Annotated in this window: 43 protein-coding genes and 12 pseudogenes (1 of these 55 running past the window's edge); 19 read left to right on the top strand and 36 right to left on the bottom strand. The window is 72.8% G+C overall.

The features are described from left to right. Nucleotides 1-739 (bottom strand): annotated as a pseudogene (locus JNW87_RS03770) (sulfite exporter TauE/SafE family protein); it reaches 12 nt to the left of the window's first position. A gap of 238 nt (nucleotides 740-977) precedes the next feature. Here JNW87_RS03770 and JNW87_RS03765 point away from each other — a divergent pair. Beyond that, nucleotides 978-1,757: an endonuclease/exonuclease/phosphatase family protein gene (locus tag JNW87_RS03765; RefSeq protein ID WP_238453018.1), complete on the top strand. Its 780-nt coding sequence runs from the start codon at nucleotides 978-980 to the stop codon at nucleotides 1,755-1,757. Nucleotides 1,758-1,808: 51 nt separating this feature from the next. Here JNW87_RS03765 and JNW87_RS03760 read toward each other — a convergent pair. The 3 genes and pseudogenes from JNW87_RS03760 to JNW87_RS41305 all read right to left on the bottom strand — a co-directional run. Continuing rightward, a pseudogene (locus JNW87_RS03760) lies at nucleotides 1,809-2,688 on the bottom strand (bifunctional 5,10-methylenetetrahydrofolate dehydrogenase/5,10-methenyltetrahydrofolate cyclohydrolase). Nucleotides 2,689-2,783: 95 nt separating this feature from the next. Continuing rightward, nucleotides 2,784-2,993 carry a hypothetical protein gene (locus tag JNW87_RS03755; RefSeq protein WP_238453017.1) on the bottom strand — a complete coding sequence of 70 codons (210 nt, stop codon included), beginning with the start codon at nucleotides 2,991-2,993 and terminating at the stop codon, nucleotides 2,784-2,786. 223 nt (nucleotides 2,994-3,216) lie between these two features. Beyond that, nucleotides 3,217-3,519: pseudogene (locus tag JNW87_RS41305) on the bottom strand (MerR family DNA-binding transcriptional regulator); the annotation flags it as partial. 145 nt (nucleotides 3,520-3,664) lie between these two features. Here JNW87_RS41305 and JNW87_RS03750 point away from each other — a divergent pair. Beyond that, nucleotides 3,665-5,377, top strand: a complete 1,713-nt coding sequence (locus JNW87_RS03750; RefSeq protein ID WP_109805608.1) for a DUF6194 family protein — start codon at nucleotides 3,665-3,667, stop codon at nucleotides 5,375-5,377. 252 nt (nucleotides 5,378-5,629) lie between these two features. Here the strand turns inward: JNW87_RS03750 and JNW87_RS03745 are convergent, their stop codons facing one another. The 4 genes from JNW87_RS03745 to JNW87_RS03730 all read right to left on the bottom strand — a co-directional run bounded on the left by JNW87_RS03745 (nucleotide 5,630) and on the right by JNW87_RS03730 (nucleotide 9,755). Then, entirely contained in the window at nucleotides 5,630-6,634 is a 1,005-nt protein-coding gene (locus JNW87_RS03745) for a tyrosine-type recombinase/integrase (protein ID WP_238453016.1), read from the bottom strand. Between the two features lie 589 nt (nucleotides 6,635-7,223). Next, on the bottom strand, nucleotides 7,224-8,165 hold the full coding sequence (locus JNW87_RS03740; RefSeq protein ID WP_161558019.1) for a helix-turn-helix transcriptional regulator: 942 nt from the start codon (nucleotides 8,163-8,165) through the stop codon (nucleotides 7,224-7,226). Nucleotides 8,166-8,329: 164 nt separating this feature from the next. Beyond that, nucleotides 8,330-9,358 carry a tyrosine-type recombinase/integrase gene (locus JNW87_RS03735; RefSeq protein ID WP_109805859.1) on the bottom strand — a complete coding sequence of 343 codons (1,029 nt, stop codon included), beginning with the start codon at nucleotides 9,356-9,358 and terminating at the stop codon, nucleotides 8,330-8,332. Between the two features lie 178 nt (nucleotides 9,359-9,536). Then, nucleotides 9,537-9,755 carry a hypothetical protein gene (locus JNW87_RS03730; RefSeq protein ID WP_238453015.1) on the bottom strand — a complete coding sequence of 73 codons (219 nt, stop codon included), beginning with the start codon at nucleotides 9,753-9,755 and terminating at the stop codon, nucleotides 9,537-9,539. A gap of 31 nt (nucleotides 9,756-9,786) precedes the next feature. Between JNW87_RS03730 and JNW87_RS03725 the strand changes: the two genes are divergently transcribed. The 5 genes and pseudogenes from JNW87_RS03725 to JNW87_RS03705 form a co-directional block, all read left to right on the top strand. Next, nucleotides 9,787-10,050: a transposase gene (locus tag JNW87_RS03725; RefSeq protein WP_238453014.1), complete on the top strand. Its 264-nt coding sequence runs from the start codon at nucleotides 9,787-9,789 to the stop codon at nucleotides 10,048-10,050. A 137-nt stretch (nucleotides 10,051-10,187) separates the two neighbouring features. After that, a complete protein-coding gene (locus tag JNW87_RS03720; RefSeq protein ID WP_238453013.1) occupies nucleotides 10,188-10,922 on the top strand; it encodes a class I SAM-dependent methyltransferase in 735 nt (244 codons plus the stop codon). 412 nt (nucleotides 10,923-11,334) lie between these two features. Further along, complete coding sequence (gene efeU, locus JNW87_RS03715) at nucleotides 11,335-12,285, top strand: iron uptake transporter permease EfeU (RefSeq protein ID WP_238453012.1); 951 nt, start codon at nucleotides 11,335-11,337, stop codon at nucleotides 12,283-12,285. Continuing rightward, a complete protein-coding gene (locus JNW87_RS03710; protein ID WP_238453011.1) occupies nucleotides 12,233-13,057 on the top strand; it encodes a hypothetical protein in 825 nt (274 codons plus the stop codon). Before efeU ends, JNW87_RS03710 begins: the two co-directional genes overlap by 53 nt. 29 nt (nucleotides 13,058-13,086) lie before the next feature. After that, nucleotides 13,087-13,362: pseudogene (locus JNW87_RS03705) on the top strand (ISAzo13 family transposase); the annotation flags it as partial. A 419-nt stretch (nucleotides 13,363-13,781) separates the two neighbouring features. Here the strand turns inward: JNW87_RS03705 and JNW87_RS03700 are convergent. The 5 genes and pseudogenes from JNW87_RS03700 to JNW87_RS03680 form a co-directional block, all read right to left on the bottom strand. Beyond that, nucleotides 13,782-14,340: pseudogene (locus JNW87_RS03700) on the bottom strand (SDR family NAD(P)-dependent oxidoreductase); the annotation flags it as partial. Continuing rightward, the gene (locus tag JNW87_RS03695; RefSeq protein ID WP_238453010.1) at nucleotides 14,337-16,187 is read right to left on the bottom strand and encodes a glycoside hydrolase family 15 protein; all 1,851 of its coding nucleotides are present in this window, start codon (nucleotides 16,185-16,187) and stop codon (nucleotides 14,337-14,339) included. The pseudogene JNW87_RS03700 and the gene JNW87_RS03695, both read right to left, overlap by 4 nt. Before the next feature lie 458 nt (nucleotides 16,188-16,645). Then, nucleotides 16,646-18,259: an FAD-binding oxidoreductase gene (locus JNW87_RS03690; RefSeq protein WP_238453009.1), complete on the bottom strand. Its 1,614-nt coding sequence runs from the start codon at nucleotides 18,257-18,259 to the stop codon at nucleotides 16,646-16,648. 353 nt (nucleotides 18,260-18,612) lie between these two features. Then, nucleotides 18,613-19,110, bottom strand: coding sequence for a hypothetical protein (locus tag JNW87_RS03685; protein WP_238453008.1), 498 nt, complete (start codon nucleotides 19,108-19,110; stop codon nucleotides 18,613-18,615). After that, nucleotides 19,107-19,310, bottom strand: a complete 204-nt coding sequence (locus JNW87_RS03680; RefSeq protein ID WP_375373458.1) for a response regulator transcription factor — start codon at nucleotides 19,308-19,310, stop codon at nucleotides 19,107-19,109. Before JNW87_RS03680 ends, JNW87_RS03685 begins: the two co-directional genes overlap by 4 nt. 349 nt (nucleotides 19,311-19,659) lie before the next feature. On the opposite strand from JNW87_RS03680, the gene JNW87_RS03675 reads away from it, so the two are divergent. The 3 genes and pseudogenes from JNW87_RS03675 to JNW87_RS39230 all read left to right on the top strand — a co-directional run bounded on the left by JNW87_RS03675 (nucleotide 19,660) and on the right by JNW87_RS39230 (nucleotide 22,402). Further along, nucleotides 19,660-20,265 carry a hypothetical protein gene (locus tag JNW87_RS03675; protein WP_238453007.1) on the top strand — a complete coding sequence of 202 codons (606 nt, stop codon included), beginning with the start codon at nucleotides 19,660-19,662 and terminating at the stop codon, nucleotides 20,263-20,265. Between the two features lie 598 nt (nucleotides 20,266-20,863). Beyond that, nucleotides 20,864-22,283, top strand: a pseudogene (locus JNW87_RS03665) (OFA family MFS transporter). Continuing rightward, a complete protein-coding gene (locus tag JNW87_RS39230; protein ID WP_255420269.1) occupies nucleotides 22,280-22,402 on the top strand; it encodes a hypothetical protein in 123 nt (40 codons plus the stop codon). Before JNW87_RS03665 ends, JNW87_RS39230 begins: the two are co-directional and overlap by 4 nt. Before the next feature lie 48 nt (nucleotides 22,403-22,450). Here JNW87_RS39230 and JNW87_RS03660 read toward each other — a convergent pair. Next, nucleotides 22,451-23,178 (bottom strand): annotated as a pseudogene (locus JNW87_RS03660) (SDR family oxidoreductase). Between the two features lie 78 nt (nucleotides 23,179-23,256). Here JNW87_RS03660 and JNW87_RS41300 point away from each other — a divergent pair. The 3 genes from JNW87_RS41300 to JNW87_RS03645 all read left to right on the top strand — a co-directional run bounded on the left by JNW87_RS41300 (nucleotide 23,257) and on the right by JNW87_RS03645 (nucleotide 25,707). Continuing rightward, nucleotides 23,257-23,562 (top strand): patatin-like phospholipase family protein, encoded by a 306-nt coding sequence (locus JNW87_RS41300; RefSeq protein ID WP_375373457.1) that lies wholly within the window; start codon nucleotides 23,257-23,259, stop codon nucleotides 23,560-23,562. Then, complete coding sequence (locus JNW87_RS03650) at nucleotides 23,480-24,880, top strand: transposase (RefSeq protein WP_309233895.1); 1,401 nt, start codon at nucleotides 23,480-23,482, stop codon at nucleotides 24,878-24,880. Before JNW87_RS41300 ends, JNW87_RS03650 begins: the two co-directional genes overlap by 83 nt. An 89-nt stretch (nucleotides 24,881-24,969) precedes the next feature. Further along, a complete protein-coding gene (locus JNW87_RS03645) occupies nucleotides 24,970-25,707 on the top strand; it encodes a nucleotidyltransferase domain-containing protein (RefSeq protein ID WP_236648421.1) in 738 nt (245 codons plus the stop codon). 19 nt (nucleotides 25,708-25,726) lie between these two features. On the opposite strand, the gene JNW87_RS03640 is transcribed toward JNW87_RS03645, so the two are convergent. Then, a complete protein-coding gene (locus tag JNW87_RS03640) occupies nucleotides 25,727-26,443 on the bottom strand; it encodes a VIT1/CCC1 transporter family protein (protein WP_109804644.1) in 717 nt (238 codons plus the stop codon). Continuing rightward, complete coding sequence (map, locus tag JNW87_RS03635) at nucleotides 26,440-27,297, bottom strand: type I methionyl aminopeptidase (RefSeq protein WP_109804645.1); 858 nt, start codon at nucleotides 27,295-27,297, stop codon at nucleotides 26,440-26,442. The genes JNW87_RS03640 and map overlap by 4 nt, the downstream gene beginning before the upstream one ends. A 95-nt stretch (nucleotides 27,298-27,392) precedes the next feature. Here map and JNW87_RS03630 point away from each other — a divergent pair, with 95 nt between their 5' ends. Beyond that, nucleotides 27,393-27,707 (top strand): STAS domain-containing protein, encoded by a 315-nt coding sequence (locus JNW87_RS03630; protein ID WP_201749915.1) that lies wholly within the window; start codon nucleotides 27,393-27,395, stop codon nucleotides 27,705-27,707. A 58-nt stretch (nucleotides 27,708-27,765) separates the two neighbouring features. Here JNW87_RS03630 and JNW87_RS03625 read toward each other — a convergent pair whose 3' ends face one another. From JNW87_RS03625 to pcaF, 13 genes and pseudogenes are all read right to left on the bottom strand, one after another. Beyond that, on the bottom strand, nucleotides 27,766-30,039 hold the full coding sequence (locus tag JNW87_RS03625; RefSeq protein WP_238453004.1) for a SpoIIE family protein phosphatase: 2,274 nt from the start codon (nucleotides 30,037-30,039) through the stop codon (nucleotides 27,766-27,768). Nucleotides 30,040-30,245: 206 nt separating this feature from the next. Then, nucleotides 30,246-30,326 (bottom strand): annotated as a pseudogene (locus JNW87_RS03620) (hypothetical protein); the annotation flags it as partial. A gap of 8 nt (nucleotides 30,327-30,334) precedes the next feature. After that, the gene (locus tag JNW87_RS03615) at nucleotides 30,335-31,432 is read right to left on the bottom strand and encodes a PAS domain-containing protein (protein WP_238453003.1); all 1,098 of its coding nucleotides are present in this window, start codon (nucleotides 31,430-31,432) and stop codon (nucleotides 30,335-30,337) included. 175 nt (nucleotides 31,433-31,607) lie between these two features. Then, nucleotides 31,608-32,296, bottom strand: a pseudogene (locus JNW87_RS03610) (gamma-glutamyl-gamma-aminobutyrate hydrolase family protein). Beyond that, complete coding sequence (locus tag JNW87_RS03605; RefSeq protein WP_238453002.1) at nucleotides 32,293-33,060, bottom strand: 3-oxoacyl-ACP reductase; 768 nt, start codon at nucleotides 33,058-33,060, stop codon at nucleotides 32,293-32,295. Before JNW87_RS03605 ends, JNW87_RS03610 begins: the two are co-directional and overlap by 4 nt. Nucleotides 33,061-33,065: 5 nt before the next feature. Beyond that, the gene (locus JNW87_RS03600; protein WP_238453001.1) at nucleotides 33,066-34,421 is read right to left on the bottom strand and encodes an aldehyde dehydrogenase; all 1,356 of its coding nucleotides are present in this window, start codon (nucleotides 34,419-34,421) and stop codon (nucleotides 33,066-33,068) included. Between the two features lie 114 nt (nucleotides 34,422-34,535). Further along, nucleotides 34,536-35,900, bottom strand: coding sequence for a glutamine synthetase family protein (locus tag JNW87_RS03595; protein ID WP_238453000.1), 1,365 nt, complete (start codon nucleotides 35,898-35,900; stop codon nucleotides 34,536-34,538). Nucleotides 35,901-35,945: 45 nt separating this feature from the next. Beyond that, a complete protein-coding gene (locus JNW87_RS03590; protein ID WP_238452999.1) occupies nucleotides 35,946-37,691 on the bottom strand; it encodes an amino acid permease in 1,746 nt (581 codons plus the stop codon). Between the two features lie 287 nt (nucleotides 37,692-37,978). Beyond that, nucleotides 37,979-38,209: a hypothetical protein gene (locus tag JNW87_RS03585; RefSeq protein ID WP_238452998.1), complete on the bottom strand. Its 231-nt coding sequence runs from the start codon at nucleotides 38,207-38,209 to the stop codon at nucleotides 37,979-37,981. Nucleotides 38,210-38,597: 388 nt separating this feature from the next. Further along, entirely contained in the window at nucleotides 38,598-39,098 is a 501-nt protein-coding gene (locus JNW87_RS03580; protein WP_109803955.1) for a DUF456 domain-containing protein, read from the bottom strand. Between the two features lie 55 nt (nucleotides 39,099-39,153). After that, on the bottom strand, nucleotides 39,154-41,319 hold the full coding sequence (locus JNW87_RS03575; RefSeq protein ID WP_109803954.1) for a bifunctional diguanylate cyclase/phosphodiesterase: 2,166 nt from the start codon (nucleotides 41,317-41,319) through the stop codon (nucleotides 39,154-39,156). Between the two features lie 6 nt (nucleotides 41,320-41,325). Continuing rightward, nucleotides 41,326-42,144: an SAM-dependent methyltransferase gene (locus tag JNW87_RS03570; protein WP_238453021.1), complete on the bottom strand. Its 819-nt coding sequence runs from the start codon at nucleotides 42,142-42,144 to the stop codon at nucleotides 41,326-41,328. Nucleotides 42,145-42,338: 194 nt separating this feature from the next. Next, entirely contained in the window at nucleotides 42,339-43,544 is a 1,206-nt protein-coding gene (gene pcaF / locus JNW87_RS03565) for a 3-oxoadipyl-CoA thiolase (RefSeq protein ID WP_238452997.1), read from the bottom strand. Nucleotides 43,545-43,653: 109 nt separating this feature from the next. On the opposite strand from pcaF, the gene JNW87_RS03560 reads away from it, so the two are divergent. The 4 genes from JNW87_RS03560 (at nucleotide 43,654) to JNW87_RS03545 (ending at nucleotide 47,893) form a co-directional block, all read left to right on the top strand. After that, entirely contained in the window at nucleotides 43,654-44,619 is a 966-nt protein-coding gene (locus JNW87_RS03560) for a glutathione S-transferase family protein (protein WP_238452996.1), read from the top strand. Further along, nucleotides 44,612-45,235: a DUF998 domain-containing protein gene (locus tag JNW87_RS03555; RefSeq protein ID WP_238452995.1), complete on the top strand. Its 624-nt coding sequence runs from the start codon at nucleotides 44,612-44,614 to the stop codon at nucleotides 45,233-45,235. The genes JNW87_RS03560 and JNW87_RS03555 overlap by 8 nt, the downstream gene beginning before the upstream one ends. Nucleotides 45,236-45,474: 239 nt before the next feature. Continuing rightward, a complete protein-coding gene (locus tag JNW87_RS03550) occupies nucleotides 45,475-46,764 on the top strand; it encodes a dicarboxylate/amino acid:cation symporter (protein WP_201749844.1) in 1,290 nt (429 codons plus the stop codon). Between the two features lie 61 nt (nucleotides 46,765-46,825). Beyond that, the gene (locus tag JNW87_RS03545) at nucleotides 46,826-47,893 is read left to right on the top strand and encodes an NADH:flavin oxidoreductase/NADH oxidase (protein WP_238452994.1); all 1,068 of its coding nucleotides are present in this window, start codon (nucleotides 46,826-46,828) and stop codon (nucleotides 47,891-47,893) included. Nucleotides 47,894-47,983: 90 nt separating this feature from the next. Here the strand turns inward: JNW87_RS03545 and JNW87_RS03540 are convergent, their stop codons facing one another. The 7 genes and pseudogenes from JNW87_RS03540 to JNW87_RS03500 all read right to left on the bottom strand — a co-directional run. Beyond that, nucleotides 47,984-51,484: an ABC transporter ATP-binding protein/permease gene (locus JNW87_RS03540; protein WP_238452993.1), complete on the bottom strand. Its 3,501-nt coding sequence runs from the start codon at nucleotides 51,482-51,484 to the stop codon at nucleotides 47,984-47,986. Nucleotides 51,485-51,585: 101 nt separating this feature from the next. Further along, nucleotides 51,586-52,178, bottom strand: a pseudogene (locus JNW87_RS03535) (TetR/AcrR family transcriptional regulator). An 89-nt stretch (nucleotides 52,179-52,267) separates the two neighbouring features. Beyond that, nucleotides 52,268-53,065, bottom strand: coding sequence for a YhgE/Pip family protein (locus JNW87_RS03530; protein WP_255543373.1), 798 nt, complete (start codon nucleotides 53,063-53,065; stop codon nucleotides 52,268-52,270). Further along, the gene (locus tag JNW87_RS39225) at nucleotides 53,020-54,417 is read right to left on the bottom strand and encodes a YhgE/Pip domain-containing protein (RefSeq protein ID WP_255543369.1); all 1,398 of its coding nucleotides are present in this window, start codon (nucleotides 54,415-54,417) and stop codon (nucleotides 53,020-53,022) included. The genes JNW87_RS03530 and JNW87_RS39225 overlap by 46 nt, the downstream gene beginning before the upstream one ends. 4 nt (nucleotides 54,418-54,421) lie before the next feature. Beyond that, a complete protein-coding gene (locus tag JNW87_RS03510) occupies nucleotides 54,422-55,156 on the bottom strand; it encodes an ATP-binding cassette domain-containing protein (RefSeq protein ID WP_238452991.1) in 735 nt (244 codons plus the stop codon). 123 nt (nucleotides 55,157-55,279) lie between these two features. Further along, complete coding sequence (locus tag JNW87_RS03505; protein WP_109805958.1) at nucleotides 55,280-56,119, bottom strand: DUF4081 domain-containing GNAT family N-acetyltransferase; 840 nt, start codon at nucleotides 56,117-56,119, stop codon at nucleotides 55,280-55,282. A 567-nt stretch (nucleotides 56,120-56,686) separates the two neighbouring features. Then, nucleotides 56,687-57,400, bottom strand: a pseudogene (locus JNW87_RS03500) (MFS transporter); the annotation flags it as partial. A gap of 120 nt (nucleotides 57,401-57,520) precedes the next feature. Here JNW87_RS03500 and JNW87_RS03495 point away from each other — a divergent pair. After that, nucleotides 57,521-57,671, top strand: a pseudogene (locus JNW87_RS03495) (PadR family transcriptional regulator); the annotation flags it as partial.

Raw genomic sequence — 57,671 nt, 5'->3', positions numbered from 1 at the left:
CCGGCCGATCAGCTGGCCAGCCACTGGTCGTAGCCCAGCTTCCCGACCAGGGCCAGCACCACCACCAGCAGCACCACCCGCACGAAACCGGCGCCGCGCCGCAACGCCATCCGCGCGCCCAGCGCGCGCGGCGACGTTGCACACCGCCATCGCCGCGCCCAGCAGCCACCACACGTGCCCCGTCCACGCGAACACCACCAGCGCGCCCAGGTTCGTGCCCGCGTTGACCACCTTCGCCATCGCCGAGCCGTGCACGAAGTCCGCCCCCACCAGCGCGGTGAACGCCAGCACCAGGAACGTGCCCGTGCCCGGGCCGATCAACCCGTCGTACAGGGCGATGCCCAGGCCGGCGACCGCCACCGCCGCGACCACCCGCCGCGGGGTACGCCGCGCCGGCTGCGCCACCACCCCCAACCCGCGGCCGCGCCAGCACGAACACCGCCACCGACACCAGCACCAGCAGCACCACCGGCCGGTACGCCCCCGCCGGCACCGCCCCCGCGAGGGCCGCGCCCAGCCCGGCCGTCAGCACCGCCAACCCGGCCGACGGCCCGGCCACCGCCCAGTCCAGCTTCGTACGCCGCGCGTACGTCACCGCAGCCGTCGACGTGCCGAAGATCGCCGCCAGCTTGTTCGTGCCCAACGCGGTCGCCACCGGCACCCCCGGCGCGGCCACCAGCAGCGCCGGCAGCAGCAACAGCCCACCCCCGCCGACCACCGCGTCCACCCAGCCCGCCATGGCGGCCGCGGTCAGCAGGGTGGTCAGCGACAAGGGGTCCACGGGCGGCAATTCTGCCCACCCCCGGCGCACCGGCGAGACCACCTGTGGCCAGCCTCACCGCCCGGGCGGTGGGCTCAGCGGCCCCGCCGCCGCCGCAACCACAGACCGACCGACGCCACCGCCACGAACACCAGCACCGAACACACCAACGCCTTGAGCACCCGGCAACCCTGCCACGGCGACGTAGGGTGTGCTCGTGCGCCTGGCCACCTTCAACCTGCTGCACGGGCGATCCCTCACCGACGGACTCGTCGACCCCGACCGGCTCACCGCCGCCGTCACCGCCCTCGACGCCGACATCCTCGCCCTGCAGGAGGTCGACCGCGACCAGTCCCGCAGCGGCAACCTGGACCTCACCGCCATCGCCGCCCGCGCCCTGGGCGCCCCCGAACACCGCTTCGCCGCCGCCGTCGTCGGCACCCCCGGCGAACAGTTCCGCCCGCTGAACCACGACGACGACGGCCACGGCGAACCCTGCTACGGCATCGGCCTGGTCAGCCGCTATCCCGTGCGCTCCTGGCAGGTGACCCGGCTACGACCGGCCCCCGTACGATCCCCGATCTACGTCCCCGGCCCCGGCGGCGGGCTCGTCCTGCTGCGCGACGAACCCCGCGTCGTCCTCGCCGCCGTCCTGGACGCCCCGCACGGCCCGCTCACCGTCGCCGCCACCCACCTGTCCTTCGTGCCCGGCTGGAACATCCTGCAACTGCGCCGCGTCGTCCGCGCCCTGCGCGCCCTGCCCGCCCCGCGGATCCTGCTGGGCGACCTCAACCTCCCCGCCGGACCCGCCGCGCTGCTGTCCCGGTGGCGGCCCCTCGGCCGCCGCCCCACCTATCCCGCCGGGCAGCCCCGCGTCCAGCTCGACCACGTCCTCGCCGACCGGCAGGGCCTGGACCGGCTCCCGCCGGTCACCGCCGTCGACACCCCGCTGTCGGCCATCTCCGACCACCGGCCCCTCGTCGTCGACCTCGGCTGACCGGCGCGGCGAACGCCCGCCCCGCCGGCCAGCGCGACCCCCCGGGGGGCCTCAGCTCAAGCCGGCCGCCCGCCGCGCCGCCAGCACCGCGTTGCGGAACAACATCCGCCACCGTCGTCGGCCCCACCCCACCGACCCGCGGCGTGATCGCCCCCGCCACCTCGGCACACGACTCGTCCACGTCCGGCAGCAGCCGCCGGCCCTCGTAGCGCACCCCGCCGCCGACCACCACCGCACCCGGACGCACATGCTCCGGCTGGATGATGCCCGGCACCCCCGCCGCCGCGATCAGGATCTCCGCCCGCCGCGTGTAGCGCGGCCAGTCCGCCACCCCGGTGTGCACCACCGTCACCGCCGCGTTCGCCGTCGGCCGCTTCTGCGCCAGCAGCATCGCCAACGGCCGACCCAGCGTGGCGCCCCGACCCAGGATCACCACCTCCCGGCCCGCCACCGGCACCCCATGGAACGCCAGGAGCGCCTCGATGCCCGCCGGCGTGCACGGCAGCGGCCCCGGCAGGCCCAACGCCAGCCGCCCCATGTTCATCGGGTGCAGCCCGTCGACGTCCTTGTCCGGATCCAGCACCTGCAACGCCCGGTCGTAGTCCAGCTGCCCCGGGATCGGATACTGCACCAGCACCCCGTGCACATCCTTGTCCGCGTTGAAGTCCTCCAACACCCGATGCAGATCCGCCTGCGCGCTCGAGGCCGGCAGGTGCACGTGCGGCGAGGCGAACCCCAGCTCCGCCGCCTGCCGCTGCTTGATCCGGATGTACCCGGCACTGGCGTCGTCGTCACCCACCAGCACCGTCGCCAACGCCGGCGTCACCCCCGCCGCGCGCAGCGCCGCCACGTCCTCGGCGACCTCCGCCAGCACCCGCTCCGCAACCGGCCCACCCGGCAACAGCCGAGCCGTCGTACCCGAAGAAGACATGCCACACCTCGCCCGCGGAGGCCCAGGCGGTCGACCCCCGCGACGAGCTCCCCGATGGTTACTGCCATCCCCGATGCCGCCAGTCGCGTCAGCGGTCAGCCTGCCACATCCCACCCGCCGATCGCACCCGCCACCGCCCACCACCCCGACAGCGACGCCACCACCTCGTCCGCCCGCCGCCCCCGCTGCGCCGCCGACGCCACCTGAAGATCCGCCACCGCCGCCTCGAACGCCGGCCGCAACGCCACCTCCCGGCCCGGCGCGTCCGCCGCCAGGACCGCGTGGCACCGGGCGTACGTCGCCACGGCGATCCTGCCACCGGCCGGAACCGGTCAGCCTCCGGCCGCCTCGAGGTAGTCGGCGAGGCGGCCGCAGGCCACCAGCATCGCGCGCCCCCGCGAGGCCAACCGGCGCCGCCACCCGTCCAGCGACTCCGCCAGCGGCCCAGGTCCCGTCGGCGGCCCGCACCTGCCGCATGACGGTCGCCAGATGCGCCAGCCGGTAGCCGCCGCGGCGCAGCAGCTGGGCCAGCTCGGCGTCCCGGACGTCGTCCCGGCCGTACCGGCGTTGCCGCGACGCGCGGGTCACGTGCCGGGTCAGCACATCGGCCCGTTCCCACGTGCGCAGGGTCGACGGGGTCACGCCGAGCCGGTGGGCCAGGGCCCCGACGGCCGGCGGCCGGTCGGGCCGGCTGGAAGCGGGCGCCGCGGTGAGCACGCCGACGGTCGTCTCGACGGCATCGAGCGTCTCCCGGTCGGCCAGCAACTGGGCGTGACTGCGGTCGACCGCGCGCAGGGCCGCGTCGACCTCACCGCGGACCGCCGCCCGCATGATCTCGGCGCCGACCGGGTAGCCGTGCGCCCGGGCGAGATCCACCGGCCGACAGACCTGCCCCGCGGCTTGAGGGTTCACATGCAGCCCCCGGGTCGCATCGCGGAAAAGTCTCAACGGGACGTTCAACGATACGGTAGAGGTCATGGCTTCTTCTCCCGTACCTGCCGCCGGCTGGTCGTACGACCTGACCGGACCCGGCCACGCCGCCGCGGTCGCGTCCCTGCTGCGGGCGTTGCCCGCGCCGCCGCAGCTCCTGGCCCTCGGCGAGCCCACCCACGGCGAGCCGGCCTTCCCACACCTGCGCAACCGCATCCTCGAAGCGCTGGTCGCGCACGGCTTCCGGTCCGTCGCCGTCGAGTCCGACCGCGTCGCCGCGTTCCACGTCGACGCGTACGTCCACGGCGGCGACGCCGACCTCGAGACGGTGCTGACCCGCGGCTTCAGCCACGGCTTCGGACAGCTCGACGCCAATCGCGAGCTCGTGGCCTGGATGCGCGCGTACAACGACGGCCGCCCGCCGGCCGAACGCCTGTCCTTCCACGGGTTCGACGCGCCACTGGAGATGACCGGCGCGCCCAGCCCCCGACGCCACCTGCAGCACGTGCACACCTACCTGGTCCAACACCTCGGGCCGGACACATTCCTGCACGGCCGCGCCGACCTCGACAGCCTCCTCGGCGACGACGAACGGTGGCACGACCAGGCGGCGATCATGGACCCGGAGCGGTCCGTCGGCGCCACGCCCGAAGCCGCCGCGCTGCGCGTCGTCGCCGACGACCTGCTCACCACCCTGCACGCCCACGCCCCGGCGCTGACGGCCGCAACGTCACGCGCCGCCTGGCACCGCACCCGGGTGCACGCCACCACCGCGCTGGGTCTGCTGCGCTACCACGCCCAGGCCGCCCAGAAGACCACCCCGGCCGCACGCACCTCCCGGCTGCTCGCCGTCCGCGACGCCTGGATGGCCCAGCACCTGCTCGACATCCGCACCGGCGAACAGGACCGCGGGCCCACACTGGTCTTCGCCCACAACCGCCACCTGCAGCGGCACCCCAGCACCTGGCGACTGGCCGACATGGACCTGCGGTGGTCCAGCGCCGGGGCCATCGTGTCGGCACTGCTGGGCCGGCGCTACGCGGTCGTCGTCGGCAGCCTCGGCGCCAGCGCCGCCCTGAACCTGGCGGAACCGGCCGCCGACACGTTCGAGGGTGCCCTGGGCCGGCGCGCCGCCCTCGTCGACCCCGCACCCCTGCAGCGGGCGGGCACCCTGCGCACCCGCACCGACATCACCCCCGAACAGGGATACTTCCCGCTCGACGAGGCGACCCTCGAGCACTGCGACGCCCTGCTGCACGTCGACGCGACCCGGCCGGCCCCGAGCGAGGACGACATCGCCGACCGCATCCTCGCCCTGCCCGAGGTCACCGTCGTACGGGCCGACGAGGCGTCCGGCGCCCCGCCGTCGAGCTGGGGCGACCGGTTCTTCTTCGTCGGCCCCGACCACCGACGACCCTTCGCCACGATCGTCGCGCACGACACCACCGGCTTCGACGAGGACTCACAGCTCGACCGGCCGGGCGTCTTCCGGGTCAACCTGGACATCGGCCGCCAGGAGTTCCAGCACCGGTTCGGCTACCCGCCGGCCCAGTGCGCCGACCACCACTCGTCGGTCGACTTCACCACCCTCGACCAGATCCTTCCCCACCCCGCCTACGGCACCCACGGCTGGGCGTGCGTGCTCAACCCCGGCGTCCGCAGCGCAGCGGAGTTCGACCGGCTGCTCGCGTACGCCCACCAGCGGGCACTGCAGCGGCACCGTCGTTCGCTCGACCGGCGGCACCGTCCGCACGGCTGACCGCGTGCCACCAGCAGCGGGCACGACCGACCTGGCGCGCCTCACGCCACGCTGGTCCGTGCCCCCGAAACCTCGCGGCGCTCCTGCCTGGCCGTGTCCATTGCGACGTCCGCTCGCCGCCCTCGTCCGGGTCACCGCAGACCATGCCGGTGCTCGCGCCGATCAACACCGGCTCACCGTCGACAGCGAACGGCTCCCGGAAGGCCTTGTCGATACGCCGGCCCGCCGCGGTGAGACCCCGACCCCCGCTCCTCACCCGACAGCTCGCCCCCACCCCAGACCCGCCAACGCCCGGTTCGTACGGTTCGACCGCACCGCCGCCCGCTGCTGACCCGCCGTCACCTCGATGTAGGTCTGCGACGACGCCAGCGACGCGTGCCCCAGCAGCCGCATGATCTCCGCCGCGCTCGCCCCGTCCTCCGCCAGCCGGGTCGCGAACGTGTGCCGCAGCGCGTGCAGCCGCGCCCCGTGCGGCACCCGGTCGCCGATCCCGGCCCGCCGGTAACAGGACTCCACCAGATACTGCAACCCACCCCGGCGCAGCGGCTCGCCCCGCCGATCCACCAGCAGCGCGGAATCCGGCCGTACGCTGCGCGCACCGAACCGGCGGGCGCGACTGTCCAGATAGTCCGCCAGCACCCGGTCCAGGTCGTCCTCGATCGGCATCACCCGGGGACGACCGCCCTTGCCCGCCACGTTGACCCGGCGTTCCCCGGGCCGCCCGGCCACCGACGCCACCCGCAGCGCCAGCAGTTCGGACAGGCGCAGCCCGGCGCAGAGCGCCAGCGCCAGCACCGCCACGTCCCGCTCCGGCCACGGGTCGCGCTGCCGACCGTCCTCGCGGGCCACCGCGGCGAGCAGCTCCTCCGGGGTGTCCTCGCCGCGCAGCGGCTTGGGCTGGGGGAGCGGGGCGCGGGGCCGTCCCACCGCCGGCATGGGATTTCCCGGTACGACCCCCTCGGCGACCAGGAAGGTGAAGAAGCTGTTCCACGTCGACCAGGCCCGGTGCACCGAGGCGGCGGCGCGGGGGGCGGCGAACCGGGCGAACGCGACCCGCATGATCCGGGGGGAGAGGGCGTCGATCATGAGCCGGTCGAGGGGGAGGGGAGGGGTGCTGTCGTCGCCCACCAGCGCGGCGACGCTACGCAGGTCCCGCCGGTAGGCCGCGAGGGTGTGCGGGGAGGGCTTGCGGGTGGCCCGCGCGGTCAGGAACTCCTCGATCAGACGCCCTACCGATTCGTCCTGTTTGTCATGCATAAGGGATATTATGCAGGATTTTCGGGTTCCCGGCTATCCCGGGAGAGGGGAGCGGCGTCGACGCACAGCCGGCAAGCGGTCGGTCGGCCCGCAGAGGTCGTCACCGAGAACTTCGCAGGTGTGCGGCGCAGGTCTGCGCTGTGTCATGCGCGGTAGATCCGCGGCCTCGGGCCTGGGCGGCGCCGGCGTGCTTTGACGCGCATCAGGGCTGTAGGCGGAGTGTTGCCCACGGAGACCACAGGACGCCCCAGGCGGCCGAACGGGACTCGCCGTGAGCCGCGCTGCGGCTCTCCGGAGGAGGGCCCTGCCCGCCTTACTTGACATAATGTACATTATCGAACCTTGACGGAACGAACCACGGACGCTGGCCGAAATCGTCGACCGGTATGCTGTCATTTCTCATCTGACCTGAGCCATTCTCAATAACTTGGGCCATCTCCTCATCCTTCTCACTTAACTTGGGCCACCGCCGGCAGCCTGCCCTCTGCTACGCCGGGCCGACAGTGTGTGGCCGTAGCGGCGCCGGGCTGGTCGAGTAGCCGCCGCTGCGCGGTTTGCGTCGCGCGGCGCTCCGGGTCCATTACGAGAACTAGCCGCGGATGCGGCCCATCGCTTCTCTGAGGCGTTCAGTCTGTTCTTGCTCGGAAAGCCTGGCGTAGGCGAGGGAAGACTGGCACTGTTCCCGCAGATCGTCTCGGTCGAACCACCGCAAGGGATGGCGGGGGTCGGAGGTGTCGTACACGCCCTGCCCGTGTGCTTCCATGACCAGAAGATCGTGTCGCCGGTAGTCGTGAGCCTCGTCAGGCGGAAGAAGCGCGCCAAGCATCCGATCACGCCAGTCCCAGACAAGCTCTTGCCCGTCCTCTTCATCCCAGTAGCGCGGTGGCAGGTGCTCACGGTCGTTAAGACCCGGGAACGTGTCGAGCACGTCGCCGACGCTGGGCGGATCGGTATTCAAGATGACGATGGACAGGGCGTACTCGTCAGCGAGGCAAACGGGGCGGGGAACCCGGCCTTCGCCCAGCTCACCGCCAACTCGCATGATCCGTTCGCCCATCCGCACCAGCCAGTGGTTGTTCACCTGGGTGAGCGCCAGCTCGGGCAGGTCACGCAGGAGCTCCACCTCCCTGATGGAGGCTTCTCCTTTGAGGAAGGCGGCGAAGCCGCACCCGAGGGTGTGCTCGACGGCGAACCGCCCAGTCTTCATCGGTGCGAAATCGGAGAAGGCGACGGTGCTGTGGAGGGCCATCGCGTCGGCTGCGGTCAGTGGATCACCAGTGAACGAAGAGTTGAAGAACCGTACGAGGTCATCTGCTGCCGCGTCGGCTTTGGCTACCTGCTCAGATCCCATCAGCTGGCGGAACTCGGCCATGGCGAGGCGAAGAGCTCGGGCGAAGCCTTTGACGTTGTCGGGTTTGAACCCGTCCAGCTCGTTTGTGGTCTCGAGACGGCGCCAGGTAGCGATGGAGACTTCGGCTCGCTTCGCGGCTTCCTGTTGGGTGAGCCCGAGTTCGACGCGGCGCTCACGCACGGGGTTGGTAGATCGGTTCGGGGGCACGGGACCTCCTGTGAGCACTCGCCGAGTAGTCATGCGAACTTAGCGCTCAGTGGGCGCTTGCGTCTAGCGCTTGTAGAGCGTCGCGACGCCGTCTCGTCGAGCGAGGTACTCCGGGCTCCGCCGGCTGCGACTGGCGTTCACAGACCTACGTCGGTCAGGGCGTTGTCCTCCCACTGGTCAGCATCCTCGATGTAGCCGGCCAGGGTGGCCGAGCCGTCCTTCCATCCGCCGTGCCGGGCGATCCGCAGCGGGTTCTTGCCCCGCCGGTGGGTTTCGGTGGCGAACCCGCGGCGCAGGGAGTGACCGGAGAAGGCGGAGGCGGCGTCCAGGCCGGCGCGCAGCGCGGTGCGGCGGACGATGATGGCGACGGCCTGGCCGGTGATCCGGCCGTTCGCCTCGCCGCGGCCGTGCGGCGCCCGTCCGAGGTTGCCGTGCCGGTCGATGCGCCGGAACACTGGTCCGGACGTCTCCCCCAAAGTAGCCAGGGTGTCCAGCCACGCCTGCATGTTGCGGACCGGGCAGGTGGCCGGTCGGGAGGTGTAGGGCAGGGCGGTGGCGCGGCCCAGGGAGTCCTTGTCGGTTTTAGAGCGTCGGATGGTGACCTGCAGTCCGTCGTCGGTGAACGTGAGGTCGGCGATGTTGAGTGCGGCGAGTTCGCTGCGGCGGGCGCCGAGGGCGAAGCCGACCACAATGAGTGCTCGGTCGCGCGCCCCGGCCAGGGTGGCGACGTCGAGGGTGTCGACCATCGCGCGTAGTGCGGTGACGGTCAGCGCTTTGGCCTTGCGCACTGCGCGGCCACCGTCGGCGAGTTCGGCGCGGTGGCGGCGCAGCACCGCGCGGGCAGGTCGGGTGTGCGGTGCCGCAAGGTCGGCGCTGCTGTGGGCGACGGCGATGGCCGCCATGGCGCGCTCGATGGTGGAGGCGGCCTTGCCCTGGTCGGCGAGGTGTGAGACGTACTCGGCCAGGGTCGCCGCGGTGGCCGGCAGGTGCGAGCGCTGGTTGTCGGTGCACCAGAGCGTGAACCGCCGCCAGTCGCCGGCGTAGGCGCGCCGCGTCGAGGCGGGCACCGACTCGTGGATGCGTCGCCGCGCCGTCTCGGACAGCTGCTCGTCGGGATCGAGAGACGTGACTGGTTGGGGTCTCCCCCGGACCTCGATCTCATTCATGAGAAGGAACGTTATCGTGAATGAGATCCATCGGAGGTCCGCCACGCCGGCTCAGCTTGGGCGACAGGGGCAGAACTACCCTCGTGGGGGCGTGAGGGGTATCGGGTGCGTCCTACCCCTGTCGCCGGGACGCTGCACCTTGCATCCACACATACATGCGTCCTCGGCCGCTGTGTCGTTACGTTCGAGCACCTATCTGCCGTCCGCGCTGGCGGCCTCGCACCTTTTGCGGCAGCGTCTTCATCTCGTACAACGCCCGCACCCACCACAGCGGCTTGGTTGGGTCGATCCAGCGCCGTGGGCCGTCGTTGTCAATGCGCGTCCACCGCAAGCCCGACGCGTCGGCGAAGATCAGCTCCGCTTGAACCGCCCAGAACGGTGGGTAATCCTCATCCACCGCCCACGGCAGCGGCTCGGGAGCAACGTAGATGACGCAGCAGAGCGAGCAGGCGTGGTGCCTGACGGTGCTGACCAATGCCGTGATCACCTGGACGAGCGAGTACTACGCGATGGCCGTCGGCCGGCTGCGCGCGGCAGGCCGGGACATCCCCGACGAGTTGCTGACGCACATCTCCCCTGCGCACAGCGAGAACGTCAACTTCTTCGGCACGATCATCGTCGACGTGGAGGCGGAACTGGCCAAACTCGACGAGCACGGCCTGCGCCCGCTGCGGGGGTTCGGCTTCGAGTAGCCGTGACGGCGGCTCGGGTGGAATCAGAAGCTGAACTAGCGGGCGGGGTGGGGATCCCGGGGGCCGGCGAGACTGTGATGTGAAGTGATCCACTTCGCTCTTGCGGGGCAGCATCACCGCCGGGTTGGCTCGGGGGCATGGCGCTTATCGCGTACGACAAAGCCGACGTCGCCGCGTTCGAGGCGACCCGTCATCTGGGCAACGACGCGCTCGGCGCGTGGCGGGAAGCGATCACCCGGTACCTGGATCCGCAGCCGGGCATGCGCCTGCTCGACCTCGGCTGCGGCACCGGAAGCTGGTCACAGGCTTTCCGTGCGTGGTGGCCCGCCACTGACGTGCTGGCCGTCGAACCGTCCGCTGCGATGCGTGAGCGCGCCATCGTCTCGCCGGTTTTCGCCGGCGACGCCGTCGATATCCCGGCCGACGACGCGAGTATCGACGCGGTCTGGCTCTCCACCGTCATTCACCACGTCCCCGATCTGCCCGCCGCGGCCCGCGAGATCCGCCGCGTCCTGAAACCAGGCGCCCCGATCCTGATCCGTTCGGCGTTCCCGGGCCGCCACGAGGGCATCACCCTGTGCCGCTTCTGGCCAGAAGCAATCACCGCGCTGAACGACACCTACCCGACCGTGGCCACCATCGAGGCCGTATTTGCCGCCTCCGGCTTCACTACCGCCGGACTCGAGTCGGTGGCGCAGATCTCGGCGCCCTCGTTACGGGAGGCCGCCACCGGGTTGCGCCGCGAGGCACACACTCTGCTGCAGCTAATCAGTGATGACGCGTACGCCAGAGGTGCCGAACGCCTCCACGCCGCCGCGCGGACCACAACCGGCCCGCTGATCGACGTCCTCGATCTGCTGGTACTGCACTGACTCCCGGGCACAAACTGCCGTGACGGCACTCCGTTGCTGTCGTCAAATGGTCCTTTGACGACAGGCACCCGATCCGGTCCATTGGACCCGTCGCTCGACACCGGCGGCGCATCCTCCGCCGCCCGCAAGGCGTACCGGATCTACGCTGATCGGCTAAACGCGTTTGCCCTGGTCAGTCATATCCGTTGATTTTTCCGCCAGGACTACGGGAACCCGGTTCAACGCCCGCACCCTCTCCTTCGCGGCCCTGTTCTGCCTGGCGTTCGCCGCCGCGCTGGTCCCTGCTCTGAGTTGAGTCCAAGGGGTGTCAAACGGCCCCGACATCAGAAATGTTGGGGCGTTTGACGGCCGGCGCACGCTAGCTTAGCCTTGCCTCAGCAAGGTAAGTCTTACCTAACTTTTGAGGTGGGTCATGCTGGGCAACTTCTTCATCGGGTTGCGCGAGGGCCTCGAGGCGACGCTCGTGGTGAGCATCCTCGTGGCATATCTGGTCAAGAGCGGCCACCGGGACCGGCTCCGCCTGGTCTGGGCGGGCGTCGCCCTCGCCGTGCTGGTCAGCCTGACTTTCGGCGCGGTGCTCAGTTTCACCTCGGCGCAGATGACCTTCGAGGCGCAGGAAACCTTCGGCGGCATCCTGTCGATCGTCGCGGTTGGCTTCGTCACCTGGATGATCTTCTGGATGCGACGGGCTGCCCGATCGCTCAAGAGCGAGCTGCACGGCCGCGTCGACGCGGCCCTGGCCATGGGCTCCGTGGCGCTGGTGCTCACCGCCGCGGTCGCCGTCGGTCGGGAAGGGCTGGAAACCTCGCTGTTCATCTGGACCGCCGTGCAGGCCACCGGCCAGACCGCCGCCCCGCTCACCGGCGCCGCCCTGGGCATCGCCTGCGCCATCGTGCTCGGTTGGCTGCTGTACAAGCGGGCCGTCACGCTGAACCTGTCCCGATTCTTCACCTGGACCGGCGCCGCGCTGATCGTGGTGGCCGGCGGGGTGCTGTCCTACGGAATGCACGACCTGCAGGAGGCGGGCATCCTGCCCGGCCTGAACGCGCTGGCCTTCGACGTCTCGGCCCAGGTCCCGCCCGGCAGCTGGTACGGCACCCTGCTCAAGGGCGTGTTCAACTTCAGCCCCGCCTCCACCTGGGTGGAGGTGACCGCCTGGCTCGCGTACGTCGTCCCAGTGATGGTCCTGTTCTTCCGCCCCGCACACCGGAGAGCCCATGAACCGCCGCACCGCCCTCATCGCCGTCGCCGCCTGCGGCCTGGCAGCCCTCACCGCCTGCGGAGACGAAGCCACCGCCCCCAAGGGCGGAGTGGCGATCACCGCGACCGACAGCGCCTGCGACGTCGCCCGGACCAGCTTTGATCCCGGTACGGTCACGTTCACGGTCAACAACAAGGGCAGCCAGACCACCGAGGTCTATGTGTACGGCCAGCAGGGTGACGCCTTCACCAAAGTCGTCGCCGAGGTGGAGAACATCGGCCCCGGGCTGACCCGCGACCTGTCCGTCACGTTCGCCAGCGGCCGCTACGAGATCGCCTGCAAGCCCGGCCAGACCGGCAACGGCATCCGGACCCCGATCACCGTCAGCGGCGCCGGACAATCCCCGTCGACTCCGGCCGCAGCCGAGGGCGTCTACGACCGGGAGATCGAAATCGAGGCGACCGGCTCCGGCGTCGAGGGCGCGACCGGGCTCACCGCCAGGGCCGGCGAGAAGATCGAGTTCAAACTGAAAAACGCCGCGCCCGCGCCCCGAGCGTTGGAGATCATCGACCCGTCGGGCGCGGTCGTCGCCGAGATCGAGGCCCAGCCCAGCGCAACCGCCGAAACCATCATCCCGCTTGCTACCGCCGGCGAGTGGAAACTCAAGGTCGAGGGTGCGGGCGCACCGAGGTGGAGAAGAAGCTCACCGTCTCCTAATACTCCAACGTCACTTGGCTTCGGCGTTGGGCGTGGCGTGGGCATGAAGACGGCCACCGCGTTGATCATCGCGAGTAGCAAGGCGCGCCTAACGACTCGGGGGGTGTCCTGCGGGGCGCCCCCCGAGTCGTTGCTGCATGGTCAGCAACGAGACCGCGTACCGGATCATGACTCTTCAAGGATTCTCACTAAGGGATTGCAGAGAAATAACCCGTAGCTTCCCAAGATGCTGTTCGTTGCTGTGGTATGGGCGTCATGGCGGAAGTCGGCGGAGTGTTGGCGGCGAAGTTCAAAGCGGTGTTCCCGCATCTGGATGAGCGACAGCGTCGGTTGTTGATGGGTGCTGAGGCCCGGGCGTTGGGTCACGGCGGGATCCGTGCGGTGGCTCGGGCGGCCGGGGTCCGGGAGGCCACCGTGTCGTTGGGCGTCGATGAGCTGGACTCGGGTGCGGCGCCGTTGGGTCGGGTCCGCCGGCCCGGCGGCGGCCGGAAACGTCTGTCCGAAGTCGATCCCGAGCAACGCTGCGGCCGTCGCTCACGCCGAGGGCCTGCCACCGATTCGCCCCGCCGACGGGCTGTACCAGGCCCTGCTCACGCACGCGAGGCCGCACCCGGGCAGCCGAAAGTCAGCGAAGCCAAAGCCGCGCACCATACCGAGTGGCTTCCACCGCACCTGCGGCCCGCAGCCCAGGCTCACCTCACCGGAGGTACCCGACTCGCCCAGGAGGATATCGGCCTCGAGTATCTGACCGCGAACGACGCCTGGCGTACCGACCTCGGATAGGCCCCACCGCCGTGCACTTTTCGGCACTGCCGGGCCCGCTTGCGCCGTTGCTGGAAGCTGTGAGGGGCTGCCCGGCGCGTCCTCGGCCATCCCCCTCACAGGATCACTCGCCTCGGGCGACCTTCCACGCGTCGGCGAACACTGGCGCGGGAGCGTCGGTTGTTGACGTTCATGCGCATCGGGGCCACCTCCAGGGCGAGGCTCTTGGCGAACTCCAGCATGGCGCCCTTGCTGGTGTCGTAGTCCGCGCCGCCGGCCCGGGCGACCTCCTGGTGGATGGAGGTGATGTTGATGATCTTTCCGCGCCCGCCCTGGTCGCGACGATGCCGGACGAACCGGCGGGAGCAGAAGAACGTGCCGTAGACGTTGATCCGGATGGCCCGGTCCCAGGTCTCGGTGTCCAGGTCGGCGACCGGGATGCCGGAGGCGTCCACCCCGGCGTCGTTCATCAGGATGTCCAGCGTGCCGAACTCGGCCAGCGCCTCGTCGAACATTCGCCTCGACCTGGTGCTCGACGCTGATGTCGCCCTGCACCACCACGGCCCGCCCGCCGGCCTCCTGCACCTTGGCCTTCGTGTGGTTCGCGCCGGCATGGTCGTGCAGGTAATGCACCACCACGTCGGCGCCCTCCCGGCCGAACTCGATCGCGGTGGCCTGCCCGATCCCCGAGTCCGAACCGGTGATCAGGGCGGTCTTCCCCTCGAGCCGTCCAGTCATGAGCGTGCCCCTTCCGTCCGTTCCGTACCGGCCGGCACGGGATGTCGCGGCTGGCCCGCGGCGGCGCGCCGTTCGGCGGCCTCGGTGAGCCTGCCGGCGGTATTGATCAGCCCGATGTGCGAGAAGGCCTGCGGGAAGTTGCCGAGCTGCTCCCCGGTGGCTTGGTCGATCTGCTCGGCGAAGAGCCCCAGATCATTGGCCCGGGCGGCGAGCCGCCCGAACATGTGGTGGGCCCGGTCCACCTCACCGGCCAGCGCCAGGCAGCTGACCAGCCAGAACGAGCAGATGACGAAGCCGGCCGGGTCGCCGTCCCAGCGGCGCAGCAGCCCGTCGTGGGACAGCTCGCGTTCGATCACGCGCACCGTGGAGCGCATCCGCGGGTCGTCGGCCGGCAGGAAGCCGACCAGCGGCATGAGCAGCACCGAGGCGTCCAGCTTGTCGGAACCGAAGGCCCCGGTGTACGCGCCGAGCCGCTCGTGCCAGCCCTGGGTCAGTACGGCCTCGCGGATCTCGTCCCGGGCGGCGGCCCAGCGGGCCACGTCGGTCTGGTCGCCGAGCCGCGGGCCGAAGCGGACGGCCCGGTCCAGCGCCGTCCAGCACTGCACCTTGGACGAGACGTAGTGCCGTTCGGCGTCGCGGGCCTCCCACATGCCGGCGTCCGGCCGCTGCCAGTTGCGCACCGCCTGGTCGGCGAGGTCCCGCAGTAGTTGGCGCACGTCGGGCATCATCGGGTCGAGGTAGTGGCGCATCAGCCAGGCCGCGTCGAGGATCTCGCCGAGCACGTCGGACTGCCGCTGCCTCCAGGCGTCGTTGCCGACGAAAACCGGCCGGCTGTCGGCGTACCCGGCGAGGTGGTCGAGGGGGTGCTCGGTGAGGTCCCGCTCCCCCTGCACCCCGTACATGATGGGCACCGGTTCGTCACCGATGCGCCCCATCGCCCGGGCCACCCAGGCGAACTGCCGGTTGGCCTCGTCCGGGCAGGCCGCCCGCCAGAGGGCCTGGAGGGTGAGGCTGAAGTCGCGCACCCAGACGTAGCGGTAGTCGTAGTTGCGGTCCTCACCCGGTTCCTCGGGCAGCGAGGTGGTGGCCGCCGCGACGATCGCGCTGCTGGGTCGGTAGGTCATTCCCTGCAGGATGAGGGCGCTGTGCCGCACCTCGTCGCGGAAAAGGCCGCGGTACTGGTCCGCATGCAGGTCGGCCCAGGAGCGCCAGCCGGCGACGGCGTCGGCCACCACCCGGTCGGCGTCGGGCAACGCGGGCGGGTCGGCATCGTAGGTCGGCGCGTGGCCGAGGGTGAAGCGGTAGGTTTGGCCGGCCCGGACGGTGAAGGTCGCGGTGGCGTCACCGTGCCTGCACTCCAGCGGGACGTCGGCGCGCAGGCTCAGCCGGCAGCCGCCGGCGGTCGCGTGGACCACGCCCTCCTGCCCCGTCAGGTAGGCGGTCACCCGCCCGTACTCGAACCGTGGCCGGTAGTCCAGGCGCACCGGCACCTCGCCGGAGAGCCCCTCGACCACGCGGCCCAGCACCCGCGGTGAGCGCAGGCCGATGTCGTGGCCTCGTGCGCCGGGCTCCAGCGCGAGGGCGTCGGTCACCGCCACGCTGCCCTGGCGGGTGGTGAAGACGGTACGCAGCACGAGCGTGTCGTCCAGGTAGGACCGTTCGGAGGTGAAGTGCTCCTCCGGCTGGATCGACCAGTGCCCGGCGTCGTCGTCGAGCAACCGCCCGAAAACGGAGGGCCCGTCGAAGCGTAGTGGGCACCACCAGTTCACCGAGCCGGCCCGGTCCACCAGGACCGCGGTGCGACCGTCCGCGAGGAAACCGTGGTCACCGATCGGTCCGCTGTCCACGCGGGTGTCTACCCGGCCGGACGGGGTGGCATTCCGCAGCCGGCTCCTGGCTCTTGGCCGGGCCGCCGGTAATGCTCGTCCTGTGACTGCCTGGCGGTGACCCAGCGTTGTCTCGCTTGCGATGTCTCCTTCGGTGACGGCACCACGCCCACCACGATCAGAAGACAAACAGCGCGATGGCCCACGATAGTGAGAAGCCACAGCCTTCGGCTCTCCTCGCTATCTTGGGCATCTCAGGTCAAACCGGGTCCAGGTGGCCCGGGATGGATGGGAACGGACAGCTGTCCCTTCCCATCCATCCCGGATCGGCAACGCGGCGTACGACGCGCTCAAGGCGGCGGTGGGCAGATCCTTCTCCCCGACCGGGACGCGGGCGCCCGAGGGTCCGGACCTGCTGCACCGGAGGTTCTGCTGAACTCGGTCGCTGCTGCCGGTGACCGCGCGCACCGACAGTGTCCTCACCGGTTGCGCAGGGGATCGATCACCACGCCGGGGTTGAGGATCCCCGCCGGGTCGAGTGCCGCCTTGCCGGCCTGGAGCGCGGAGGCGAACAGGTCGGGGCGCTGCTGGTCGTACCACGGCCGGTGATCACGGCCCACCGCGTGATGGTGGGTGATGGTGGCTCCGCCCGCGATCAGCGCCTCGGAGACCGCCGCCTTGATCTCGTCCCACTGCTCCACCGTCTTGCCCCACCCACCAGCGGCGTAGATCCCGAAATACGGTGCGGGGCCGTCGGGGTAGACGTGGGAGAAGCGGCAGGTCACGACTCCTGTGGCGCCGACCTGGTGCATGGCGTCCTCGGCTGCGGCGTTGACGGCCGCGCGTAGAGAGTCGAACCGGTCCCACGTGCAGGCCGTCTCGAAGGTCTCCACAATCATGCCCTGAGCCGCAAGCGCGTCCCGCCGGTACGGCATCCGCACGAACGAGGAGCGCCAGGTATCGGCGGCTCCGCTGCGCGCGGCCTGGTCGGCGGTGTCGGTGTGACGCGGCGGCTCGGGCAGGACTCCGCCGTGGTCACGGCACAGCTCCAGCGCCCGTTCCATCCAGGCGGTGACGGGGTGATCGGCGGATTCGAAGCCGAGCACCAGGACAGAGGTCGAGGAGCCCGCGTTGATCAGTGCCTCCATCGGATCCAGGAGCCGGCAGTTGGCCGGGTGGAGCCCGGACTGGGACAGCGCGCGCACCGCCTGAACGCCCGCGTCGTAGTCCGCGAAACCCACCGAGGCGCCGGCCCGCCAGCGGGGTCGGTCCTGAAGCCGGACCCAGGCTTGGGTGATGACACCGAGCGATCCCTCGGAGCCGAGGAACAACCGGTCCGGGGAGGGACCGGCGCCCGAGCCCGGAAGCCGGCGGGTCTCGATGACGCCGGCGGGGGTGACCACCCGCAGCGACTCGGTGAGGTCGTCGATGTGGGTGAGCTGCGTCGCGAAGTGGCCACCGGCCCGAGTGGCCAGCCAACCGCCGAGGCTGGAGAACTCGAAGGACTGGGGGAAGAACCGAAGTGTGTACCCCTGCGGCCTGAGCTGCTCCTCCAGATGCGGGCCCAGAACCCCTGCCTGGACGAGCGCGGCCCGGCTGGTGGAGTCGACCTCAAGGACGTGGTTCATCGAGGTCAGGTCCAAGCTGACCACTCCGGAGTACCCGCCGCCCACACGGGGCTCGACGCCTCCCACCACCGAAGAGCCGCCCCCGAACGGGATGACCGCGATGTTCGCATCGGTGCACCAGTCCAGCACGTGGACGACGTCGGCCTCCGAGGTCGGGCGCACGACGAGGTCGGGAACGTCGGACAGCTTCCCCAGCAGCGCCCGCACCACGTCGCGGAACGCCTGCCCGTGGCTGTGCGCCAGCCGGTCGCGGACGTCCTGCGAGGCCAGCGGCGCCAGAGCCTGCGGCGCCTGGACCCGGCTGGCGCCCACTCCGAACGACTCGACCGGCGGCGCTTCGTGCACGGTCAAGTCCGCGCCCGGGAGCATCTCCGCAGTGCGCCGGCTGAGTTCCTGCCGCTCCGGGCCGGCCACCGCGTCCTCGACGTTTCCCCATCCCCACCACGATCGCGTCTTGCCGCGCACTGCCGCACCACCTATCTGAACGCCGGGTAGATCCGGGTGCCGTCCGCTTTGCGAGGCCGCTGGACCTGCGGCGATCGCGACTAGGGCCACTCCCCTCGGCCCACCGCGTTGTGGGTCACTCTGCCGCCCAGCCTAGGCCCTGCCGCTTCACCCTTTCGGCGGCGGACCACTGGCCGGACGGCACGGTTACTGCATCCGGACAGGGTGCGGTGACGCTCTGTTGTGGGCGGTCCAGCGGACTGCCGGGTGCCCGGAATCGAGCCGAGTGGTGGGAGCGCAGAGGGCAATCGCCGGCATCACCGCCGACCCGCGCGATCCGCTCGGGTTCGTCGCCGGCCACGAGGGCATGAAGCTCAGTCTGGGGTGAGCGGCAGCTCGACCGGCTCGGCGGCGGCGCCGGCCGGCGCGGAGTGCTGCGGCGCGGGGCGGGCCGGCAGTCGCGAGTGCCGGTGGTTGCGCACGGCCACCTCGCAGGTGACGAGGCGGATCGGCGGGGGCGGTGCGGTGAACGGTCCCGGCCCCCAGCGCACCCAGAGCGCGACCCGGCCGGCGTCGGCCTCGGCGAGCAGCTTCTCCACGGTACGCCGACGGTCGGTGCGGTCCACCTCGATCACGACGGGACGGCCGACGGGACGAGCGCAGGCGACGTCGACGACCGAGTGCCGGTCCTGGTACGGGGCGGGCAGCGGGACCACACTCGTGGCGCGCCGGTACACCCGGAAGCCCTGGGCCTCCCCCCACGCGGCGACCGCGTCGACGAGCAGCGCGGTGACCTCGTCGGTCGGCCGGTCCACGAACGTGAGGCGGTCCAGGTGCGCCGTCAGCGAGGCGGCGAGCGCGTCGTCGTTCACGGTCCCCCCTGGTTGCCGCGCGGGACGATCGGCCCGGTCTCGTAGGCGACGACGACCGCCTGCGTCCGGTCCCGCAGGCCGAGCTTGCCCAGTAGTCGGCTCACGTGCGTCTTCACGGTTTCGTCGCTGACCACGAGCCGCTCGGCGACATGAGGCACCAACGCGCTGAGCCTGATGATTCGCTCGGTGCGCTCGCTCATCGGTCCACCATGGTTTCGCTCGGTCCGACAAGGGTTCGGGTGCGCCGGTGACCGTCGGGCCCGGCCGCGACCGGCGCCGTCGACGGTACCTCCTCGGGGAGGGGCAGCACCGCGTCGACCAGGAAGCCGCCGCCCCGGCGGGGCCGGTCCACAGCTCGCCGTTGAGGGTGGCGACCCGCTCGCGCATGCCGAGCAGCCCGTGTCCGGCGTGGGGGGCCGCCACGAGCCCCAGAACCGCACTGCGCCTGCCGGCGGTTGCGGGCGCCGCGGCAGGCCAGCTCGCAGCATCCGTTGCATCGGTCCACTGTGGTGGGCATCATCGACCTACCTGCGTCAGTGGGGAGGACGCGTGGGCAGACGCATCGCGGGGGTTCTCCGTCGGCGCCTGCGGTGGCGCGCCCGTCGCGCGGCCGGTTTCCTCGGCCTGCTGGCGTTGTCTGCGGCGCTGCTGGCCTGGGGTCGGGCGGTCACCGGCTACAACCCGGAGCTGCTGCTCAACATCGGGGCGAGCATCGTCATCGTGGCGTTCTCGTACGCGATCGTGGATCCGCTGTTCGAGGAGTTGCGCCGGTCGCGGGTGGAGGAGCATCCGCGGTTCGACGACGAGGAGTTCAGCGCACACGTGGCGGCCGCCTCCTCGCTGGTGTCGATCATGGATACGGGCAGTCATCTGCTGGAGGGCTCCGGGCGGGACCGGTTCCTGCGGGCCCTGCGGACGGCGCTGGGCAACGGGGTCCTGGTGCGGGTGCTGCTGCTGGATCCGGATTCCGCGGCGGCCTCGCAGCGGGCGGAGGAGATCCGGCCGGTGAACGTACGCGAGGTGATCGTGGACAACCTGCGCCGGCTCAACGAGTTCGCCGAGTCCCTGGACGCGGAGACGCGGGCCCGCTTCCACGTGCGGATCTACGACGCCTCGCCGACGGGCACATGTTCCAGTGGGATGACAAGGCGCTGATCTCGTTCTTCCCGGTCAGGGGTGCGCGCGTCGGCGGCGCCGCACCTGGAGGTGTTCATGGGCAGCCCGTTGGGTGAGTTCGTGGAGAGCCGCTTCGACGAGTTGTGGCGGCATCCGAGCACCCGGCGGTTGGCGGAGTACGTGTGCCTGCCGATGGCGTTGCGGTACGACGGGGTGGTGTTGCGCTCCTGCGAGGTGCACTTCGTGGCGTTGGTCGACGGGTGGTGCATCGACGGTTCGCCGATCGTGGACCAGTTGACCGATCACGGGACGGGGCCGTTGGAGGTGCAGTTGTCGCGGCCGTTGGCGGTGGACGGCTGGTCGGGTACCCGGTTCCGGTTGGCGCGGGTGGACGGGGACGCGCAGCGGGCGCGGGTGTTCGCGTTGTTCGACGCGAAGTACGGGCCGCGTCGGTTGGCGGGTCCGGGGCGGGCGCTTCCGTGGCGTGACGGCGGGGCGACGTGGGGTGAGTCGGGCGCGAGGCGGGTGACCGTTCGGCTCAGGGTTTCGACCGTCGGGCGCGTGGCGGGTTTCGCCGCGGCGTGCGGTGGGGGCATGAAACGGGGAGGGTTCTCGCCATCTTCGGAGAGGAAGCAGCATGCTTTCCGCACTCGATCGTCGGCACACCGTCGCGCGCCGGGGTACAGCCGTTGGCTGATTCCACCGGCGGCGTTGGCGATTCATCTCTGCATCGGGCAGTCTACGCGACCAGCGTGTACAAGAACTCTTTGATCGCGCACTTCGACGCGAGTCAGACGGCGATCGGGGTGATCTTCAGCATCGCGATCGTGATGCTGGGGTTGTCGGCCGCGGTGGCGGGCACGTGAGTGGAGGCGAACGGGCCGCGTAAGGCGATGTTCGTCTCGGCGTGCTTCTGGGCGGCCGGCTTCGGGGTCGGCGCGCTGGGCATCGCGACGAAGCAGTTGTGGCTGCTGTACCTGGGGTACGGGTTGCTCGGTGGCATCGGTCTCGGGATCGGCTACATCTCCCCCGTCTCCACGTTGATCAAGTGGTTCCCGGACCGGCCGGGTCTGGCGACCGGTCTGGCGATCATGGGGTTCGGTGGTGGGGCGATGGTGGCCTCTCCCCTGTCTCGTCAGCTGCTGTCGTTCTACGACCCGGGCTACGACCCGGCGAACGCGGGTTCGACGGCGTCGGGCGGCGCGCTGGTGTGGTTGTTCGTGACGTTGGGCGTCGGCTACTTCCTGATCATGATGTTCGGGGTGTTCAACGTGCGGGTGCCGGCGCCCGACTGGCGGCCGGCGGGTTTCGATCCGGCGCAGGTGGCGGCGAAGCCGCTGGTGACCACGGCGAACGTGTCGGCGGCGAACGCCGTGAGGACGCGGTCGTTCTGGCTGCTGTGGGTGGTGCTGTTCTGCAACGTGACCGCGGGCATCGGGATCCTGGAGCAGGCCAGCCCGATGATCCAGGACTTCTTCCGGGACAACGGGACGTCGGCGGTCTCGGTGGCGGCGGCGGGTGGCTTCGTGGGCTTGCTGTCGCTGTTCAACATGGCCGGCCGGTTCGTGTGGTCGTCGACGTCGGATCTGATCGGGCGTAGGCCGATCTACCTGGTGTATCTGGGCGTGGGCATGGTGTTGTACGTGCTGCTGGCGGTGGTCGGGCACGCGGCGACGGCGTTGTTCGTGCTGTTGGCGTGCGTGATCCTGTCGTTCTACGGCGGTGGATTCGCCACGGTGCCGGCGTACCTGCGGGACCTGTTCGGCACGTTCGAGGTGGGGGCGATCCACGGGCGGCTGTTGACGGCATGGTCGGCGGCGGGGGTGGCCGGGCCGCTGATCGTCAACGCGTTCCTCGACGCGCAGGGCAAGCCGGGGACGTTGACCGCGGCGGCGTACCGGCCGGCGCTGTTCACGATGGTCGGGGTGCTGGCGGTGGGGTTCATCGCCAACCTGTTGATCCGGCCGGTGCCGGAGCGGTTCCACGAGCCCGCGTCGGGCCACGGCGGGGATGAGGGTACGCAGCCGGTGGCGGCGGAGAGGAGCGGCACGCGATGAACGAGGTCGGTCACGGGCAGCGGGTCCGGTTGTGGATCTCCTGGTTGGTGGTGTCGGTGCTGCTCGGTTACGGGGTGGTGCAGACGGTGATCACGGCGGCGAAGCTGTTCACGAGCTAGCTGTGGCGGTGGTGTGGACGCCCGGGGTGCTCCCCCGGGCCGTCCGCGTCACAGGCCGCCGGCGACCCGCAGGACGGCGCCGGTGGTGTAGGAGGCGTCGGGGCCGAGGAGCCAGGTGATGGCGGCGGCGACCTCGTCGGGTTCGCCGGCGCGCCCCAGCGGGATGCGTCCGGCGGCGCTGTCGGGCCGGTCGGGTACGCCGGACAGGGCGTGGATGTCGGTGCGGATGATGCCGGGTGCGACGGCGTTGACGCGGATGCCGTGCGGGGCGAGCTCCTTGGCCAGGCCGAGGGTAAGGGTGTCGGTGGCGGCCTTGACGGCGGCGTAGTGGATGTATTCGCCGGGGCTGCCGAGGGTGGCGGCGGCGGAGGAGACGTTGACGATGGCGCGCCGTGGGTCATCCGGCGGGCGGCCTGTTGGGCGCAGAGGACGTACCCGATGAGGTTGACGTCGACGACCTGGCGCAGGTCGTCCGGGCGCAGCTCGGTGAAGGGGCCGATCGGGCTGGTGATGCCGGCGTTGTTGACCAGGCCGGTGACGGGTCCGAGGTCGGCGGCGGTGTCGAAGAGGCGCTGGACCTGGTCGGGGTCGGTGGTGTCGGCGGCGACGACGAGGCCGCGGCGGCCGGCGGCGTGGATGTCGTCCAGGACGGCTTTCGCGGCGGTGTGGTCGCGGCGGTAGCCGATGGCGATGTCGTGGCCGGCCGCGGCGAGGCGGCGGGCGGTGGCCGCGCCGATGCCGCGGCTGCCGCCGGTGACGATGGTGACGGACGCCAATGCCCTCTCCCCTGCCCTCGTGGTGCGGGTGACGTTACCGTGACCGGCACGGTGCGGTGGTGGAGAGGACGATCACACATGACGCGGGCGTTGGTGCTGGGCGGTGGCGGGGTGACCGGGGTGGCCTGGGAGTTGGGGCTGCTGGCCGGGTTGGCGCAGCGTGGGCTGGAGTTGGCCGGGGCGGACCTGGTGGTGGGCACGTCGGCGGGGTCGGTGGTGGGGGCACAGGTGTGTTCCGGGGTGCCGCTGGAGGAGTTGTACGCGGCGCAGTTGCCGTCGGGATCCGGCCTTGCCGCGGGTCGTGCATCGCACCGCCCGGGTTGCTGTGCGGGTGACGCCGGGGCAGCGGCGGCGGTGTTTCGGGTTGCTGCGGTCGGCCGGTGATGTGTGGGCGTGTGTGTTGGAGGTCAACGCGTGGCGGCGCCGCCGCGGCGGCGCGCCGCTGGTGGGCTATCAGCGGTTGTGTCGGGAGCTGTCCGGGTCGGGGCCGGGCACCTTCGGAGACCTGGACACCACGGGTGCCCGGTCGGTGTTGCGCCGGTTCTCGGATGCGTGGTTCGCGGCGGCGAAGCGCCGCCAGGCCGGTGACGTGTCGGCGCGGTTCCCGCGTCGCCGGCGGGGGTTGGTGCCGGTGCGCTGGTATCACGGCACGTTCACCCTCGACGGCCGGCGGGTGCGAGTCCCGACCGCCAGAGGCACGTCGCCGTTGTGGGTGCGTCTGGCGCGGGAGGTGCCGTATCCGGTCGAGCAGGTCCGGTCGGTCACGCTGCTGTGTGAGGGTGGCCGGCTGTTCCTCGACGTGACCGCCGAGGTGCCGGTGGCGGTCTACCCGCCCGGTGAACAACCGGACCCCGGCCGGGTGGCCGGGGTGGACCTCGGGATCATCCACCCGTACGCGGTGGCCGGCCCCCGCGGGGAGGGGTTGCTGGTGTCAGGGCGGGCGATCCGCGCCGAACACCGCATGCACCTCGCCGACACGAAAGCCCGCCGCCGCGCCGTGGCCCGGCGGACGCCGAAACCGGGTCAGAAGGGATCCCGGCGGTGGCGCAAGTACCGGCGCCGGGCCCGCCTGGTGGAGGGCCGGCACCGGCGCCGGGTCCGTCAGGCCCAGCACGAGGCCGCCCGCACCGTCGTCTCGTGGGCGGTGGAACAGCGGGTCGGTGTGCTGCACGTCGGCGACCCCCGCGGGGTGCTCGACCTTGCTGCGGGGCGGCGGCACAACCTGCGGCTGCGGCAGTGGCAGATCGGCCGGCTCCTCCAAGTCCTCACCGACAAAGCCACCCTCGCCGGCATCACCGTCCACCTGGTCGACGAACGCGGCACCTCGTCGACCTGCCCCGCCTGCCGACGGCGGATACCGAAACCCCGCGGACGGACCCTGTCCTGCCCGCACTGCGCATTCTCCGGCCACCGCGACCTCGTCGCGGCCGCCAGCATCGCCACCCGTGTTCCGGGCGGCGGACCCACCACCCCGGCAGCGGTTGTGCTGCCGGAGGTGGTCACGCACCGTCGAGCCGGCCGACACCTCCCGGGTGCCGGCCGGTCCCGACGTGACCCCCGCCGCCCACCCCGGGCGGCGCGAGGATCAGTTGGCCCGCGGAGGCCCGCCCCACCCACAGGTGGTGGGGAGTCGCTCGCCCCCAAGGCGAGGATCCACAACACCCACCGCAAACCCGGTGAACGTCAGTGGACACCGCACTAGGGTGGGAACGGCGGACGGCCGGCGCGAAGCGGGCACCGCCGGACGGCGACGCCCCGGGCCGGTGGTCCCGGCGTGGACGGAGGTGACCGGTGGACACCAGCGACGTGGAGCTGGGGACCGACCCGCAGCTGGACGATCCACGGTGGCGGGTCGCCGAGCGGGTGAGCGCCGCGGCGCTGCGCCGGTTCCCGGCGGACATCCTCGCCGTCGCGGTGCACGGCCCGCTGGCCCACGGCGACGACGACGGCGGCGGGGACGGCGAGGTCGGGCTGCTGCTGGCCACGTACCGGCCGGGCAACGGTCCGGCCCCGGCCACCCGCCGGGTGGACGGGGTGCTGGTCGACCTGACCGTCGCCGGGGCCGACGACTACCTGCGGCAGGCCCGCACGATCTCCGCGCTCTGGCCGCTGACCGCCGACCGGTACGTCACCACCCGGGCGCTGCACGACCCGACCGGGTGGCTGCGCGCCCTGCGCGACGAGCACCTGGCCCGGCTGGCCCGGGCCCGGCCGGCCGAGTTCAGCACCGCCGCCCGGCAGGCGTGGTACCGGGGCAGCGCCGCGCACGCCCGCGCCGCCCGGCTCGCCGAGTGGTACGAGACGGACCAGGCGCTGCTGATGCTCGGCGAGGCGCGGCTGGCGGCGGCCACGGTGAACGGGCTGCTCAGCCGCACCTACTTCCGTGACCCGGGGGACGCGGTCCGGCGTACCGGGCTGGCCGGGGCGGACATGACCGAGATCGGCGCGGTGCTGGCCCGCCAGGCCGAGGAGTTGGCGGCCCGTGGCCGCCCCGTCGACGGCACGGTCGACGACCTCCTCGACGCCTGACCACGCCACCCGGGTCGGGTCAGCCGATGCCGCCCTGGACGCCGATGAAGGCGCCGACCAGGTACGTCGCGCCGGCGGCGGCGGCGCCGAGCAGGAGCTGACGCAGGCCGCTGGTCCACCAGGGGCGGTTGGTGAACCGGGCGACGACCGCCCCGGCCACGAAGAGCCCCACCCCGCCGACGCCGAGCGCCAGCCAGAGACTGGTGAAGCCGAGCAGGTAGGTCAGCAGCGGGACCAGGGCGCCGACGGAGAAGCACAGGAACGACGAGATCGCCGCGGCCCACGGGCTCGGCTGCTCGTCGGGGTCGACGCCCAGCTCCTCCCGGACGTGCATCCGCAGCGCCTCCTCCGGGTTGCGCCGGACCGCCTCGGCGACCTGCACCGCGAGGTCCCGCGGCAGCCCGCGGGCCACCCACGCCTCGGCCAGCTCGCGGGCCTCCGCCTCGGGGTGCCGCTCCAGCTCGCGCCGCTCCTTGGCCACCTCGGCGGCGACCTGCTCGTTGGCCGACCGGACGCTGGTGTACTCCCCCAGGCCCATCGAGATGGCGCCGGCGACCAGCCCGGCGGCGCCGGTGAGCACGACGCTGCGCGGGGAGACGCCACCGCCGCCGACGCCGGCGATCAGGGCGATGTTGGTGACCAGTCCGTCCATCGCGCCGAACACGGCGGGCCGCAGCCAGCCGCCGGACACGTCCGCGTGGTGCGCCTCGCGCAGCGCGGCCGGGGTCTCGGTCACGGGAGGGTCAGGATCTCGTAGCCGTCGTCGGTCACGACGATGGTGTGCTCGAACTGGGCGGTCCACTTCCGGTCCTTGGTGACCACCGTCCAGCCGTCGTCCCACATGTCGTACTGGTGGGTGCCGAGGGTGATCATCGGCTCGATGGTGAACGTCATCCCCGGTTCCATGATGTCGGTGGGCCGGGGGCTGTCGTAGTGCGGCACGTAGAGGCCGCTGTGGAACGTCTCGCCGATGCCGTGGCCGGTGAAGTCGCGGACCACGCCGTAGCCGAACCGCTTGGCGTACGACTCGATGACCCGGCCGATCACGTTGATCTGCCGACCCGGGGCGACGGCCTTGATGCCCCGCATCATCGCCGTGTGGGTCCGCTCGATCAGCAGCCCCGCCTCCTCACTGACCTCGCCCACGCAGAACGTGGCGTCGGTGTCCCCGTGCACCCCGTCGAGGTAGGCGGTGACGTCGACGTTGATGATGTCGCCGTCGGTGAGCACCGTCGAGTCGGGGATCCCGTGGCAGATCACCTCGTTCAGGCTGGTGCAGCAGGACTTCGGGAAGCCCTTGTAGCCCAGCGTCGACGGGTAGGCGCCGTGGTCGACCAGGAACTCGTGCACCACCCGGTCGATCTCGTCGGTGGTCACGCCCGGCTTGCAGTGCTCCCCGGCGAGCTGGGTGGCCTGGGCGGCGAGCCGGCCCGCGATCCGCATCTTCTCGATGGTCTCCGGCGTCTGCACGTGCGAGCCGCGCCACTCCTGGGGGCGCTTCTTGCCCACGTACTCCGGGCGGGCGATGTGGGCAGGCACCGGTCGCCACGGGGAGAGTGTGCCTGGGGTCAGCGGCGCACGGACGGTCATGCCGACAGCCTATCGCCGCGCGTCGGCGTGACCCCCGCCACGGCCTGCTCGCGCGGGTTGTTGCCGCGCCCGGCCGGCTGTGCCATTGTGGCTCCGTGGATCTAGGGGGCGCACCTCCCGTCTTCTCCGCGACGGCGGAGGTCGACGGTGATCAGCTCCGTGTGCTGGTGACCGGCGAGGTCGACATGGCCACCGCGGACACCATGCTGCAGACCGCCCTGCGGGAGCCGGCCGGGCACGTGACGCTCGACCTCCGCGCGGTCACCTTCTTCGACTCGGCGGCCATCCACGCCCTGGTCCGGCTCGCCCAGCGGTTCCCCGGCGCGTTGACCGTGCTGCCGTCCCGGCAGGTCCGCCGGGTGCTGGAGATCTCCGGCCTGGGCGAGCAGGAGTGGCTCCAGCCGGCCTGAGCCCCGGCAGCCCGCGCGCCCGGCCAGCCCGGCAGCCCCCCGTCGCCGGCTGGTCGGCTCAGTCGCGCAACTGCCGGCGCAGCGTCAGCTCGGTGCCCTCGGCGGTACGTCGCACCGTCAGGTCGCCGAGCGCCCGGATCAGCGCTAGTCCCCGGCCCCGGAAGCCCGCCCCGGCGGACTCCCGCCACCGCCCGCTGTCCCGGACCGTGGCGACCACCGTCCGGCCCTCGATCGTCACCTTCACGCCGATCACCGGCTCGGTCGGCGACAGCGGATGCTCGATGGCGTTCGCGGCGGCCTCGGAGATCGCCACGGTGAGGTCGAACAGGTCGTCCTCGCCCACCCGGTGGGCGACGAGGAAGTCCTCCAACCGCTTGCGCAGCACGCTGAGCCGGGTCGGGTCGGCCGGCAGCCGCAGCGCGAACCGGTTCAGCGCGACCGCCTCGAGGGCCAGCACCGCCACGTCGTCGTGCCGGGGCCGTTCGGCCACCCGCTCGACCACCGCGTCGACCAGGTCGGCCACGTGCGCCCCGGGGCTGGCGGCGTCCAGGCGAAGCTGGTCCAGCGCGGCGTCGAGGCCGAGCTCCCGGTCCTCGATCAGGCCGTCGGTGTAGAGCAGCAGACGATCGCCGGGGGCCAGCTCACCCTCGACGGTCCGGTACGCCGCCTCCGGGACCGCCCCGATCGGCGGTCCGAGGGCCCGGTCGTGCAGGAGCGCCGCGTCGTCTCCGCGGATCAGCAGCGGAGCCGGGTGACCGGCGCTGGCGTACCGCAGCCGGCCGGTGCGGGGAGAGAACCGGAGACAGACGACGGTGGCGAAGGAGCCGTGCTCGGTGGAGCCGACCAGCCGGTTCAGCCGGGTCAGCGCCTGGCCCGGGTCGAAGCCCTCCAGGACGTACGCCCGCAGCGCGTTGCGCAGCTGGCCCATCGCGGCGGCGGCCCGGACGCCCTTGCCCACCACGTCGCCGATCACCAGCACCAGCTCGTCGTCGGCGGCGCCGATGACGTCGTACCAGTCGCCGCCGACCTCGACGTCGGCGCTGCCCGGCAGGTACCGGCTGGCCACCATGGCGCCGGGCAGCTGCGGCAGCGTACGCGGCAGCAGGCTGTGCTGGAGGGTGGTGGCGATCCGGTGCTCGGCCTCGTAGAGCTGGGCGTTCTCCAGCCGTACGCCGACCAGCCGGGCCAGCTGGGTCAGCGCGGCCTGCTCGGTGCCGTCCCCGTCGCGGCGCCAGACCCGCAGCTCGCCGAGTTGCTCGCCGGTGGTGCCGGTGAGCGGCAGCACCACCGTCGGCTCGGTGCCCGCCTCGCCGCCGCCGTCCGCCTCGTAGCGGGCCCCGGTGGTGGTGACCACGACCCGGGCCGCCTCGGCCAGGCTGAGCGCGTGCTGGGCGGCGACCTGCACCACGTCGGCCGTGGAGCGGGCCGTGTTGATCGCCACGGCCGCGTCGGCCAGCGCGTGCAGCCGCCGGATGATCTGGCCGCGCAGCTGGCCGAGTTCGACGTTGGCCCGGACCCGGGCGATCAGCTCCTCGCTGGAGAAGGGCTTGGTCAGGTAGTCGTCGGCGCCGACCGAGAGCCCGGCGACCGCCTCGGCCGAGCCGGCCCGGGCGGACAGCAGCACGATCGGCACGTGCCGGGTGACCGGGTTCGCGCGCAGCGCGGTGACCAGCCCGAAGCCGTCCAGCCGCGGCATCATCACGTCGGTCAGCACCAGGTCGAACGGGGCGTCGACGGCCAGCCGGAGCGCCTCCACGCCGTCCGGCACGGCCACCACCTCGTAGGCCTGGGCGAGCAGCCGGGTGACGTGTTCGCGCAGGTCCGCGTTGTCGTCGGCGACCAGGATCCGCCCGCCGCCGGCGGGCGCGTCGACCCGTTGCGGCAGCTCGGCGGGCGGCCCGACCGGGTCGGTCCAGAGCACGGTCTCGGCGACGTAGAGCCGGGCCTGCTCCGGCTCGGTCAGCGGCACCGGGGCGAGGGTGACCACCCGGTCGGCGGGCAGGTGCCCGTGCCCGAACGGGACGGTCACGGCGAAGGTGGTCCCCTCGTCGACCCGGCTGCGCACCTCGACCGTGCCGCCGTGCATCTCGACCAGTTCGCGGACCAGCGCCAGCCCGATCCCGGTGCCCTCGTGGGTGCGCGACCGGACGCCCGGCACCCGGTGGAACCGCTCGAAGACGTGCGGCAGCTCCTCCGGCGCGATGCCGACGCCGGTGTCGACGACCTCCACCCGGGCGGCTCCGTCGACCGCGCGTACCCGGACCTGGATCTCACCGTCGAAGGTGAACTTGACGGCGTTCGAGACCAGGTTGAGGACGATCTTCTCCCACATGTCCCGGTCGACGTGGACCGGCGCGGGCAGGGGCGGGCAGTCCACCACCGGGCGCAGCCCGGTCCGCTCGATCGCCGAGCGGAAGGTGCTGGCCAGCCGGGAGGTGTAGTCGGCGAGGTCGGTGGGCTGGTACCGGGCGGCCAGCCGCCGGACTCCAGCCGGGAGAAGTCCAGCACGGTGTTGACCAGCTTGAGCAGCCGCAGCGCGTTGCGGTGCATCATGGTCAGCCGCTCGGTGTACTCGGCGGGCAGGCCGGGCTCGGCGAGCAGGTCCTCCAGCGGCCCCAGGACCAGCGTCAGCGGGGTGCGGAACTCGTGGCTGACGTTGGTGAAGAAGTTGGTCTTGGCGCGGTCCAGCGCGGCCAGCTCCGCGGCCCGCGCGCGTTCCTGCTCGTACGCCCGCTGCTTGCCGACTGCGCGGGAGATCTGCGCCCCCACCAGGTCGGTGAAGTCGAGGTAGTCGTCGGTGAGCGGAAGCCGGCGGGCGAGCCCGAGCACCAGCACGCCGGCCGGCTCGTTGGTCGCGGTGATCGGCAACACCAGGGCGTGCTCGGCGGCGTCCGGCGGCAGCCCGTCGAGCAGGTCGCCCACCGGCACCGGTCGGGCCTTCCCCGAGGCGTCCGCGGCGGCCGCCGGCGGCTCCGGCGGCCCCCCGAGACCCGGCCGGGGTCGACGCCGGCGCAGCCGGTCAGCACCGGGCTGCCCGCGGCGTCGTACAGCCAGAGCAGGCTGAACGGCAGGTCCGTCCGGTATCCGTCGAGGACCCGGGCCGCGACCCGGCCGAGTTCCCGCATGCTCTGCACGTCGGCGAGTCGGGAGCCCAGCTCGGCCAGGGCCCGCAGCCGGCGCTCGCCGACCACCCGGCCGGTGGTCTCGTTGACGAAGCAGAACACGCCCTTGACCGTGCCGTCGGCGTCCCGGATCGGATCGTAGGAGACGTCGAGGTAGACGTCCTCGAGGAAGCCGTGCCGGTCGATGACGAAGGGGTGGTTCTCGCCCCGGTACGGCTCGCCGGTGCGCCGTACCCCCTCCAGCAGCGGCCCGAGCACCTCCCAGGTCTCCACCCAGTGGACCCGGGCCGGCTGCCCGATCACCGCCGGATGCTTCGCCCCGATGGTCGGCCGGTAGGCGTCGTTGTAGAAGGCGCGGTGGTCCTCGCCCCAGAACATCACGATCTGGGCCCGGGAGGAGAGCATCATGCTGACGGCGTGGCAGAGGGCCGGGGGCCAGGCCTCCGGCGCGCCCAGCGGAGTGGTGGACCAGTCGAAGGCGTGCAGCCGCTGACCCATCTCGCCGCCGGCGGCGAAGGCCGCGGTCAACAGTGGTGGCAACTCCGCCTCGCCGGTCCCCGAGAACGAGCCTCGCCCGCCCTCGCCCCCCTGGGCCGAGCTCATGCAGCCTCCCGCTCAGGCCAACGTCCGCGACGGTCGGCGAGATCTCGCCGACCGTCCCCGCCTATTACCCCGGTGGAGGAGCAACGTAACGCATTGCGGCCGACGGTCGCTGGTTACCCGAGCCTCATCCTGACGCGACCACCGACGGTGTGATCCGGGCAACACGTTCGGCTGCTCAGTGGTGGGCGGCCCGGACCAGGGCGGCCACCGGGCGCGGGTCCGGATCGTTCTCCGGATGCCACTGCACGCCCAGCAGGAAACGCCGCCGCGGATCCTCCAGCGCCTCCACCACCCCGTCGTCGGCCCACCCGGTGACCACCAGGTCACCCGGGTCGGCACCCCCTGGTGGTGGTAGGAGTTGACCCGGTCCACCCCGGCCAGCACCGACCCGGTCAGGCTGCCGGGGGCGAACCGCACCGGATGCGCGCCGTAGACCCCGGGCGCCGGCCGGTGCCGGTCGTGACCGACCACGTCCGGCAGGTGCTGGTGCAGCGCCCCGCCGTGGGCGACCGCGAGGAGCTGCATCCCCCGGCACACGCCGAGCACCGGCAGGTCCGCGGCGAGCGCCGCGGTGAGCAGGGCCAGCTCGCCCGCGTCCCGGTCGGGGCGGCTCTCGGTACGCGTATCGGGCGGCCGGCCGTACCGCTCCGCGCCGACGTCGGCGCCACCGGCGAGGAGCAGCCCGTCGAGCACCCCCACCACGTCCGCGTCGAGGTCGTCCGGGGGCAGCAGCACGGCCCGGCCGCCGGAGGCGGTGACCGCCCGGACGTACGCCTGCGGCACCAGCGCCGCGGGCACGTCCCGCCACACCGCCCAGCCGGCCGGCTCGACGTACGCGGTGATCCCGATGAGCGGACGGCTCACAGCGGGGTCACGTACGCGCCGGTGATCCCGCCGTCCACCACGAACTGCGCGGCGGTCATGAACGACGAGTCGTCGCTGGCCAGGAAGGCCACCGCGGCGGCGATCTCCTCCGGCTGACCGAACCGGCCCATCGGCACGTGCACCAGCCGGCGGGCGGCCCGCTCCGGGTCGGCGGCGAACAGCTCCAGCAGCAGCGGGGTGGCGACCGGGCCGGGGCAGAGCGCGTTGACCCGGATGCCCTCCCGGGCGAACTGCACGCCCAGCTCCCGGGTCATCGCCAGCACCCCGCCCTTGCTCGCCGTGTACGCGATCTGCGAGGTGGCCGCCCCCATCAGCGCGACGAACGAGGCGGTGTTGACGATCGAGCCCTTGCCCTGCCGGCGCATGTGCGGGATGACGTGCTTGCAGCAGAGGTAGACGCTGGTCGTGTTGACCCGCAGCACCCGCTCCCAGGCGTCCAGCCCGGTCTCCAGGATGGAGTCGTCGTCGGGCGGGGAGATGCCGGCGTTGTTGAACGCGACGTCGACCCGGCCGTGTCGCGCCACCACCCCGTCGAAGAGGTCCCGCACCGCCGCCTCGTCGGCCACGTCGCAGGCCACGAACTCCCCACCCACCTCGTCGGCGGCCCGCTTTCCCGCCTCCGGGTCGATGTCGACGCAGACCACCCGGGCCCCCTCGGCGGCGAACCGCCGCACCGTGGCCAACCCGATCCCGCTGCCCGCCCCGGTCACCACGGCGACCCGGTCCTGTAGCCGTCCCTGCACTGCGATCACTCCTCTGTCGAGATGAACACGTTCTTGACGTCGGTGAAGGCGTGCAGCGCGTCCGGACCCAGTTCCCGGCCGAGGCCGGAGCGCTTCATCCCGCCGAACGGGGTCCAGTAGCGCACCGATGAGTGCGAGTTGACGCTGAGGTTGCCGGCCTCCACCGCCCGCGCCACCCGGACGGCGCGGCCCACGTCCCGCGTCCAGATCGAGCCGGAGAGCCCGTACTCGGTGTCGTTGGCCAGCCGGATCGCGTCGGCCTCGTCGTCGAACGGGAGCACCGACACCACCGGGCCGAAGACCTCCTCCCGCCAGTGGCGGTCGGCCGGCGAGTCGGCGAGCAGCACGGTCGGGGCGTACCAGAAGCCGGGGCCGTCGGGACACGAGCCGGTGAAGGCCACCTTCGCGCCGTCGACGTACCCGCCGACCCGGTCGCGGTGGGCGGCGGAGATCAGCGGACCCATCTCGGCGGTCTCGGCGGAGGGGTCCTCGACCCGGAAGGCGCGCACGGCCGGTTCAAGCAGTTCCAGGAACCGGTCGTACACCGTTCGCTGGACCAGGATCCGCGACCGGGCGCAGCAGTCCTGGCCGGCGTTGTCGAAGACCGCGTACGGCGCGGCGGCGGCCGCCCTGGCCAGGTCGGCGTCGGCGAAGACCAGGTTCGCGGACTTGCCGCCCAGCTCCAGGGTGACCCGTTTGACCTGCTCGGCGCAGCCGGCCATGATCCGCGTCCCGACCTCCGTGGAGCCGGTGAAGCAGACCTTGCGCACGGCGGGGTGGGTGACGAATCGTTCCCCCACCACGCTTCCCGCGCCGGGCAGCACGGTGAACACGCCCTCCGGCAGGCCGGCCTCGAGGGCCAGTTCGGCCAGGCGCAGCGCGGTCAACGGGGTCAGCTCGGCGGGCTTGAGCACGACGGTGTTGCCGGCGGCGAGCGCCGGGGCGAAGCCCCAGCCGGCGATCGGCATCGGGAAGTTCCACGGCACGATCACCCCGACCACGCCGAGCGGCTCGTGGAAGGTGACGTCGAGCCCGCCGGGCACCGGGATCTGCCGCCCGGTCAGCCGCTCCGGCGCCCCCGCGTAGTAGTCCAGCACGTCCCGGACGTTCCCCGCCTCCCACCGCGCGTTGCCGATGGTGTGCCCGGCGTTGCGCACCTCCAGCAGCGCCAACTCCTCCAGGTGCGCGTCCACCACCGCGGCGAACCGCCGCAACACCCGCGCCCGGTCCCCCGGACCGACGTGCCGCCACCCCTCATACGCGGCGGCAGCCCGCGAGATCGCCGCATCGGTCTCGGCAAGCGACGTCCCCGCCACGCTCGCCAAGACCTCCCCCGTCGCCGGGTTCCTGACCTCACTCACGCCCCCACCATCCCCTCTCCCCCGCGATCTTGCAGTTGCCGCCCCGACAAATGCCGCTCACCACCACAAACCAAGGACCCCAAGTGCAAGATCGCGGGGAAGTCGGGGGCGGCGTCAGAGGCGTTCGAAGCCACGGGTCAGTTCCCAGTCGGTGACGGCGGCGTCGAAGGCGGCGAGCTCGACCTTCGCGTGGTTGGCGTAGTGGGCGACCACCTCGGCGCCGAAGGCGTCCTTCGCAATGGTGGAGGACTGCCAGAGGGTGAGGGCGTCGCGGAGGGAGGCGGGGACGCGGTCGGCGGCCGGGTCGTCGTAGGCGTTGCCGGTGCACTCCTCGCCCAACTCCAGCTCCCGCTCGATGCCGTGCACCGCGCCGGCGACCAGGGCGGCGATCGCCAGGTACGGGTTGACGTCCGCGCCGGGCGCCCGGTTCTCCACCCGCATGCCCTGCCCGTGCCCGACCAGCCGCAGCGCGCAGGTGCGGTTGTCGGTGCCCCAGCGCAGCGCGGTCGGGGCGAACGAGCCGGGCTGGTAGCGCTTGTACGAGTTGACGTTCGGGGCGAAGAAGAGGCTCAGCTCCCGCATGCTGTCGAGCAGCCCGGCGAGCACCCGCTGCCCGGTCACGCTCAGGTGCGCCGGCCCGTCGCCCAGCATCGCCGAGCGGCCGTCCCGGTCCCGTAACGAGAAGTGGATGTGGCAGGAGTTGCCCTCGCGGGCGTTCGGCTTGGCCATGAACGTGATCGACATGCCCTCCTGGGCGGCGATCTCCTTCGCCCCGTTCTTGTAGATGACGTGGTGGTCGGCGCAGGCCACCGCCTCGTCGTACCGGAAGGCGATCTCGTGCTGGCCGAGGTTGCACTCGCCCTTGGCGCTCTCCGGGGTCAGCCCGGCGCCGGCCATCTCGGTGCGGATGCGCCGCAGCAGCGGCTCCACCCGGGCGGTGCCGAGCAGCGAGTAGTCCACGTTGTACTGGTTGGCCGGGGTGAGGTCGCGGTAGCCGCGCCGCCACGCCTCCTCGTACGAGTCGCGGAAGAGCACGAACTCCAGCTCGGTGCCGGCGTACGCGGTCAGCCCGTGGGCGGCCAGCCGGTCCAGCTGCCGGCGCAGGATCTGCCGGGGCGAGGCGACCACCGGGCCGGAGCGGTCCAGCCACTCGAGGTCGGCCAGGAGCATGGCGGTGCCCGGCTGCCAGGGCACCCGGCGCAGGGTGGTGAGGTCCGGCTTCATCGCCAAGTCACCGTAGCCACGCTCCCAGGACGACATCGCGTACCCGTCGACGGTGTTCATGTCGACGTCCACCGCGAGCAGGTAGTTGCAGCCCTCGCTGCCGTGGGAGACCACCTCGTCGAGGAAGTACGGGGCGTGGAACCGCTTGCCCTGCAACCGGCCCTGCATGTCGGTCAGGGCCAGCACCACCGTGTCGATTTCGCCGCCCCGGATGGCGACCCGCAGTTCTTCCAGCGAGAGCGGTGCTTTCCTCATGGGCGAGCCTCCATCACCAAGGTCTACTGACAAACCGGATCACCGTCAATGCCCCCGACCCGGTCCACCGCAAACGGGGAACCGCGACGGTCGCGGCACGCCGGCGGCGGACGACGACCACGTCCTCCGCTTCACCACCGGCGTACCGCAACCGTGCCGGGCGCATAACGCCCCCACGCAACCGCGCGTCCGGCGTCCGTCAGGCCGGCTCGTCGGCCCGGGCGCGTCGGGGGCCGGGCGCGGTGCCGGGAGGTCGACGGTACGGCGGGGGCCGGTGAACCACTTCCGGGCCGAGGCGTACCACCAGACGGCGACCAGCAGCAGCAACCCGCCCACCGCGATGGGCGCGTAGTTCACCGCCGACCAGCTGAAGTCCGCGTTGCCCGGCACCCCGGCGGGGACGATCGGCAGCACGAAGTAGATCGAGATGACCGCGATCTCGATCACCGCGATCCAGCCGAGCAGCTTGTACTTCGGGCCGAGCGTCCACGGGCCGGGGACGAACCGGTCCCCCATCCGCAGCCGCAGAAAGATCGGGATCAGGAACGACAGGTACAGCCCGATCACCGCGACCGAGACCACCGCGTAGAAGGCCACCGGGATGCCGGCCGAGTTCTTGTACAGGGCGGGCAGGGTGAGCAGCAGGCCGGCCACGGTCGCCGCGATGATCGCGTTGACCGGGGTGCCGTTGCGATCCACTCGGGACCAGAGCCGCCAACCCGGCACCGCGCGGTCCCGGCTGAACGCGTACGCCATCCGGGACATCGAGGTCACGCAGCTCATCCCGCAGAAGAACTGCCCGATGGTGGAGATGATGATGACCGCCTTGAAGAAGAACGGGGTCAGCGCGGTCTCGAAGATGGCCCCGGAGAATCCGCCGGCGGAGTTGATCGCGTCCACGTCGGTGGCGGCGAAGAGGAAGGCCAGCAGCAGGATCCACCCGCCGACCGCCGAGTAGAAGATCGACCGCCAGAGCCCCTTGGCGGCAGCCTGCGAGGCGTCGCGGGTCTCCTCGGAGACGTGCGCGCAGGCGTCGAAGCCGGTGATCGTGTACTGGGTGAGCAGGAAGCCCAGCGGCAGCACGTAGAACCAGAAGGTCAGCCCACCGGTGTCGCCGTCGCCGAAGCCGGAGTTGTTGAACCGCTCGGTGAAGACGAACCGGAAGCTCTGGTGGTCGTCGGGGACGAGGAGCAGGATGGCCACCACCGCGGCCGCGCCGGCCACGTGCCACCAGACCGAGACGTTCTGCAGTACGTCGATGATGCGGTGGCCGAAGATGTTGATCAGCCCGTGCAGGGCCAGGATCACCACGAACAGCCCGAACGTCTGATGCAGCGTCCCCGCCCACCCGTCGAAGAGCGCGGAGAGGGTGAGGTTGAGGAACGTGGCGCAGCCGTAGTCCACCGACGCGGTGACCGCGACCAGCCCGATCAGGTTGAGCCAGCCGGTGAACCAGCCGTGCACCGGGCGGCCCATCGTCGCCGCCCACCAGTAGATCCCGCCCGCGGTCGGATACGCGGACACCAACTCGGCCATGCAGAAGCCGATGATCAGGATGAACAGCGAGATCAGCGGCCAGCCCCAGGAGATGGCGACCGGCCCGCCGTTGTTCCACGCCTGCCCGAACGTGGTGAAGCAGCCGGCCAGGATCGAGATGATGGAGAACGAGATGGCGAAGTTGGAGAAGCCGCTCCACTTGCGGTGCAGCTCCTGTTTGTAGCCGAGTTCGGCGAGCCGTCGGGCGTCGTCGTCCATCGGTTGCTCGGCGGTCGGCACGGGCGTCGTGGCCACTGCACACCTCCTCGAGGTGGATCCCCGGTACGAGTGGGCAAAGTGTGGTCCCGTCGATCAAGGGGGTCAATACGACGGCCGTGGGAATCTCACCGCCGCGGCGGCTAATTCCGTTGCCGGGCCGGCCCTCCCGGCCGCATCCTTGACCCCGTGACCAGGCCCGATCGCGACGGGCCTACCGCCGGGCGCTCGGCAACGCCCGGTCCGCGACGGCGCGGGGTGCCGACCTCTCTCTCACTCGTACGGCGATCCGTCGTACCTTCCGGGCACCCCGCGCCGCCGCACCATCACGTCCAGGTGCGGGCAGGCCAGGCCCACGCCAGGCCCTCCATCCACTCGATCACTCGGACGAGCGCCGCCTCGCACTCCAGGTAGTCGAGCTCCGACTCGTCGATCTCCTTCCATATCGCTCGGTACAGCCGATCCAGTGGACCGTGCCGGGCCAGCTGGTAGCCCACCGACTCGGCGCCGAACTGGAGACCGAGATCGAGCGCGGCTCCCAGGCAGTCCGCCGCCATCCCGGAGTGTGGCGCGTAGAGAACGTCGCGGTCGCGGAGCGCCTCCAGAGTTCCGGAGAAGTCGTAGCGCCCGCTCTCGTCGCCATCCGCCGCCCCGGGCGAGTAGCGCTGGTCACCTCCTGCCGGAATCTGCCGTAGCGGGCGTCGCCCGAGAACGAGTGACGGCCGGACCTGGGGAGGTGTGAGATCAGCGCTTCCACGTCTGGAGCCAGGACCAGCCGATCCTCCACCGTCAGGAATCGATCTGGGTCATCGCCACCCCAGAGGGTGTAGCCCGACAGGACGTCCAGATTCACGGCGACGATCCAGAGCGTCGTCTCGCCGCTGAGCTCCTGGAGGCGGCTGCCCATCCGGAACCTCGAAGCCATCGACCCGCTACCTCCCGAGGTCAGGTGAGCAGCAGCCCGGCCACCCAGAGGGCGGCGATCACCACGCCGGCGAGGAACTCCACCAGCATGGACAGACCGGCCGCCTTGAGCGCCTGCACGGTGGCCGGCCAGGCGAGCTGGTTGCTGCCCAGCCGCAGCCGTTCCGCGCCCCACACCCCGGCCACGAAGCCGATCACCAGGCCGACCACCGGGATCACGAAGAAACCGACCAGCCCGAGCAGGCCCCCGGCCAGCAGGGACGACGTGGGCACGCCGGTCCTCTTCAGGTTCCGCCCGGGCCAGAGGTACTTCACCACCGTGCCGCCGGCGGCGACCACCGTGGCGGCGGCGAGCACCGCCCAACGGCCGGGGCCGGCACCGCCGAAGAGCGCCCAGACCAGCACCCCGCCCCAGCACAGCGGCAACGCCGGCAGCCCGGGCACCACCACCCCGGCCAGCCCGGCCAGGATGGCCAGCGCGGCCACCACCGAGACCACGGCCTGCGTGTCGGTGAGACTCAAGGCGTCTCCTCAGTTCGCGACTGCGGGGCTCGCAAAACCGGCTCACTCCTCGCGCTCACGGCCTCTCCTCTCCCGCGAGCCGGGCGCGGATCCGGTCCGCCGGGACGGGTGCGCCGAACCAGCGTCCCTGCCCGGTGTCGCAGCGCAGCGCCCGCAGCCGCTCGGCCTGCACCTCGGTCTCCACCGCCTCGGCGGTGACCCAGAGCTCCAGCGCGTGCGCCAGCCGCACCAACGCGTCGACGATCCGCTCGTCCCGGTGGTCGGCCGCGACGTCCGCCCCGTCGGCCCGGATCCCCTCGACGAAGGGTCCGGCCAGCTTCAGGCAGTGGATCGGCAACCGGCGCAGGTACGCCAGGTTCGAGTACCCGGTGCCGAAGTCGTCGATGGCCAGCCGGACGCCGAGCCCGGCCAGCTCGTGCAGCGACCGCAGCGGCTCCCCGGCGGTGCCCATCACCGCACTCTCGGTCAGCTCCAGTTGCAGCAGTTCCGCCGGGAGCCCGGTCCTGGTCAGCGCCTCGGCCACCGTGTCCACGATCGCCGGGTCGTCGGCCTGCCGGGCGGCCAGGTTGACGCTGACCACCAGCCCCGCGTCCGGGTACGCCCGCCGCCAGCCCTCGGCGTCCCGGCACGCCTGCCGGAGCACCCAGGCGCCGAGCCGGACGATCAGCCCGGTCTCCTCGGCCAGCCCGATGAACCGGTCCGGCCCGATCAACCCCAGCTCCGGGTGCTGCCAGCGGACCAGCGCCTCCACCGCGAGCATCGTGCCGTCCAGCAGCGACACGATGGGCTGGTAGTGCAGCACGAACTCGCCCCGGTCCAGCGCGGCCGGCAGGCCGGCGGCCAGCGCCGAGCGGGCGATGTCGGCGGCGCTGCGCTCCGGGTCGTAGACCGCCCACCGGCCCCGCCCCTCCGCCTTCGCCCAGTACAGGGTGGTGTCGGCGGCCTTCATCAGCTCGGAGACGCTGGTCTCCGCGGCCGGGCACTCCACGATGCCGATGCTCGCCGAGACGGCGAGCTGCTGGTCGCCGACGTGCACCGGGGCGGAGACCGCGGCCAGCGCCAACTCGGCCACCTCCACCGCGTCGTCGAGGCCGCCGCCGGAGTCGACCAGGATGACGAACTCGTCGCCGCCCATCCGGGCGACCAGGTGGCCGCGGCCGGCGACGCAGTCGGCGAGCCGCCGGCTGATCACGATCAGCAGCAGGTCGCCGAGGTCGTGGCCGAGGCTGTCGTTGATCGCCTTGAAGCCGTCCAGGTCGAGGAAGCAGATGCCGACCCGCTGCTCCTCGGCTGCGCTCTCGAAGACCCGGCCCAGCGTCTCGAAGAACAGCGTCCGGTTGGGCAGACCGGTGAGTGGGTCGTGCAGCGCCTGGAAGCGCAGCCGCTGTTGGAGCTCGTACCGCTCGGTGATGTCCTCGATCATCGCGACGGTGAACCGGGGCCGGCCGTCGTCGTACCGGATCAGCGAGACGGCGAGGTCGGTCCAGACGATCGTGCCGTCCTTGCGGAGGTAGCGCTTCTCCACCCGAACGCTGTCGTGCTTACCCTCGATCAGCTCCTGGTACAGCTCCCACATGCCGGCCGCGTCGTCGGCGTAGAAGAGCGAGGCGACGTTGATCGCGCGCAGCTCGTCGACCGTGTAGCCGAGCATGTCGGCGAAGGACTGGTTGACCTCGATGACCCGGCCATCGACGCCGGCGATGCCGATCCCGATCGCCGCGCCGGTGAACACCGCCCGGAACCGGGCCTCACTGTCCCGCAGCGCCTGCTCGACCGCGTCCCGGGCCTGCCAGGCCGAGCGGGCGATCCGCTCCTGCTGGCTGAAGGTGCGGTCGCGCAGCGCGCGGGCGAAGCCGGCGGAGAGCGCGCCCTGCGACGCCGTCACCCGCTCCCGCGCCTCGGGCCACTCCGTCCGGCCGGGCAGCACCCGGGCCAGGAAGTGGTCGCCGAGCGCGCGTACCGACCAGTCGAGCACGCCGGGCTCGGTGAGATGGGCCTCCACCAGCGCCCGCCCGACGTGCTCCGCCGCCTGCGCGGAGAACGTCGGGGCGAGGAGGGCCTGGGCCAGCCGTGCGGTGTGCACGAGCAGCAGCCGCTCGGTCTCGACCGCGCTCAGCGGCACGAAACCGAGCCGGCGGACCGCCCGAGCCCACTCGGCGGCGTACGCCCGGGCGCCCGGCGGGCTGAAGTCCTCCCCGCCGGACACCGGCGCGGCCTGCATGTCGGCTCAGCCGGCGGGCTGGTCGTGCTGGGCGACGCCGCCGAAGGCCCCGAACCGCTCGGGGTGTTCGTCCACGTCAGACGGCGAGTCCGGGCGCCAGAGCGGCATGTGCACCACGCCCGGTTCGAGGATCGTCCAGTCGCCGAAGAAGGAGCTGATCTCCGCGCGCGACCGCAGCGTGATCTCGGTGTCGGTACGCGCCGACAGTCGCTGCGCGTCGAGCATCTCCTGCGGCTGGTCCTCGAAGGTGGAGTGCGAGACGACCAGGTAGCTGCCGGGCGCGGCGGCGGCCCGCAGGGTGGCCAGGAGGTCGCCGGGGCGGTCGGCGTTCGGGACGAAGTGGACCACCCCGGCGAGCAGGATGCCGACCGGCCGGTCGAAGTCGATCAGGCCCGACTCCCGGGCCTCGGCGAGGATCCGCTCCGGCTCGCGCAGGTCGGCGTGGAGGACGGCGGTGAGGTCGTTGCCGGCGAGCAGCTCCCGGCTGTGCGCCACGGCGACCGGGTCGATGTCGACGTAGACGATCCGGGCCTTCGGGTTCGCCGCCTGGGCCACCTCGTGCACGTTGCCGACGGTCGGGATGCCGGAGCCGATGTCGAGGAACTGGTCGATGCCGGCGTCGAGCAGCACGCGGACGGCCCGGCGCAGGAAGTCCCGGCCCGAGCGCATGGTCGCGGCCAGGTTCGGGGTCATGCTCGCGATCTGCTCGGCTAGCTGCCGGTCGATCTCGAAGTTGTGCGCGCCACCGAGGAAGTAGTCGTACACCCGGGCCGCGCTCGGCCGGGTCAGGTCGATCTCGGCGGGAAGTCCGTCCGGCATCTGCATCACGTCGCCCCAGTTCGTCGCCGCGGCGCGGGTGGGCAGCGGTGTCCGGGCGCGCGGGGGCACGCGGAAGCGACACCGGCCGACCCGCGGATCGTGTGGTGCTGACCACTCTAGGCGCGTCCGCCAAGCGACGGGAGATCGACTTTTCGGCACGGGCGGCCCGCCGCCGGCCGGGGCGACGGACCGGCCCGTCGTCAGGCGGCGGACTCCAGCAGCAGGGAGATGCCCTGCCCCACGCCGACGCACATGGTCGCGAGGGCCCGCCGGGCGCCCCGGCGGCGCAGCTCCAGCGCGGCGGTGAGCGCCAGCCGGGCGCCGCTGGCCCCGAGGGGGTGACCGAGGGCGATCGCACCGCCGTTCGGGTTGACGTGCTCGGCGTCCTCGGGCAGGCCCAGCTCCCGCAGCACCGCGACGGACTGGGCGGCGAACGCCTCGTTCAGCTCGATCACGTCCACGGCGTCGAGCCCCAGACCGAGGCGGTCGAGCAGCTTGCGGGTGGCCGGCACCGGACCCATCCCCATGATCCGCGGCGGTACGCCGGCCGCCGCCGCGCCGCTGACCCGGGCGAGCGGGGTGAGGCCGTACCGGGTGATGGCGGCCTCGGAGGCGACCAGCAGGGCGACCGCGCCGTCGTTGACCCCGGAGGAGTTGCCGGCGGTGACCGTGCCGCCCTCGCGGAACGGGGTGGGCAGCGCCGCGAGCTTCTCCAGCGAGGTCTCCCGCGGGTGCTCGTCGACCTCGACCAGCTTGGTCTCGCGGCGGCCGGCCGGCACGGTCACCGGCACGATCTCCTCGGCGAACCGGCCGTCGGCCTGCGCCTTGGCGGCCCGCTGCTGGGAGCGGTACGCGAACTCGTCCTGGGCGGTCCGGTCGACGCCGTGCTCGGCGGCGACGTTCTCCGCGGTCTCCGGCATCGAGTCGATCCCCCACCGCTGCTTCATCAGCGGGTTGACCAGCCGCCAGCCGATGGTGGTGTCGTACACCTCGGCGGCGCGGGAGAACGGCGTGGTCGCCTTCGGCATGACGAAGGGGGCCCGGCTCATGCTCTCCACCCCGCCGGCGATCACCAGGTCGGCCTCGCCGGCCACGATGGAGCGGGCGGCGGTGGCCAGGGCGTCCAGGCCGGAGCCGCAGAGCCGGTTGACCGTGCTGCCGGGAACCTCCTCGGGCAGCCCGCCGAGCAGCGCCGCCATCCGGGCCACGTTGCGGTTGTCCTCGCCGGCCTGGTTGGCGCAGCCGAGGAGCACGTCGTCGGTGCGGGCCCAGTCCACCGACGGGTGCCGGGCGACCAGCTCGCGGATCACGTGCGCGGCGAGGTCGTCGGGGCGTACCCCGGCGAGGGCGCCGGCGTACCGGCCGATCGGGGTGCGGACTCCGGCCACGAGGTATGCCACGGTCATCGGCGCTGTCCTTCGGGGGTGGGAAGGGGCTGGAGGCGGCGGCGTCCGCCGGGTCACGGGGACGCCCGGCCGCCAGAATATCCAGGCCGGAAACGGATAGGTTGGCGGCATGACCCGGGCCCAGTTCAGCGCAGAGACCACCGGCACCGGCGAGTTCGTCCGCCAGCCCAACCGGTTCACCGGTCGGGTCACCCCGCACTCGACGTCCCCGCCCGGCGGCGGCCCGGACGACCAGGACCGGTGGCCGCCGGAGGCCGGCCGGTACCGGCTGATCTGGTGCCGGGCCTGCCCGTGGGCGCACCGGGCCCGGATCGTGCGCGGCCTGCTCGGCCTGGACGACGTGATCTCGCTGGGCACGGTCGACCCGATCCGGGACGAGCGGGGCTGGCGGTTCGCGCTGGACCCGGACGGCTTCGACCCGGTGCTCGGCATCGGCTACCTCTCCGAGGCGTACCTGGCCACCGACCCGGACTACACCGGCCGGGTGACCGTGCCGGCGCTGGTCGACACGCTCACCGGGCGGGTGGTCACCAATGACTACCCGCAGCTCACCCTGGACTTCTCCACCGAATGGCGGCGGTTCCACAAGCCGGACGCGCCGGACCTGTACCCGGTCGAGCTGCGCCCGGAGATGAACGCGCTGATGGCGGAGATCCACCGGGACGTCAACAACGGGGTCTACCGGTGCGGCTTCGCCACCTCCCAGGAGGCGTACGACGAGGCGTACCGCGCGCTGTTCGCCCGGCTGGACGCGCTGTCGGAGCGGCTGGCCGGCCGCCGCTACCTGATGGGCGACACGATCACCGAGGCGGACGTGCGGCTGTTCACCACGCTGGTCCGCTTCGACGTGGCGTACCACGGGCACTTCAAGTGCAACCGGCAGAAGCTGACCGAGATGCCGGTGCTCTGGGCGTACGCCCGGGACCTGTTCCAGACGCCCGGCTTCGGGGACACGGTCGACTTCGACCACATCAAGCGCCACTACTACGCCACGCACCGGGAGATCAATCCGACCGGGATCGTGCCGCTCGGCCCGAACCTCTCCGGCTGGGCCACGCCGCACGGGCGTGGCTGACCCGCGCCTCGGCCGGGTCGTCGCCGCGTCGGCCGCCGCCGGCTGCGCCCTGGCGGGCGCGGTGGCGGTGACGGTCGCCGTGGTCGCCGGTCCCGGTCCGGGCCCCACGGGGTACGTCAGCGAGGCCGGCGTCACCGACAGCCGGTACGCCGCGGCGTACCGGATCGGGGTCTTCGCCCTGGCCGGGGCGCTGCTGCTGCTCGCGGTGGCGCTGCCCCCGGCGCTGCGGGTGGCCGGGGCGCTGCTCGCGACCGGCGGCGTCCTCACGCTGCTGTCCGGCGCGGTGACCTGCAGCGCGGGCTGCCCGCTGCCGCCGTTCGAGAGACCCACCGTGGCCGACCTGGTGCACGGCGGCGCGAGCATCGCGGCGACGGCCTCGGTGGTCTTCGCGATGCTGGCCCTGCTCCGCTCCCCCGCCGCCGGGCCGGCGGTGCGCCGGATCGCCGCCGTCGGTGCGGCGCTGGCCCTGCCGCTGTCGGCGGCGATCGCCCTGATCATGCTGACCGTGGGGCGCGGCGGCCTGGTCGGGCTGCTGGAACGGCTGCTGTTGACGGTGGCGGTCGGCTGGGGACTGGCCACCGCCGGCGCACTCGGCCTGGCCGGGCGACGATCGTGACGAACGGATCACCCGGACGTGAACCGCCGACGTAAGGAGCATCACGGCGATCGCTCCTTCCACCTGCATGTCGGCTGGGAGTAGCGTCGGCAGGCGATGACCAACGTCTGGCACCTCACCGTGCGCCTGTATGTCGACCTCCGACTGCAGGCCAGCGGCGTCTGTCCGGTGCAGCCTCGTTCCTGACGCTGCCCCCGACCGACCCTTCAGACCTTGGACGCATCCTCATGGCTTCCGCTTTGCGCAAGATCCCCTTTTCCGTGCAGATCCTGCTCGGCCTCGTGCTCGGCGTGGCGCTGGGCTTCCTCGCCCGCGCCAACGACCTGACCTGGCTGGCCGGCACCCTCGACACCGTCGGCGGCCTCTTCGTCCAGCTGCTCAAGCTGGCCGTCCCGCCGCTGGTCTTCACCGCCATCGTGGTCAGCGTGGTCAGCCTGCGCGGCGTGGCCAACGCCGCCCGGCTGGCGCTGAAGACCCTGCTCTGGTTCGGCATCACCGCGCTGATCGCGGTGAGCATCGGCATCGGCCTCGGCCTGCTCACCGACCCCGGCAAGGGGGTCACCCTGGACGTCGCCGGCGCCGCCGCACCGAAGAAGACCGGCTCCTGGACCGACTTCCTCACCGGCATCGTGCCCACCAACCCGGTCGGCGCGTTCGTCGAGGGCAACGTGCTCCAGATCGTCTTCCTCGCCCTGGTGGTCGGCGCCGCCGCGCTGCTGGTCGGCCAGGCCGCCGAGCCGTTCGTCGAGTTCAACCGCTCCGTGCTGAGCATCGTGCAGAAGGCGCTCTGGTGGGTGATCCGGCTCGCCCCGATCGGCACCCTCGGCCTGATCGGCCACGCCGTCGCCGCGTACGGCTGGGACCTGGTCGCCCCGCTCGCGAAGTTCACCACCGCCGTCTACGTCGGCTGCGCGATCGTGCTCTTCGTGGTCTACCCGGTGCTGCTCGTCGTCGCCGGCCGGCTCAACCCGCTGCGCTTCTTCGCCGGCGCCTGGCCGGCCATCGAGCTGGCCTTCGTCTCCCGCTCCTCGGTGGGCACCATGCCGGTGACCCAGCGCTCCGTCGAGCGGCTCGGCGTACCCCGCGAGTACGCCTCCTTCGCGGTGCCGTTCGGCGCCACCACGAAGATGGACGGCTGCGCGGCGATCTACCCGGCCCTGGCCGCGATCTTCGTGGCGCAGGTCTTCGGGGTGGACCTGGGCGTGACCGACTACCTGCTGATCGCCTTCGTCTCGGTGGTCGGCTCGGCCGCCACCGCCGGCCTGACCGGCGCGATCGTGATGCTCACCCTGACCCTGAGCACGCTGGGCCTGCCGCTGGCCGGCGCCGGTCTGCTGCTGGCGATCGACCCGATCCTGGACATGATCCGCACCGCCACCAACGTGGCCGGTCAGGCGCTCGTACCGACCATCGTGGCCGCCCGCGAGGGCACCCTCGACCGGGCCGCGTACGAGTCCGCCGGCAAGCGCGAGCTGGTCGACGCCGACGAGACGCGGCCCGCCGACCGGCTGGCTCCCGTCCCGGCCTGAGCAACCTGAAAAGGGAGGGCCCCCGGGCCCTCCCTTTTTCGTGCTTCGAGAGGATCACCGCATGAGTGCCCTGTTCACCCCGCTCGCCCTGCGCGGCGTCACCCTGCCCAACCGGGTCGCGATGGCCCCGATGTGCCAGTACAGCGCCGGCCCGGACGGACTGCCGACGGACTGGCACCGGGTCCACCTCGGCTCCCGGGCCGTCGGCGGCGCCGGCCTGATCGTCACCGAGGCCACCGCGGTCGTCCCCGAGGGCCGGATCAGCCCGCAGGACGTCGGCCTCTGGTCCGACGCGCACGTCGACGCCTGGCGCCCGATCACCGCGTTCGTCGCCGCGCAGGGCGCGGTGCCGGCCGTGCAGCTCGCGCACGCCGGGTTCAAGGCCGCCACGTACCGGCCGTGGGCCGAGCGGCGCGGCGGCGTGCCGGACGCCGAGGGCGGCTGGACCCCGGTCGGCCCGGGCACCGAGCCGTTCCTGCCCGACTACCGGTGGCCGACCGCCCTGGACGAGGCCGGGATCGCCGGCGTGGTGGCCGCGTTCGCCACCGCCGCCGGCCGGGCGCTGGACGCCGGCTTCGCCGCGGTGGAGATCCACGCCGCGCACGGCTACCTGCTGCACGAGTTCCTCTCCCCGCTGACCAACCACCGTACGGACGGCTACGGCGGGGACCGCACCGCTCGGATGCGGCTCACCCTGGAGGTGGCCCGGGCGGTACGCGCCGCGGTCGGCGAGTCGGTGCCGGTGCTGACCCGGATCTCGGCCACCGACTGGGTCTCCGGCGGCTGGACCGTCGAGGACAGCGTCGTGCTCGCCGGCGAGCTGGCCGCCGCCGGGGTGGACCTGGTGGACGCCTCCTCCGGCGGCGCCTCGGCCAGCGCGAGCATCCCGGTCGGCCCCGGCTACCAGGTGCCGCTCGCCGCCCGGATCCGCCGCGACGCGGGCGTGCTCACCGGCGCGGTCGGCCTGATCGTCGAGCCGGAGCAGGCCGAGCAGATCGTCGCCGCCGGCGAGGCCGACCTGGTCCTCCTGGGCCGCGAACTCCTCCGCGACCCCTACTGGCCCCGCCGCGCCGCCGCCAAGCTCACCGCCGAACCCCACTGGCCGAACCAGTACACCCGCGCCTTCTGACCCCCCGATCGCTGTTGATCATGAGGTTGGCGGGGACAAAGCGGGCAGGCGTCCCCGCTAACCTCATGATCGACGATGCCGGCCAGCCGGTCAGCCGGCCAGGTGGGACCAGTGGGGTTCCAGGTTCCGCCAGGGGCCCTGGGCGGCGACCCCGCCGTCGATCAGGACCACGACGTGGTCGGCGCGGACCAGGGCGGCCCGCTTGGACGTCGAGCCGACCACGGTCACCCCGCGGTCGCGCAGCGCCGCCCAGAGCGCCAGCTCGGTGGTGACGTCCAGCGCGGACGACACGTCGTCGGCGATCAGCAGCTCGGTACGCGGCGCGAGCGCCCGGGCCAGCGCCAGCCGCTGGAGCTGACCGCCGGACAGCCGGGTGCCCTTGTGCCCGATCAGCAGCCCGAGCCCGCCACCGGCCGCGGCCAGGTCGTGCGCCAGCTGCGCCGTCGACACCGCGTCGGCGGCGTCCACGTCGTGGCCCAGGGCGATGTTGTCGGCCACCGTGCCGGAGAGCACCCGGGGCAGCTGACTGACGTACCCGACCTGGCCCGGGCGGAGGAACAGCTCCGGCTCGGTGACCGGATCGCCATTCCAGCGCAGCGTGCCGGTGTGGTGCACGATGCCGGCGAGGGCCCGCAGCAGCGAGGACTTGCCGGAGCCGACCGGGCCCACCACCAGCACCAGCTGCCCCCGTTCGACGGTCAGGTCGACGTCCCGGACGGCGAGGGTGCCGTCGGAGTGCAGCGCCCCGAAGCCGGTGAGGTCGAGCCGGCGCAGCGGGTGCCGCGGCGGCGGCTCGGGCGCGGGCGCGGTGCCCGCGGCGAGGTCGACCCCCGGCACCGCCGCGGAGTACTCCCCGATTCCGGCCATCGCCACGGTCCGGCGGGTCCACACCCGCGCCGACGGGTAGTGCGAGACCAGCGACGCGGTGGTCCAGGCGAACCAGCGGGCCGCCCCAAGGGTGGAGACCGCCACCAGGGTCGCGCCGGCGGAGAGCCCGCCGGCCAGGTAGAGCGCCCAGGCGCCGATCGGCAGCAGGCCGCTGACCACCGACGGGGTGGACCGCGCCCACACCTGCATGGAGATCTCCCGGCGCTGCCGGTCGCTGCGGACCGTGTCCAGCGTCGCGAGGTGGTCCAGCACCGGGCGGGTGGCGCCGGCGAGCTTCACCGTACGGGCCGCGGACAGCGAGGAGACCAGGGCGGTCGCGAACGCAGCCCGGGCCTTCACGGTGCCCCCGGCGGTGCGTTCCAGCCGCGGCCCGAACAGCGTCGCCGCCAGCCCGGAGACCACCATCGTCCCGACGAAGAAGAGCGCGGGCACGAGGCTGCCGGTCACCACGGTCATGGTCACCACGATCGCCACCGAGATGAACTGGTCCATCAGGTTGTCGGCGAGCTGCACCACCCGGTCGGTGTCGCCGCCCTGGGCGACCACCTCGGCCGGGGTGTGCCCGCTGACCCGGCGCGCCCCCGTCTGCCCGTGCACCAGCCGCAGGCTGATCCGCAGCAACTGCCGGATCCACCACTGCGGGAACCACAGGTTGGTCAGGTACGGCAGCGGCAGGACGACCAGCAGCGCGGCCACGATGCCCAGCGCCGGCAGCCAGGGGTCGCCGCCGCCGACCACGTCCGCCCAGAGCCACGGCAGCACCGAACCGTCCAGGCCGAGCAGGGTCATCACCACGAACAGGCTGACGGAGACCAGGCCGTACCGCGGGTCGTTGGTGCCCAGCCGCAGGATCTCCCGCATGGTCCGCGCGGGCGGCGCCGGGGGCAGCGGCGGCGGGTCCCTCCTCGGTACGACCACCTGGGCCGGCCGGACGGCCTCGACCGGCGCGGCCGCCGGCTCGCCGTCGTCCCACGGCTCGTCGGGCCCGGGCAGCAGGTCCACCCCGCCGCGCCCGACCCCGGTCGCGGCGTACGCGCTGGCGTGGCTGGTCGCCAGCAGCTCGGCAAAGCGTTCCGACTCGCGCAGCGGGCCCGCCTCCAGCACCGCGCCGTCGGCCATCACCACCACCTCGTCGCAGCGGCGCACCGAGGAGAGCCGATGCGCGATGAGGATGCCGATCCGGTCGGCGAGCAGCCGTTCGGTGGCCTGCCGGACCCGGGTCTCGGTGACCGGGTCGAGCCGGGCGGTGGCCTCGTCGAGGATCACCACGTGCGGGTCGCGGACCAGGATCCGGGCGAACGCCACGAGCTGCTCCTGCCCGGCGGAGAGCACGTGCCCGCCCTCGCCGAGCTTCGTGTCCACGCCGTCGGGGAGTTCGGCGATCCAGCCGGCCAGCCCCAGCTCCGCCAGCGCCCGGGCGGCGTCGTCGAGCAGGTCGGGGTCGAAGAGGGCGACGTTCTCGGCGAGGGTGCCGGCCAGGATCTCGGTGCGCTGGGGCACAACCGCGATCCACCGGCGCAGCGCCTCGACGTCCAGGTCCACCAGGTCGGTGTCGCCGAGGAAGACCGTGCCGCGCGGCACGTCCACCGCCCGGGTGAGCACCTTGGCCAGCGTGGACTTGCCCGATCCGGTCCGCCCGACCAGGGCGTACGACCGGCCGCGGGCGAAGGTGAGCCGGATGTCGCGCAGCGCCGGCCCCCGCTCGTCCCCGCCGGACGGGTAGCGGAAGGTGAGCCCGCGCACGGTCAGGTCACCGTCGGCCGGGGTGGTCCCGCCGACGGGTTCCTGCCGTGCGCCGGCGAGCAGTTGCACCCGGGCCCAGGCGCCGAGCGCCTGCTGGAGGTGCGGCACCCAGCGGGCGATGTGCTCGACGGTCGCGCCGAACGCGAGGGCGAGCAGCCAGATCGCGGTGAGCCGGGCGCCGTCGATCCGCTCGGTGGCCAGCGCCCAGGCGCCGGAGAGGACCACCGCGGCGATGCCGATCCGGACGGCGCCGGCGGCGAGGGCGGTGACCCGGGCGGACAGCCGGAACACCCGGCCGCCCCGGGCGATCACCTCGGCGGCCCGCCGGGCGTAGAGGCGCAGCACGTACGGGCGGGCCAGGCTGGTCCGGACGTCGTCCTGGCCGTGCACCGCCTCCTCCATCACCGCGGCGAGGTCCGACCAGGCCTCCTCCTCGGCCATCCGGGCCGGGGCGATCCGCCCGGTGGGGCGGCGCAGCAGCACGCCGAGCAGGGCGGTCAGCACGACCATCCCGACGCCCGCCGGCCACCAGACGATCAGCGCGCTCGCGGTGGCGAGCAGGCACACGGCGAGGCCCTGGACGAGCCGGACGCCGGTGTTCCGCATCTCGGCGGCGACCTGGTAGACGTCGTTGTCGATCCGGTCGAGCAGCTCGCCGACGGGGGTGGCCTCCAGGGTCGGCAGGTCCTGCCCGAGCGCCACCCGGCAGAGCCGGCGGCGGACGTCGGCGGACCAGTCGGCGGTCAGCCCGGCCATCAGCAGTCCGATGGCGAGGTCGGTGAGCACGGTGGCGACCAGCGCCACGGCCAGGGCCGCGAACCAGCCGGCCGAGCGGTGCACCAGCACCGGCCCGGCCAGCGCCGAGGCGGCGGCCTGGCCGCCGGCGCCGAGCAGGATCAGCAGGACGACGACCGCCATTCGGTGCGGTGCGGTGGCCCAGAGATCACGGAGCAGGCGCATGGGACGGTCCTCCGGACTCGGGTGGGCGGGGCGGTGACCCCAGCCTCGTCGTCCGGCCGCGACCGCTCAACGCATTTACGCCGGCGGCAGACGTCCCCGGCTCAGGTCTGGGCGACCCGGCGGACGATGCCGAGCAGCGCCTCCTGCACCTCCTCGATCGGCCGTTCCGGCTGGAACACCAGCCAGTCCACGGCCACCACCAGCCCGACGCCGAACAGCGCCGAGCTGGCCATGCGTACGTCCAGGTCGGCGGGGAGGTCGCCGCTGGCCACCCCGGCCCGGACGGTCTCGGCGATCACCTCGATGGCCTCGCCGCGCAGCAGCCGCAGGGTCTGCTGCCACTCCCGGTTGGTCCGCCACATCTCCGAGAGCAGGAGCTGGGCGAACGCCCGGTACCGGCGGATGTACTCCAGCTCGGCACGGACCAGGGCGGCGAGCGCCTCGCGGGGCGGCAGCCCGGCGACCGCCGCCCGGAATTCGGCGGTGAGCAGCCCGATGCCGTGCCGCAGCAGCTCCTCGAAGAGCACCGTCTTGGACTCGAAGTTGTAGTAGACGGTCCCCTTCGCCACCCCGCCCGGGCCGCGATGTCGTCCACGGTGGTGGCCGAGAAGCCCTGCTCGGCGATGAGCTCCACCGCCGCCACGAAGAGGCGCTGACGGGTGTCCTCCCGCCGCCGCGACCGTCCGTCCGCCACTCGCCCTCCCCGTCGACCACCCCGGCCCGCGCCGGTGGGCCGGCCCGTGCCGGAGCCCCGGGTCACCGCCGTCCGGCCCATCAGCATCCTCACATGGTCAGTTCGGGGTGCAGCTTGGCCGGGGTGAGCCGGCGGGACCGGCGCGTCGCGCCGACGGTGAGCGCGAGGGCGCCCACCCCGAACGCGACGAGCACGGCCGCCCCGGTGAGCACCGGCCCGGCGGGCCCGCCGTTGATGGTGTGCCGGAGCCCGGCCACCACGTAGGTCATCGGCAGCCAGGGGTGGATCGCCTGGAAGAACCCGGGCGAGGTCTGCACCGGGTAGGTGCCGCCGGACGAGGTGAGCTGGAGCATCAGCAGGGCCAGCGCGGCGAGCCGGCCGGCCGGGCCGAGCGCCGCGCCGAGCAGCTGCATGATCGCGGTGAAGGCGAGTGAGGTCAGCGCCAGCAGGCCGAGGGTGGCCGCCCCGTGCACCGGGTCGAGGCCGAGCACCAGGGTGACCACGGCGAAGAGCACCCCGGCCTGGGCCAGCCCGACCGCCGCGGCGGGCAGCCAGCCGGCGAGCGCGACCCGCCAGCCTGGCGCGCCGGACATCACGTGCCGCCGGTTGACGGGCCGGAGCAGCATGTACGTGATCATCGCGCCGACCCAGAGCGCCAGGGCGAGGAAGTACGGGGCGAAGCCCACGCCGTACGAGCCGGCCGGATTGTGCGACTTCCGGATCAGCCCGACCGGGTCGCCGAGCACGTCGGAGCGGCTGTCCGCGTCGTGGTACCCGGGCAGCTTCTTCTCCCCGGCGGCCAGCCCGTCGGCGAGGTCACCGGCGCCGCCCTCCAGCTTGGTCAGCCCGTCCGCGAGCCGGTCGCTGCCGCTGCTGAGCTGGGCCAGCCCGCCGTCGAGCTGGCGGCGCCGGTGGCGAGCCGGTACAGCCCGCCGCGGAGCTGGTCCGCGCCGTTCGCCGCCCCGCCCAGTCCGTCGCGCAGCTTGGCGCTGCCGTCGGCGAGGGTGGTGAGCCCGTCGGCGAGCTGGTCGACCTTGGCGCGGGCGGCGGCCACGTCGTCGGCGAGGTGCGGCGCGGCGGCGGCGACCTCGCGGGCGGTGGCGGCGACCTCGGTCATCTGCTTCCGCAGCGCCGCCAGGTCGGTCTTGTCGAGGGCGGCGGCCATCGCCTTGGCGGCGGTGACGGCCTTGTCGGCGGCCTGCCGGGCGGCGACGAGGTTCGGATCGTCGGCCAGCTCGGGGTGGGCCTGGACCAGCGCGTCCAGCCGGTCGCGGACCTGCTCCGCCCGGGTCACCACCTGGTCCGCTTTCGCCGGCAGGGCGTCGATGCCGTCGGCGAGCGCCTGCGCGCCCTCGGCGACTCCGGTGGCGGCGCGCTGGATGTTCGCGGCGTTCTTGCGCAGCAGCGGCTCGTACTTGTCGGCGGCCGCGTCCACCCGGGCGGCGGCCGCGCGGGTCTCGGTCGCCGCGCGGTTGGTGCCGTCGGCGATCTGCGCCGCGCCGGTGTAGAGCTGGTCGAGGCCGCTGGCCAGCTTGTCCGCGCCCTGCACGGACCTGTCGAGCCCGCTCGCGAGCTGCCCGGCGCCGTCTTCGGCAGTGCCCAGCCCGTCGGCGATCTTCCCGGCGCCGTCCTCGGAGGCGCCGAGCCCGTCGTGGATCTTCCCGGCGCCGTCGGCGGCGCGGCCGGTCTCCGCCTTGGCGTCGGTGAACCCGATCAGCATCTTGTCGAAGTACGAGGCGGCGGTGCTCTCCGCGGCGGCGGCCCGGATCTCGCTGAACGCGGAGCGGGCGAGCAGCCCGGACAGGTAGTTGGTGGCGTCGTCGTTGACCACCTTCAGCTCGCCCCGGCGGGCCGGCCGGTCCGGCTCTGGGCTGGCCGCCAGGGTGGCGGAGAAGTCCGCCGGGATGGCGAAGACCAGGTGGTAGCGGCCGCTGCGCAGGCCGGCGGCGGCGTCGTCGGAGTCGGTGACGGTCCAGCCGAAGACCTTGCGGTCGAGCAGTTCGTCGGTCAGGTCCCGGCCGGCGTGCACCTCGGTGCCGTCGCCGGCCTTGGCCGGCCGGTCGGCGTTGACCAGGGCGACCGGGATGCGGTCCAGGTTCCCGTACGGGTCCCAGAAGGCGTAGAGGTAGAGGGCGCCGTAGAGCAGCGGGATGACGGTGAGGACGGCGAGCGCGGCGCGCGGCAGCCGGCCCCGGGTCATCCGGCGCAGCTCGAAGAGCGCGAGACGAACGACACTCATGCGGTCACCTCGGGGGTCTGGTCCTGGGCCGCCCGGGGAGCGACGAGGGGGCCGGGGGCAGGGACAACTCGGTGCGGGCGGGCAGGGTCGGGTCGCCGATCCGGTGGGTGATCGCGGCGGTGCCGGGCTCGACGGCGCGGGCGCTGGCGACGACGGCGTACCCCTGCTCGGCGAGGCGGGACAGGGCGGCCCAGACCGCCTGCCGCTCGGGGGCGTCGGATCCGGCGTCCACGTCGTCGGCGACGATCAGGTTGGGGCCGCTCAGGCTGGCCAGCACCAGGCCGAGCACCTGACGCTCGACGGGGGTGAGGTCGCGGCCGTACCGGTCGGGGTCGAGCGGGGTGTCGGTGAAGCCCGCGCCGGCGATGGCGGCGGCGAAGGCGTCCCGCCGGTACGCCCGGCGGGCCCGGACGGCGGCGACCGGCACGAGCTGCCGGCGGCGGCGCGGCACCGGCCCGAGCAGCAGCAGCCGCTCCTGGATGTGCTCGGCCACGGTCAGCGTCGGGTCGGGTTCGTGCACCCCGGCGACCTGGCCGAGCGCGGCCGGTCCGCGCCGGCGCAGCTCGCCGTGGGTGTGCGGGAAGCGGCCGGCCAGGGCGAGCAGCAGGGAGGTACGCCCGCTGCCGGGCGGCCCGGTCACCGCGTGCAGCTCACCGGATTCGGCGGTGAGGTCGACGTCCCGGTACATCCAGCCTCGGCGGGTCCGCAGCCCCAGCCCGCTGGCCTCGACGATCTTCATCGTCCCATCCCGACTTCGTTGAACTGACTAGTCAGTATAAAAACACGGTCAGCATAGCCTCGAACGTCCGGTTCGAGGCCAGTCAGCGGGACGTGATCCCGGCCACGCCCGGCCGGGCGCCGCTCAGAAGAGCACGGTGGCGAGCGTGCCGACCGGCCGGAAGCCGCAGCGCTCGTAGACCCGGCGGGCGGGCAGGTTGAAGTCGTTGACGTAGAGGCTGACCGTCGGCGCAACCCGGATCAACGCGTCCCGGACCACCGCCGCCATCGCCGCGGTGGCGATCCCCCGACCCCGCCACTCCGGCGCGACCCAGACCCCCTGGACCTGGGCGGTCCGCCGGGTCACCACGGCCAGCTCGGCCTTGAAGACCACCTTGCCGTCGACGAACCGGGCGTAGGCGCGGCCCGCGCGGACCAGGTCGGCCACCCGCCGCCGGTAGCCGCGCCCGCCGTCCTCGGCCAGCGGCGAGACCCCGACCTCCTCGGTGTACATGGCCACCGCCGCCGGGAAGAGCCGGTCGATCTCGCCCCCGCGCACCCGCCGCACCTCCGGGTCGCCCGCCACCGCGGGCAGCGCGTCCGTGGCCAGCAGCGGCTGGTTGGGGCGTACGTCCCGGGCCGGCCCCCACTGCCCGGAGAGGCGGTCCCAGAGGCCGAGCACCGCGTCCGCCCGCCCGACGATCGACGAGCAGAGCCGCTCCTCGGTGCCGAGCTGCTCGGCGAAGGCCGCGACCGCCGACTCGGTGGCGAGCACCGGGGTCAGGTTGCCGCCCAGCCAGCAGATCGACTCCAGGTTGCGCCGGGCCCCGTAGCCGAGGATCCGGCCGTCGGCCCGCCACCAGGCCAGCCCGCGGGCGGCGACCCGCTCGGCCACCTGCGCGCCCGCGAACGGATCGAGGTCGAGCAGCCGCTCGACCGCGCGGCGCTCCGATTCCCCCAGTTGACGTACCGGCACCGTCAGCACGGTTACCAGCCTGCCAGATCGGCCCGGTGGCGCGCGGGTCGACCTGAGGACCCGCTCAGCCAACCGGGACCGGCGCGGGCGCCGGCTCGGCCGGGCGGGACCGCCGCGCCCACCCCACGACGGGCGGCACCAGCAGCCCGAGCAGGAGGAACAGCGCGCCCAGCAACAGCCATCCCGGCACTCCCCAGCCGACCGCCAGGGTGGTGACCACCACCGGCGCGACCATCCCGCCGAGCTGCATGCCCATCCCGTACGCGCCCTGGTACTGCCCCTGCGCGTGGGCCGGGGCCAGGCCGAAGGAGATCCCCCAGCCCGCCGCCGCGTGCCACAGCTCGCCGATGACGTGCACGAATGCCCCTGCCAGCAGCAGCGCCACCGCGGCCGCGGCCGACACGCCCCCACTGGCGGCGAAGAGCCCGCAGGCGACCGCGATGACCGCGCCGGCCCGGCGGGCGGCCCGGGCCGCCGCCGCAGGTCCTCGGTGCCGCGCGAGGCGCGGACCTGGAAGAGCACCACGATGACGGTGTTGACCAGCATGCAGCCCGAGACGAGCCAGTCCGGGGCGGCGGTGTGGTCGGCGATCCAGAGCGGCAGGGCGATGTTGATCAGCCCGAAGTGCATCGAGAGCAGCCCGTCGAGGACGGTGAAGGCCAGGAAGGGACGGTCGCGCAGGGCGATCAGCCGCGGCCCGTGCGTGGGCGCGGGGACCGGCGGTACAGCCGGCAGCCGGAGCAGGATCGCCGCCGCGAGCAGGTACGTCAGGCAGTCGAGCAGGATCAGGGTCACGTACCCGGCCCGGCTGTCCGCGGCGAGACCGAAGCCGGCGACCACGGCGCCGACCGAGATCCCGACGTTGGTGACGGCCCGCAGCCAGGCCCGGGTACGCACCCGCTGGTCGGCGGGGACGGCCCCGGCGATCAGCGCGCCCCGCGCGCCCCGGCTGGCCGCGTCGGCGACCGCCATCAGCATGCCGACGACGAGGAAGGCCGGGAAGGACCGGACGGCGACCAGGGCGGCGGTGAAGGCGCCGGAGGCGAGCAGCGCGGCGAGCTGGATGCCGCGCGGGCCGTACCGGTCGGCGAGATAGCCCATCGGGGTGCTGGCCACCAGGCTGACCAGCGCGGTGATGGTGAGGCCGACGCCGACCTGGGCCACGGTCAGGCCGACCGAACGGGTCAGGAAGAGTGCGCTGACGGTCAGCCAGGTGCCCCGGCCGACGGTGTTGACCAGGGTGGAGAGGGCGAGGGTCCGGGCCGGGCCCGGTTCGGGAAGCAGGCGCACGCCGGCAGCTTAGCAAGACGTACGTACGGTTTGCGGTCCTGCCCCGAATTTGCCTTGTCGCCGATGCGTTGCCGATATATCGTCGATGCATCAGCGACACTACGACGATAGGAGAGTCCGATGGGATTCCACGGACGGATGCACGCGATGCACGAGGCCCGGATGCGCGGCTTCGGCTTCCCCCCGTTCCCGCCCGGCCCGCCGTTCCCCCCGGGACGCACGGTCACGGCGGGCGGGGCGGCCGGGGCGGTCGGGGCCGGGGACGGCGGCC

This window comes from Micromonospora sp. ATA51 (assembly GCF_016802855.1).
In the GTDB taxonomy this organism is placed as follows: Bacteria; Actinomycetota; Actinomycetes; order Mycobacteriales; family Micromonosporaceae; genus Micromonospora; species Micromonospora sicca.
Note: the sequence above shows the minus strand (reverse complement) of the source record. Positions and strands in the feature narration are given on the sequence as shown.

Excerpts from the sequence above, each read along its gene's own strand:
- JNW87_RS03750 (WP_109805608.1), top strand. The coding sequence starts at position 3,665 with ATGGCTTCTTCTCCCGTACCTGCCGCCGGCTGGTCGTACGACCTGACC.
- JNW87_RS03745 (WP_238453016.1), bottom strand. The coding sequence starts at position 6,634 with ATGCATGACAAACAGGACGAATCGGTAGGGCGTCTGATCGAGGAGTTC.
- JNW87_RS03735 (WP_109805859.1), bottom strand. The coding sequence starts at position 9,358 with ATGAATGAGATCGAGGTCCGGGGGAGACCCCAACCAGTCACGTCTCTC.
- JNW87_RS03725 (WP_238453014.1), top strand. The coding sequence starts at position 9,787 with ATGACGCAGCAGAGCGAGCAGGCGTGGTGCCTGACGGTGCTGACCAAT.
- JNW87_RS03720 (WP_238453013.1), top strand. The coding sequence starts at position 10,188 with ATGGCGCTTATCGCGTACGACAAAGCCGACGTCGCCGCGTTCGAGGCG.
- efeU (WP_238453012.1), top strand. The coding sequence starts at position 11,335 with ATGCTGGGCAACTTCTTCATCGGGTTGCGCGAGGGCCTCGAGGCGACG.
- JNW87_RS03680 (WP_375373458.1), bottom strand. The coding sequence starts at position 19,310 with ATGAGCGAGCGCACCGAGCGAATCATCAGGCTCAGCGCGTTGGTGCCT.
- JNW87_RS39230 (WP_255420269.1), top strand. The coding sequence starts at position 22,280 with ATGAACGAGGTCGGTCACGGGCAGCGGGTCCGGTTGTGGATCTCCTGG.
- JNW87_RS41300 (WP_375373457.1), top strand. The coding sequence starts at position 23,257 with ATGACGCGGGCGTTGGTGCTGGGCGGTGGCGGGGTGACCGGGGTGGCC.
- map (WP_109804645.1), bottom strand. The coding sequence starts at position 27,297 with ATGACCGTCCGTGCGCCGCTGACCCCAGGCACACTCTCCCCGTGGCGA.
- JNW87_RS03625 (WP_238453004.1), bottom strand. The coding sequence starts at position 30,039 with ATGTGGGAGAAGATCGTCCTCAACCTGGTCTCGAACGCCGTCAAGTTC.
- JNW87_RS03615 (WP_238453003.1), bottom strand. The coding sequence starts at position 31,432 with ATGAGCTCGGCCCAGGGGGGCGAGGGCGGGCGAGGCTCGTTCTCGGGG.
- JNW87_RS03595 (WP_238453000.1), bottom strand. The coding sequence starts at position 35,900 with ATGAGGAAAGCACCGCTCTCGCTGGAAGAACTGCGGGTCGCCATCCGG.
- JNW87_RS03585 (WP_238452998.1), bottom strand. The coding sequence starts at position 38,209 with ATGGCGGCGGACTGCCTGGGAGCCGCGCTCGATCTCGGTCTCCAGTTC.
- JNW87_RS03575 (WP_109803954.1), bottom strand. The coding sequence starts at position 41,319 with ATGCAGGCCGCGCCGGTGTCCGGCGGGGAGGACTTCAGCCCGCCGGGC.
- JNW87_RS03570 (WP_238453021.1), bottom strand. The coding sequence starts at position 42,144 with ATGCAGATGCCGGACGGACTTCCCGCCGAGATCGACCTGACCCGGCCG.
- pcaF (WP_238452997.1), bottom strand. The coding sequence starts at position 43,544 with ATGACCGTGGCATACCTCGTGGCCGGAGTCCGCACCCCGATCGGCCGG.
- JNW87_RS03560 (WP_238452996.1), top strand. The coding sequence starts at position 43,654 with ATGACCCGGGCCCAGTTCAGCGCAGAGACCACCGGCACCGGCGAGTTC.
- JNW87_RS03545 (WP_238452994.1), top strand. The coding sequence starts at position 46,826 with ATGAGTGCCCTGTTCACCCCGCTCGCCCTGCGCGGCGTCACCCTGCCC.
- JNW87_RS03540 (WP_238452993.1), bottom strand. The coding sequence starts at position 51,484 with ATGCGCCTGCTCCGTGATCTCTGGGCCACCGCACCGCACCGAATGGCG.
- JNW87_RS39225 (WP_255543369.1), bottom strand. The coding sequence starts at position 54,417 with ATGAGTGTCGTTCGTCTCGCGCTCTTCGAGCTGCGCCGGATGACCCGG.
- JNW87_RS03510 (WP_238452991.1), bottom strand. The coding sequence starts at position 55,156 with ATGAAGATCGTCGAGGCCAGCGGGCTGGGGCTGCGGACCCGCCGAGGC.